This is a genomic window from Flavonifractor sp. An92, assembly GCF_002159175.1.
Classification (GTDB): domain Bacteria; phylum Bacillota; class Clostridia; order Oscillospirales; family Oscillospiraceae; genus Pseudoflavonifractor_A.
Window position 1 is genome coordinate 1 of record NZ_NFGZ01000012.1, and the last position, 57215, is coordinate 57215.

49 protein-coding genes and 1 other RNA gene (1 of these 50 running past the window's edge) are annotated in these 57215 nt (G+C 63.6%); 20 read left to right on the plus strand and 30 right to left on the minus strand.

The genetic code is table 11. From position 1 onward, the window contains the following. Positions 1-49: 49 nt before the first annotated feature. The 9 genes from B5G43_RS09645 to B5G43_RS09680 all read right to left on the minus strand — a co-directional run bounded on the left by B5G43_RS09645 (position 50) and on the right by B5G43_RS09680 (position 9269). Positions 50-1210 carry a peptidylprolyl isomerase gene (locus B5G43_RS09645; RefSeq protein WP_158097400.1) on the minus strand — a complete coding sequence of 387 codons (1161 nt, stop codon included), beginning with the start codon at positions 1208-1210 and terminating at the stop codon, positions 50-52. Between the two features lies 1 nt (position 1211). Continuing rightward, positions 1212-2315 (minus strand): poly-gamma-glutamate system protein, encoded by a 1104-nt coding sequence (gene pgsW, locus B5G43_RS09650; protein ID WP_158097401.1) that lies wholly within the window; start codon positions 2313-2315, stop codon positions 1212-1214. A gap of 9 nt (positions 2316-2324) precedes the next feature. Next, positions 2325-2753, minus strand: a complete 429-nt coding sequence (gene pgsC / locus B5G43_RS09655) for a poly-gamma-glutamate biosynthesis protein PgsC (RefSeq protein ID WP_087260693.1) — start codon at positions 2751-2753, stop codon at positions 2325-2327. After that, the gene (gene pgsB / locus B5G43_RS09660; RefSeq protein WP_087260695.1) at positions 2746-3837 is read right to left on the minus strand and encodes a poly-gamma-glutamate synthase PgsB; all 1092 of its coding nucleotides are present in this window, start codon (positions 3835-3837) and stop codon (positions 2746-2748) included. The genes pgsC and pgsB overlap by 8 nt, the downstream gene beginning before the upstream one ends. Before the next feature lie 84 nt (positions 3838-3921). Next, positions 3922-5094 (minus strand): succinylglutamate desuccinylase, encoded by a 1173-nt coding sequence (locus B5G43_RS09665; protein ID WP_206405021.1) that lies wholly within the window; start codon positions 5092-5094, stop codon positions 3922-3924. 15 nt (positions 5095-5109) lie between these two features. Further along, positions 5110-5283, minus strand: coding sequence for a hypothetical protein (locus tag B5G43_RS17510; protein WP_164488737.1), 174 nt, complete (start codon positions 5281-5283; stop codon positions 5110-5112). A gap of 3 nt (positions 5284-5286) precedes the next feature. Next, positions 5287-6624 carry a hypothetical protein gene (locus tag B5G43_RS09670; RefSeq protein WP_204244486.1) on the minus strand — a complete coding sequence of 446 codons (1338 nt, stop codon included), beginning with the start codon at positions 6622-6624 and terminating at the stop codon, positions 5287-5289. A gap of 73 nt (positions 6625-6697) precedes the next feature. Next, entirely contained in the window at positions 6698-7390 is a 693-nt protein-coding gene (locus B5G43_RS09675; protein WP_087260699.1) for a DUF6305 family protein, read from the minus strand. Between the two features lie 49 nt (positions 7391-7439). Continuing rightward, positions 7440-9269: a C69 family dipeptidase gene (locus tag B5G43_RS09680; RefSeq protein WP_087260701.1), complete on the minus strand. Its 1830-nt coding sequence runs from the start codon at positions 9267-9269 to the stop codon at positions 7440-7442. 1328 nt (positions 9270-10597) lie between these two features. On the opposite strand from B5G43_RS09680, the gene B5G43_RS09685 reads away from it, so the two are divergent. Next, positions 10598-11347, plus strand: a complete 750-nt coding sequence (locus B5G43_RS09685) for a metallophosphoesterase family protein (RefSeq protein ID WP_087260703.1) — start codon at positions 10598-10600, stop codon at positions 11345-11347. 45 nt (positions 11348-11392) lie between these two features. Here B5G43_RS09685 and B5G43_RS09690 read toward each other — a convergent pair whose 3' ends face one another. The 5 genes from B5G43_RS09690 to B5G43_RS09710 form a co-directional block, all read right to left on the minus strand. Further along, a complete protein-coding gene (locus tag B5G43_RS09690) occupies positions 11393-12733 on the minus strand; it encodes an ABC transporter permease (RefSeq protein WP_087260705.1) in 1341 nt (446 codons plus the stop codon). Positions 12734-12736: 3 nt separating this feature from the next. Next, a complete protein-coding gene (locus B5G43_RS09695; RefSeq protein ID WP_087260707.1) occupies positions 12737-15220 on the minus strand; it encodes a hypothetical protein in 2484 nt (827 codons plus the stop codon). Beyond that, entirely contained in the window at positions 15210-15947 is a 738-nt protein-coding gene (locus tag B5G43_RS09700; RefSeq protein WP_087260709.1) for an ABC transporter ATP-binding protein, read from the minus strand. The genes B5G43_RS09695 and B5G43_RS09700 overlap by 11 nt, the downstream gene beginning before the upstream one ends. A 371-nt stretch (positions 15948-16318) precedes the next feature. Then, positions 16319-17905: a HAMP domain-containing sensor histidine kinase gene (locus tag B5G43_RS09705; RefSeq protein ID WP_242960524.1), complete on the minus strand. Its 1587-nt coding sequence runs from the start codon at positions 17903-17905 to the stop codon at positions 16319-16321. Positions 17906-17909: 4 nt separating this feature from the next. Beyond that, entirely contained in the window at positions 17910-18584 is a 675-nt protein-coding gene (locus tag B5G43_RS09710) for a response regulator transcription factor (RefSeq protein WP_087260714.1), read from the minus strand. 181 nt (positions 18585-18765) lie between these two features. Between B5G43_RS09710 and B5G43_RS09715 the strand changes: the two genes are divergently transcribed. Beyond that, positions 18766-19458: a YwaF family protein gene (locus B5G43_RS09715; RefSeq protein ID WP_087260716.1), complete on the plus strand. Its 693-nt coding sequence runs from the start codon at positions 18766-18768 to the stop codon at positions 19456-19458. Between the two features lie 116 nt (positions 19459-19574). Here B5G43_RS09715 and B5G43_RS09720 read toward each other — a convergent pair whose 3' ends face one another. The 5 genes from B5G43_RS09720 to B5G43_RS09740 form a co-directional block, all read right to left on the minus strand. Then, positions 19575-21296, minus strand: coding sequence for an NADH-dependent [FeFe] hydrogenase, group A6 (locus tag B5G43_RS09720; RefSeq protein ID WP_087260718.1), 1722 nt, complete (start codon positions 21294-21296; stop codon positions 19575-19577). Further along, positions 21293-22582 (minus strand): NADH-ubiquinone oxidoreductase-F iron-sulfur binding region domain-containing protein, encoded by a 1290-nt coding sequence (locus B5G43_RS09725; protein WP_087260720.1) that lies wholly within the window; start codon positions 22580-22582, stop codon positions 21293-21295. Before B5G43_RS09725 ends, B5G43_RS09720 begins: the two co-directional genes overlap by 4 nt. Further along, positions 22582-23085, minus strand: a complete 504-nt coding sequence (locus tag B5G43_RS09730; RefSeq protein WP_158097402.1) for an NAD(P)H-dependent oxidoreductase subunit E — start codon at positions 23083-23085, stop codon at positions 22582-22584. Before B5G43_RS09730 ends, B5G43_RS09725 begins: the two co-directional genes overlap by 1 nt. A gap of 206 nt (positions 23086-23291) precedes the next feature. Continuing rightward, positions 23292-24350: a s-methyl-5-thioribose-1-phosphate isomerase gene (locus tag B5G43_RS09735; protein WP_343214419.1), complete on the minus strand. Its 1059-nt coding sequence runs from the start codon at positions 24348-24350 to the stop codon at positions 23292-23294. A gap of 1 nt (position 24351) precedes the next feature. Further along, positions 24352-24984 carry a class II aldolase/adducin family protein gene (locus tag B5G43_RS09740; RefSeq protein WP_242960525.1) on the minus strand — a complete coding sequence of 211 codons (633 nt, stop codon included), beginning with the start codon at positions 24982-24984 and terminating at the stop codon, positions 24352-24354. A 103-nt stretch (positions 24985-25087) separates the two neighbouring features. Here B5G43_RS09740 and B5G43_RS09745 point away from each other — a divergent pair, with 103 nt between their 5' ends. The 6 genes from B5G43_RS09745 to B5G43_RS09770 all read left to right on the plus strand — a co-directional run bounded on the left by B5G43_RS09745 (position 25088) and on the right by B5G43_RS09770 (position 30870). After that, positions 25088-25909: a purine-nucleoside phosphorylase gene (locus tag B5G43_RS09745; RefSeq protein WP_087260724.1), complete on the plus strand. Its 822-nt coding sequence runs from the start codon at positions 25088-25090 to the stop codon at positions 25907-25909. A 75-nt stretch (positions 25910-25984) separates the two neighbouring features. Continuing rightward, a complete protein-coding gene (locus B5G43_RS09750; protein WP_087260725.1) occupies positions 25985-27019 on the plus strand; it encodes an SPFH domain-containing protein in 1035 nt (344 codons plus the stop codon). Next, positions 27019-27222 carry a PTS ascorbate transporter subunit IIC gene (locus B5G43_RS09755; RefSeq protein WP_087260727.1) on the plus strand — a complete coding sequence of 68 codons (204 nt, stop codon included), beginning with the start codon at positions 27019-27021 and terminating at the stop codon, positions 27220-27222. Before B5G43_RS09750 ends, B5G43_RS09755 begins: the two co-directional genes overlap by 1 nt. Before the next feature lie 152 nt (positions 27223-27374). Next, positions 27375-29492, plus strand: a complete 2118-nt coding sequence (locus B5G43_RS09760) for a molybdopterin-dependent oxidoreductase (RefSeq protein WP_087260729.1) — start codon at positions 27375-27377, stop codon at positions 29490-29492. Between the two features lie 15 nt (positions 29493-29507). Beyond that, positions 29508-30212, plus strand: a complete 705-nt coding sequence (locus tag B5G43_RS09765; RefSeq protein ID WP_087260733.1) for a TVP38/TMEM64 family protein — start codon at positions 29508-29510, stop codon at positions 30210-30212. Then, positions 30202-30870, plus strand: a complete 669-nt coding sequence (locus tag B5G43_RS09770; protein WP_087260736.1) for a TVP38/TMEM64 family protein — start codon at positions 30202-30204, stop codon at positions 30868-30870. Before B5G43_RS09765 ends, B5G43_RS09770 begins: the two co-directional genes overlap by 11 nt. 75 nt (positions 30871-30945) lie before the next feature. Here B5G43_RS09770 and gdhA read toward each other — a convergent pair whose 3' ends face one another. Further along, complete coding sequence (gene gdhA, locus B5G43_RS09775) at positions 30946-32280, minus strand: NADP-specific glutamate dehydrogenase (RefSeq protein ID WP_087260738.1); 1335 nt, start codon at positions 32278-32280, stop codon at positions 30946-30948. Between the two features lie 456 nt (positions 32281-32736). Between gdhA and B5G43_RS09780 the strand changes: the two genes are divergently transcribed. The 4 genes from B5G43_RS09780 (at position 32737) to B5G43_RS09800 (ending at position 35675) form a co-directional block, all read left to right on the plus strand. Then, positions 32737-33852: a PTS sugar transporter subunit IIC gene (locus B5G43_RS09780; protein ID WP_087260740.1), complete on the plus strand. Its 1116-nt coding sequence runs from the start codon at positions 32737-32739 to the stop codon at positions 33850-33852. Between the two features lie 43 nt (positions 33853-33895). Continuing rightward, positions 33896-34099, plus strand: coding sequence for a hypothetical protein (locus tag B5G43_RS17345; protein ID WP_087260741.1), 204 nt, complete (start codon positions 33896-33898; stop codon positions 34097-34099). Positions 34100-34192: 93 nt separating this feature from the next. Further along, positions 34193-34822 (plus strand): single-stranded DNA-binding protein, encoded by a 630-nt coding sequence (locus B5G43_RS09790; protein ID WP_242960526.1) that lies wholly within the window; start codon positions 34193-34195, stop codon positions 34820-34822. A gap of 469 nt (positions 34823-35291) precedes the next feature. Then, on the plus strand, positions 35292-35675 hold the full coding sequence (locus B5G43_RS09800; RefSeq protein ID WP_087260746.1) for a hypothetical protein: 384 nt from the start codon (positions 35292-35294) through the stop codon (positions 35673-35675). A gap of 64 nt (positions 35676-35739) precedes the next feature. Here the strand turns inward: B5G43_RS09800 and B5G43_RS09805 are convergent, their stop codons facing one another. From B5G43_RS09805 to B5G43_RS09825, 5 genes are all read right to left on the minus strand, one after another. Beyond that, positions 35740-37809, minus strand: coding sequence for an elongation factor G (locus tag B5G43_RS09805; protein ID WP_087260747.1), 2070 nt, complete (start codon positions 37807-37809; stop codon positions 35740-35742). 203 nt (positions 37810-38012) lie between these two features. Beyond that, a complete protein-coding gene (locus B5G43_RS09810) occupies positions 38013-39173 on the minus strand; it encodes an anti-sigma factor (protein ID WP_087260749.1) in 1161 nt (386 codons plus the stop codon). Between the two features lie 42 nt (positions 39174-39215). Next, positions 39216-39815, minus strand: coding sequence for a sigma-70 family RNA polymerase sigma factor (locus B5G43_RS09815; RefSeq protein ID WP_087260751.1), 600 nt, complete (start codon positions 39813-39815; stop codon positions 39216-39218). Between the two features lie 36 nt (positions 39816-39851). Then, positions 39852-40823 (minus strand): tRNA dihydrouridine synthase DusB, encoded by a 972-nt coding sequence (dusB, locus tag B5G43_RS09820; protein ID WP_087260753.1) that lies wholly within the window; start codon positions 40821-40823, stop codon positions 39852-39854. A 115-nt stretch (positions 40824-40938) separates the two neighbouring features. Continuing rightward, positions 40939-41766, minus strand: coding sequence for an RNA polymerase sigma factor (locus tag B5G43_RS09825; RefSeq protein WP_087260755.1), 828 nt, complete (start codon positions 41764-41766; stop codon positions 40939-40941). Between the two features lie 174 nt (positions 41767-41940). On the opposite strand from B5G43_RS09825, the gene B5G43_RS09830 reads away from it, so the two are divergent. Both B5G43_RS09830 and B5G43_RS09835 read left to right on the plus strand, forming a co-directional pair. Beyond that, positions 41941-44307 carry a SpoIIE family protein phosphatase gene (locus tag B5G43_RS09830; RefSeq protein WP_087260757.1) on the plus strand — a complete coding sequence of 789 codons (2367 nt, stop codon included), beginning with the start codon at positions 41941-41943 and terminating at the stop codon, positions 44305-44307. 116 nt (positions 44308-44423) lie between these two features. After that, positions 44424-45404 (plus strand): hypothetical protein, encoded by a 981-nt coding sequence (locus B5G43_RS09835; protein ID WP_087260759.1) that lies wholly within the window; start codon positions 44424-44426, stop codon positions 45402-45404. A 60-nt stretch (positions 45405-45464) separates the two neighbouring features. Here B5G43_RS09835 and B5G43_RS09840 read toward each other — a convergent pair whose 3' ends face one another. The 5 genes from B5G43_RS09840 to smpB all read right to left on the minus strand — a co-directional run bounded on the left by B5G43_RS09840 (position 45465) and on the right by smpB (position 50848). Then, positions 45465-48380 (minus strand): S-layer homology domain-containing protein, encoded by a 2916-nt coding sequence (locus tag B5G43_RS09840; protein WP_087260761.1) that lies wholly within the window; start codon positions 48378-48380, stop codon positions 45465-45467. Between the two features lie 312 nt (positions 48381-48692). After that, positions 48693-49349 (minus strand): NUDIX hydrolase, encoded by a 657-nt coding sequence (locus B5G43_RS09845; protein ID WP_087260763.1) that lies wholly within the window; start codon positions 49347-49349, stop codon positions 48693-48695. An 86-nt stretch (positions 49350-49435) separates the two neighbouring features. Next, positions 49436-49783: a transfer-messenger RNA gene (gene ssrA / locus B5G43_RS09850) on the minus strand. A gap of 49 nt (positions 49784-49832) precedes the next feature. Continuing rightward, entirely contained in the window at positions 49833-50357 is a 525-nt protein-coding gene (locus B5G43_RS09855) for a peptidylprolyl isomerase (RefSeq protein WP_087260765.1), read from the minus strand. Between the two features lie 20 nt (positions 50358-50377). Beyond that, positions 50378-50848, minus strand: coding sequence for an SsrA-binding protein SmpB (smpB, locus tag B5G43_RS09860; RefSeq protein ID WP_087260767.1), 471 nt, complete (start codon positions 50846-50848; stop codon positions 50378-50380). 168 nt (positions 50849-51016) lie between these two features. Between smpB and B5G43_RS09865 the strand changes: the two genes are divergently transcribed. The 6 genes from B5G43_RS09865 to B5G43_RS09890 form a co-directional block, all read left to right on the plus strand. Further along, positions 51017-51553, plus strand: coding sequence for an NUDIX hydrolase (locus tag B5G43_RS09865; protein ID WP_087260770.1), 537 nt, complete (start codon positions 51017-51019; stop codon positions 51551-51553). A gap of 52 nt (positions 51554-51605) precedes the next feature. Then, a complete protein-coding gene (locus B5G43_RS09870) occupies positions 51606-52313 on the plus strand; it encodes a response regulator (protein WP_087260772.1) in 708 nt (235 codons plus the stop codon). A gap of 33 nt (positions 52314-52346) precedes the next feature. Then, the gene (locus B5G43_RS09875; protein ID WP_343214420.1) at positions 52347-54134 is read left to right on the plus strand and encodes an ATP-binding protein; all 1788 of its coding nucleotides are present in this window, start codon (positions 52347-52349) and stop codon (positions 54132-54134) included. Further along, on the plus strand, positions 54121-55485 hold the full coding sequence (locus B5G43_RS09880) for a hypothetical protein (protein ID WP_087260775.1): 1365 nt from the start codon (positions 54121-54123) through the stop codon (positions 55483-55485). Before B5G43_RS09875 ends, B5G43_RS09880 begins: the two co-directional genes overlap by 14 nt. Positions 55486-55497: 12 nt before the next feature. After that, positions 55498-56307, plus strand: a complete 810-nt coding sequence (locus B5G43_RS09885; RefSeq protein ID WP_087260777.1) for a hypothetical protein — start codon at positions 55498-55500, stop codon at positions 56305-56307. 75 nt (positions 56308-56382) lie between these two features. Next, positions 56383-57215, plus strand: partial view of a hypothetical protein gene (locus B5G43_RS09890; RefSeq protein WP_087260779.1) — the 5' portion only. It continues 142 nt past the right edge of the window; the window shows 833 of its 975 coding nt (coding positions 1-833); the start codon lies at positions 56383-56385; its stop codon lies beyond the right edge, outside the window.

Genomic DNA, 57215 nt, shown 5'->3' on the forward strand with positions numbered 1-57215 from the left:
CGGGGCGGGGGGGGGGGGCGGCCCGGGCGTTTTATCGTTTGCGGATCGGTTAGCTCTGGGGCTCGGTACTGGTCGCAGCGCCGTCCAGGATCTCCGTGGCGTCATCCAGCGCCCTCTGATCCATCTCGTCCAGATACTTCTGATAGAATTCTCCCATCTCCATATCGGTGAGGGTCCCCCGGCGCTCCACCTCCATCTCCTCCTGGTAGGTGTTCACCAGCTCCACCACATAGTTCTGGAGCACCGCGTCGGTCTGCTGCGGATCGCCGGCCAGTCCCTCTTCCAGGGACTTCCCCAGGACCAGGTACAGGCCCTCCTCGCTCTCCACCAGCTCGCTGACCGCGCCGGGCTCCAGCGCGGCGGCAGCCTTCTCCACAGCGGCGGGCAGCGTACCGGGTGTGTAGAAATAGCCCGTCTCGCCCCGGTTCGTATCCTCGTTGTACTCCGTTGCCAGCTCGGCAAAGCGCGCGTCCTTGTCTTCGGCCTGCTCCAGCTGGGCCAGGATGTCCCCGGCGGTCTGGCGCTTGGCGGCGGCCTCATCCTCACTCAGCCCGTCGGTGGAGAGGAAAATGTAGTCCGTATAGCCCAGGTAATCTCCATATTTGGCGGGGTCCAGGTAGATCTCGCTGCCCTCCTGGCCGGCCAGCTCCATGAGGCCGTCCAGCAGGCTGGTGGCCGACATCACCCGGCGGAGATTGTCCACGCTCAGGCCGGTCTCCTCCAGATAATTCTGGAACTCCTCCTCGCCGCCCAGGGACTCCTTCATGCCCTCCATCTCCTCGTCGATGGCGGCCTCGTCCTCTTCTGTCAGCGTGACGCCGTACTGATCCGCCAGATTCTCAATGGCGGCGTAGAAGAACACGGTGTCCTCGGCCATATCCTTGGCGTACTGGTTGAGGGTCATGTCAGAAGAGGGGAATTTGGCGTTCCAGTCGATGGTCCCGTCGTCCTGAAAGACCTCCTCGTACATGCCGAAGTAGTCGTGGTACATCTTGAGCTGATATTCCAAGGCGCTGCAATTGAAGGCCGCCCAGTAGCAGTACAGCTCGGCGGGGATCTCATTGCCATCCAGCACCAGGACCGTCTCCGCCGGGTCCACGCCGGTGATGTCGTAATAGACCCCGGAAGGGGCCTCGCCCGCCGGTTTCCCGGTGCAGGCTGAGAGCAGCATCAAAGCGGCCAAACTAATTCCAACGCACATTCTTTTCATGTTAAAACTCCTTGTTTCCGTCCGCCGGACGCTGTGCCGTTCCCCGTTTTCCCGGAGAGCGGAACGCCCCGCGGCCCAGATAGAATACCGCGGCCGCCAGGGCCAGTCCGGCCCAGGCAAACCCCTTTTGGTAGGCATACTGGTAGTAGACGCCCCCCTCCCCCGGCTGCGGCAGCGGCGTGGGGTCGATGGGCAGGCCGTAGGCGGTGGCCAGGCTCTTGATGTTCAGCAGGTGGACCACCGGCACCCCGTCCGCCAGGAAGAGCTGGACCAGGCCGGTGGAGTGGTCGTTTTCCGACAGCTCGGTCAGGATGCCGCCGTCGCTGTACACGATCACCTTGCTGTTGCCGAAGGAGACGTCGTTTCCGCCCACATTGATGAAGCAGCGGATATCGCCATAGTCGTTATAGAGGTCGTGACGCTGCCGGATGTTCTCCAGCAGGTCCTCTTCATAATAAAAGGAATAGCCATACCCCGTCAAGCGGGTTTTGATGGTCTCCACCGTGGCCGGGTCCATGTCCTTGCCCACGTCCTCCTGTCCGCCGATGGAGATATAGTCGCTCTTGTGTGTCAAAAGTCCCTTCTGGATGAGGTGGTGCTCCATATCCAGATAGGTCAGCTCCGGGTCGTTGGCCCCGTGGGTGGAGGACCCGAAGGAGCTCATCAGCAGGGGGTCCAGCCCCAGCACCTCCACCGCGCACATCACCGCGATGTTCAGCGCCGGGAAGGAGCCTGAGCAGTTCACCGCCACCTTGTCCCCGGGCTGGAGCTCCAGCTCATGGAACATATCCACCACCATGGCGGCCATATTGGGGTTGGTGGAGGTACGCTTGGCCTCCAGATTGCCCAGCGTGGTGGTGATGAGGGAGTAGTCCTGCCCGATCATGCCGGTGTCATTGATGTCGCTGGCGCTGTTGATGGGCACGCCCAGCTCCTCTTTCAGCCGCCGGATCTCCTCCATACAGGCCTGTGTCCGCTGGGCGGCCTCCAGCTTGTCGGCGTAATCTCCGGTGGGGATCATGGTCCGGGTGGCAATCAGGAGGGACCAGCTCAGGGCCAGCACCGCCAGAGCCGCCGCCAGGACCGCAGTTTTTTTCGTTCTCATGCGCATCCCTCAGGTCAGGATCAGTTGGATCAGTTTGATGAGGAATACCACCACACCCAGGGCGCATAGGGTCTTGACGCACCCCTGTTTTTCCATCTGATTGCCCAGGATGCCCGGGACCAGATAGCCGATGGTCATGGAGAGGTTGTAAAAGAGGTAGGAGTCGCCGAAGTAGAGATAGGTGAACAGGGCCTTCTCCACCAGGCCGATGATGATGTACAGCGCGAACTTCCGCCGCCCATACAGGATGGTGACGTTGCCCAGCAGCCGCACCACGCCCACGGCGATGAGCGCCGAGACCAGTGTGGCGGCGATCTTTACCGGCTCCTCCAGATACAGCGCGAAGTAGAAGGGCACCACAATGCCCCCCGGCACCAGCTGGGTGGCCTCGGTAAAGATCAGCGTGACCACCAGGGAGAGGATCGCCAGCTCATTCATGTGCCTCCCCCCTTTCCAAATACTCGATCATCTGATAGGCCTGCCCCTTGATGTTGCCCACTCCGGCGATCTGCGGCGTGTCCGCCTGCTCCAGGGCCTCCCGCCAGTTGGCGGCCAGCTCCACCTGCTCCACACCCGCCCGGTGCAGGAGCCGGCGGGCCAGATAGCGGCACTCCCCCAGCACGATGACCTTGCGGCAGGGCACCTGGGGGAAGAAGTGGCGGAGAAAGAGCAGCAGGCGGTCCGGCCGGTCGGCGCGGTGGTTGTAGATGAGGGTCAGCTCTCCGCCCTCCGGGAAGGTCTCCCGCAGAAGCTGAAGGGACGACTGGGGATCGTTGGCCGAGAAGAGATCCAGGAACCGCCGTTCGCCCAGGTCGTAGCACCGGCATGTGCCGAAGTCGGCGTGGTAATCCTCCTGCGCCTGCGGAAAGGCGGCGGGGTCCACCCCCAGCCGCGCCCCGATGGCGCAGGCGATGGCCCGGTTCTCCGACCCGGCCGGGCCGGTGCCCGGGCAGAGGACCGCCTCGCTCCCCCGTGCCCGGCAGCGCTCCTGGAAGAAGGGAAAAAAGGTCTCCTCCCCCACGAAGAGCACCCCGTCGGCCGGGATGACGGCGCTGAGGCTCTCGGCGATCTCCTCCAGGCTCTCCCCCATCTCAAAGATGTGGTCATAGCGCACGTTGGTGATGACGTTCCAGTCCCCTCGCACCATCTTTTCCTGGGATACCCGCTGCAGCTCCGGCGCAACGGCCATACACTCCAGAATCACGATCTCAGCGCCCTCCCGGCGGGCCCGGCGGAGCATGGAGAGCTGTTCGGCGATGTTGGGCAGGCCCGGACGGCGGATCGGGTGCTCCACCCCGGCGGTGTCGATGTACACCGGCTGGGTTCCGGTGGTCTTGGTAAAGACCCGGAATCCGGCGTGCCGGAGGTGGGCGTCGATGAGGCGGCAGGTGGTGGTCTTGCCCCGGATGCCGCTGACGTGGATCACGTGGCGGAAGGAGCGCCGCGCCCGGCGGTTGGCATAGGCCTCATAGAGCAGCCAGCCGATGTATCCGGCCAGCAGGATCAGGGATACTGCGAGCATGGCGTCTCTTCCTCTCCCAGGCTTCCGGAAAAGCCCTTCGCCGTCAGACGAAGGGCTTTTCGCAGATGTTTGGATGTTGTTGGATCAGTCGTAGTAGACCCGGTCAGCGGAGACGGCAGAGGGGTCGTGGTAGTAGCCGCCCAGGCCGTTCTCCATCATTTCCTCATAGGTGGGGATGTTCTCGATCAGGATGGTCTGATCGGGGTTGACGGTGTTGTTGACCTCCATGATGGTGGTGGCGGTGGCGATGTGCCGGGCCACGCGCTTGTCGATGGGCCAGCCGTTCTCGTCGATGGGGGCGTAGAGCAGCTTGTGCTCGCCGGCCTTGATGACAAAGACGTCCTTACCGCTCATCAGCAGCTCCTCGTCGGTGATGCCGCGGATACGGTCCAGCATGGGCTCGGCCACCTCCACCAGGTAGGAAGCGGCGTCGGTGTAGTCGCCCACCTCACGATGGCTCAGGCCATGGAGGGCGGTGGGAGAGAACTCCATGCCGATGGGCACGTCGAAGGTCTCGGAGGTCAGCATCATGGACACCATGGCCGCCACGGCCTGGCCCTTCTCATGGACCACGATGGTGTTCTCCACGGTGTACTCCAGCTCGGCCTCGTGGAGGTCCAGAGTCATGTCCACGCCCTCAGCCTTGATGAGCTCGGTGATGGCGTAGTTGGTGCGCTCGGTCAGCAGGCCGTTGGCCTTGCCGGGCCAGTTGCGGTTGGTGTTGCGGATATCCACGTTGGCCAGGGTCTGGCCGCTGGGATAGTGGATGTAGACCTCAGGATCCGGCCAGGAGTCCAGGGGATTGGCGTGGCGGTCGCCGAAGCGCCAGACCTTGGTGCCCCAGTCGGTCTCGTAGGTGAAGAACCGGGGATAGGCCTCACCCACGCGGGAGTTGGTGGAGCTGCTGTTGTTCTGGCGGTCGATGAGGATGACCTTGCCCTGGTTGACCTTCAGGTTCTCCACCAGCAGATTGGCCGCCATGACACCGGCGGGCTCCTCGGCGTGGGTGCCGCCCCAGATGAGCATGCATCCACCCTCGACGCCGCTGTCGAAAATGTAGACATTGCAGTCGTTGGTCGTGCCCTTGACCACGTCGCTGTAATCACTGAGCTTCTTGACCTCGGTGATGTACTCACTGACCACGACCGGCTCTTTGTAGTTACGGTGCTCCCAGAAGAGATAGCCGGCCACGCCCACGCAGAAGGCGAAGATGATGACGCAGATGGCCTTCACCGTATTGATGTTCAGCTTCTTCAACTGTATCCCTCCCCCTTACTTCAGGCGCAGCAGGCGCAGCACGAAGGGAACCATGATGACACAATACACCAACGCGGTTTGCGGGTTTTTCGTGCGGCAGAACGCGCGAATGATCGCGATCAGGAAGAAAAGCGCGGTGGCGTAGGTAAGGACCGTGAAAATGGTGTTGATGATGACCAGAATATCCATACGTTACACCCCCAGCAGATTGCCCAGCGGCTTGTTGAAGATCATAGCGGCGGTACACAGCGCCAGAATGAACAGCATCGGCACCAGGGCGGCCTTCAGGAAGCCCTTGTAGTAGCTGCCCTTGTAGTCCAGCTGCATGACGGCCGCGCGGCCCACCACGGCGGTGGGAGGCAGGCAGTCGCCCACCGGCCACATGACCGACCAGGCGGCCAGGGCGATGACGGCGTTATAGCCCTTCATGTTGAACAGCATGATCAGAGGCACGCCCAGCAGGGGGGCCACGGCGTACTGCAGCACGCCCTCGGCCACCGGCAGGATGATCCACAGCGCGGCGAACAGCAGGGCGATGGGCAGGATGACCACGCCCAGGGAGATGAGGCCGCGGGCGCCGGTGAGGGTCAGGATCTGGTTCAGCACGCCGACGGCGACCATGATGCCCACCAGTTCCTTCAGGTTGACCACGGTGGTGACGGCCACTTCCAGAACATTGACCTTATGCGGCGCACAGAGCAGCACGGAACCGGCGCTGAGCATGAAGATCATGGGCAGGCCGATGACCGGCCAGTAGGCGGGGATCACACGGGCGCCCAGGATGAGCACCAGCATCACGATGAAGGGGATGAAGGCCCGCACCGCGTTCCAGCCCTGGAGAGGCTGGGGCAGGGTGGCCAGAACGTCCTCCACGGGGGAGTCGCTCTTGGTGCCGCGGGTCAGGTAGAAGGTGGCGAACAGGGCGCCGCCCAGGGACAGGATGGCCAGCGGGGCAGTGAAGCCAACATAGGGCATGTTGGCGCCGGCGGCAGCCATCATGGTCCACAGGTTGATGGGGGGGCAGGCGGCACTCATGGCGGCCAGGATGAACACCAGGGCCACACGCCGGTCCTCCTTCACGCCCATGGCGGCCAGAACGGTACCCACCAGACCGCCCACCGTCAGCACGGTGGTGGCGCCGGAGCCGGTGACCGCACCGGGGACCATCATGACCACCAGCAGCAGGAGCAGGCACAGAATGCGGCGCTTATAGAAGCGGCCCACGATCTGGTGCACCAGGTAGTTGACACCGCCGGTCTCCTTGTACAGGGTCATGAAGAAGGTGGCGGTCAGGAAGGTCATACAGACGTCGAAGTAGTTGAAGGTACCTTCCACCAGATGGCGGATGATCTCGGTAAAGGGCAGGGCGGAGCGCTCATCAACTCCCATAGGCAGGATCAGATGGGCCACCAGAGCGCCGAGCGCCGCCAGCAGCAGCGTGATCTCGGTGCACGCCTTGAACTTCTTCGCCAGGGCAAAGACCACCACGATCACAGCGATAACTGCCAGAGAGTGCTGGAACATAGTCACAAGATTACCTCCTCAGTGCAGACTGGGGGCGCGGTGCGCCCCCAGTCCGTGATCCGAATCTCGGGGGCGGAGCTTACTCGGCAGCCATGTAGTCGCCCATGCCAAGGGCGTCCTTGGAGATGATGATGGGGATGTTGTTCTCAGCGGCGTAGTCGGAGAAGAGGCCGTCGCTGTCGCTCTCCTCCACCACCATGATGACGTCGGCCAGAGGCAGGATGGCGTCGATGGAGGCCTGGTCATTGGCGTCGGTACGGCGGGACATGCCCTCCACGTGGGCGCAGACGATGGTCATCCCGGCCTCCTTGGCGGCCTCGATGACGGCGGTGCAGCGCTCGATCTCGTCGTTGATGTCGGTGCCGGCGGCGCCCATGCCCTTGCCGCTGGTGCCGGTGGTGACGATCAGGGTCTTGGCATCGCCGGGATCAAAGGTGTCGGCGGAGAGCTCGTGGTCGTCGGTGGAGGTGGCGCCGATCTGGCCGGCCACCATGTGCAGCATGACGGAGCCGGTACTCTGACCACAGGTGGTCATCAGGAAGGGCCCGTGGATCTTGCCGTCGAACTCAGCGGAAGTGGTCTCGCCGCCGGTGGTCTCGTTGCCGGTGGTCTCGTTATCGGCGGGCTCCTTGGTCTCGGTCACGGCGGTGGAGTTCTCGGGAGCCTTGCTCTCGTCCTCCGGAGTGGTGGTGCCGCCGCCGCCACAGGCGGCCAGGGACAGGATCATGCCAAAAGCCAGAAGAGAGGCGAGCAGTTTCTTGCTGTTTTTCATAATAAATCTCCTTCTTCAATGTCAGGATTGCCGGTTATGCGGAGACCGATCAGTTCTTCTTTTTCTTCTGCAGGATGATGACCGCAGCAATGGCCACGACGATCACGCAGATGGAACCGATGACCAGCGCAGTGGAGTTGCTGGTGGTGGTGTTCACAGCGGGAGCGCTGGGCTCACCGGAGGCGGCGGGGGCGTCGGGCTCGGCGGAAGCGTCGGGCTCAGCGGGAGTCTCGCCCTTGTCGGCCAGGCTGGTGGCGCCGAAGCCAACCTCTTCCAGCCACTCGGTGGGATAGCCCAGGGTGGTGGAGGAGCCGTCCTCTTCGATGCGCATGCCGTCATAGTAGGTGCCCACCAGCTGCCAGGCAAAGGCCCACCACTCGTCGTTGAGCTCTTCCAGGTTGGTGTACACATAGTCGGTCAGGTAAGCCTTGGCGGCGTCAGCGCCGGAGGTGTTGTAGAGCTCCAGAGCCTTGGCGTCCACGTCGGCCTGCTCGGCGAAGTACTCGCTCTCGATGGCGGCCTTCTTCTCGCGGATGACGGGGTACATGGCGTTCCAGTTCAGCTGGGCATAGTTGCCGATGAAGTTGAAGGCCCACCAGGCGCAGTTCTGGTCGAAGCTCTTCCGGTCACCGGTGGACCACTCTTCGGGAACGGAGGTGGTGCCGGCGTAGATGGGGGTGTAGACGGTGGTGTCGGGAGAATCCTCGCCGAACCACAGGACGCTGCCGATCTCACCGGGCATGTCGGGGCGCAGCTCCGCCACGAAGCTGTAAGTGCAGCGGAACTGAGCGATCTCGCGCTCCCAGTCCTCATTGGCGGCGCTCTCCGGCTTATCGCCGCTGGCCAGCTGCCAGCGATGGGGGTTGCCGAAGGGACCGGCGGCCAGGCCCTGGGTCATGTCGTACTCGGTGCCCTCCAGGTGGTCGCTGTAGATGTCCATGATGTCCTGGACGGAGACCAGCTCGTCGGGCTTGATGGTGAAGTCGTAGTGGCTCTGGTTATCCAGCACGGGGAACTCCTGGGAGGGAGCCAGCAGGCTGAACACGCGCCACTCGCGGCGGCTGGCGTAGAACTCATAGCCGTAGGGCTCGGGGTTGAAGATCTGGGTGAAGTTGAAGTCCTCACCCTCGCTCCACCAACCCATCTGCTCCGGCAGAGCGGTGATGTCGGTGGACCACATGTAGTTCTCGGTGTCGTTGAAGTCGATCACACCCAGACGGGAGCGGTTAGCACCGGTATAGACCTGATCGTCGGGCACGCGCCGGGCCGCCCAGTGGGCGCCGGGAGCCTCGCTGCCCTGGGTCCACAGGGGACCGCCGCCGCAGATCTCAAAGATCCACACTTCGTTCTGGTCGGCCACCAGCAGGCACTCGCCGCCGTCGCAGTAGCCGTACTCCTCAGCCAGGGCGCCCATGATCTCCACGGCTTCCCGGGCGGTGGAGGCCCGCTGCAGGCCCAGCATCTCCAGATTGGCGATGACCATCATGCCCTCAGCGGAGCTGACCTCGCTGCGGCCGCTCCAGGTGAACTCGCTCATGACGACGCCCTTCTCATTCATGAAGGGATAACCGATGTTGAAGTAGGTGTAGGTGGTCTCCGCCTGGGGGATCTGGCCCTTCAGGGTGACCTCATTCTTGGTGGCGGTACAGGGATCGTTGTAGATGTCTACCATCTCGCCGGCGGCGTGGGTGCCGCCCTCCACGATCTGGATGCGGTGGTCATACCAACCGTCGCAGGTGTGGGATACCAGAACGGAGCCGGTGTCGGACGCGTCCTTGCCCACGGCCAGGGTGGTACACGCACTGGCGGTGGTGGCGGTACCCAGAGCGATCACACATGCGGTTGCCAGGCAAACCAATTTCTTGAATGTACCTTTCATGTTTTCCTCCTTCGCGTTATCTGCTTTCACACGTTTGCGCTGAGGTAGGGTCTCTGTCCTTGCTCACCGTCCTTTCTGCTTCGTCGAACCTTATGCACGGATCTTACTGTTGCTGCGTATTGGGCTCCCCTCATTCCCTTCCGTATGCATACTTCAACTTGCGTCAAATGAGTTTCAATCGGTTTCATCCCCAGGGGAATATCGCCAATCCCGCCGGCCGGGCCGCAGCCCTCCGGGGGACAGAACGATTTCCGGCTGACCTGAACAAAGACAGCCTTTACCATGGATCTGGTCCGCTCTATTGTTTTTCAATCGCGTACACCCGGCGTCCCAAAGCGGAGCTCTTCCCCCCGCGGAAACGGGCCTTGCAGCGCCATCCGCAGCCGGAAAAGAAAGATGCCCTCCGCGCCGGCGGGCTGGGAAACCGCACAAGTGTCAGCTGATTTGGGCGTTTTGATTATAGCATTTATCCACAAAAAAGGCTATACTTTATCAAATAATTTTTAAGCTTCGTCAAAAGTTGATAAAAATCGCTCGGAATACGGCGACTAATGAATTTTTTTACCGGGAAGGAGTGGGTAAAACCTGGCAGGCGCCAAAAAATCCCCGTAAATATTCGTCAAATGCAACAAAGGCGCATATAAATGTAGAAACTTAGCCAGATTTTACCTGATAAAGGAACTTGGACGACAAATCATGTAGAATGGCACAGAGCTGTGCTCTGCCGTCCGGACAGACCTCTCATCGGAGCGGCAGATACCAGGAGTTTCCTCCAGAATGTCCTCCTACAAAAAACATTTCGCCCCATATATTTGCAAGTCAAAAGGTGTCTCTCTTTCAGCGTTTCAATAAGACAAGTGCTCGCTCCTTTTCCCATCGGCGCAGCGCAAATCTCTGGTATTTTCCTCCTGTCCCGCAGTTTGGTCACATTGCATATATCCGGATAAATCACGTATATTCATTCGCGCAGAACTATACCTTTAAGTTTTTAAAGATTTCTTTCAGTATTTCTTAAGGTTTTGTCCGGTTTCAGGAATAAATAAGGTTGATTCAATATATGGCTTCCCTTATAAATATAGATAGCCTTACCGGTTACAGCAAAAAAACCGGCGCAGTCTCTTTCCACAAATTACCTCTTGACGCGGTTTGTCCATTCTATGGCCGCGCGGGCGCAGTCATGACAGGCGACTGTGAACTTGCAGAAACCGATCATCCGACAGTCGGCCGTAGAAAGACCGCCTCCGCGGACAGCCCACTCGATCCCCAGTCGTGTGCTCCCCCAAATCGTGCAAGTTATGGTATACTGTTGGAAAAGGAGGCGAGCAGCCATGCTCTATGTGACAGGCGACACCCACGGCGAATTTGAGCGCTTCGAGCCGGCCAATTTCCCGGAACAGCAGGAGATGGGCCGGGAGGACTACGTGCTCATCTGCGGCGACTTCGGCGGCGTGTGGGACGGCAGCCGCCGGGACGCCCGCAAGCTGGACCGGCTGGAGCAGCTTCCCTTCACCACGCTGTTCGTCTCCGGCAATCACGAAAATTTCGACCGTCTGGCCCGCTACCCGGTGGAGGAGTGGCAGGGCGGCCTGGTCCAGCGGCTCCGCCCCCATGTGCTCCACCTGATGCGGGGGCAGGTCTTTACCCTGGAGGGGCGCACCTTCTTCACCATGGGCGGGGCCCGCAGCCACGACGTGGAGGACGGCATCCTGGACCCCCGGGCCGATGATTTTGAGGAGCAGTACCGCCTGCTGCGGAGCATGGGCGGCCGCTTCCGGGTGGCCCACCGCACCTGGTGGCGGCAGGAGCTGCCCTCGGAGGCGGAGTACCAGGAGGCCCGGCGCAATCTGGAGCGGGTGGGCCACCGGGTGGACTACATCGTCACCCACTGTGCCCCCAATCAGGTCCTGGATGGCCTGGCCCCGGGCGAGAGCTACACGCACGACCGCCTGACCGATTTCCTGGAAGAGGTACGGCAGGCTACAACCTTCCGCCACTGGTTCTTCGGGCACTACCACGAGGACCGCCTGCTGGACGGAGGCTTCGTGCTGCTCTGGGAACAGATCGTGCGCCTGCTTTAACACGCAAAAAACAACCGGTCGCCCTGACGGGCGGCCGGTTGCCGTTTATTCGCTTTTGATGGCCTCCAGTGCCGGGATGCGCACGGCCTTGTTGGCCGGGTAATAGCCCGAGCCCAGGCCGATGAACACCGAGAACACCACCGCGAAGAGGAGGAGCCACGGCGGGATCACCGACACCCGGCTCACCTCCTCCCCGCCCACAATGGCGGGCAGGATATTTTCTGGTGAAAAGCCCAGGGATGCCAGGTTGATGACCACCGACGCGATGGCGCTGACCACGCAGCCGATGAGGCCGCCGATAAACCCGATGGCACCCGCCTCGGAGAGGAACATCACCCGGATGTCGGTGACGTAGCAGCCCAGGGACTTCATGATGCCGATCTCCCGGGTGCGCTCCGAGATGGACATGATCATGGTGTTGGTAATGCCCAGCGCCGCCACGAAGAGGGAGATGGCGCCCAGGCCGCCCAGCATCATCTGCTTCTGCCGGGCCTCCTGCTCCATGGGCTTGCGGATGCTCTCCATGGAGTCGGTGTTGTAGCCCATGGCCTTGATCTCCTTCTCCACCGGCTCCACCTGGTCGATGGCCGATACCTTCACCAGCACGGAGTTGTAGGGCACCGCCTTCTTTTTGTTGCCCTGGAGCTTGTCCAGGATCTTGCGCAGGTCGCTCAGGCTCAGAATGACGCCGTCGGAAGTCTCGCTGCCCTTGGAGTAGTCCTCCTTGGTCATCCCTACCGGGACGATGGGGATGGTGACCTTTTTGCCGTCGTTCTCGATCTCCAGGGTCATCTTCTTTTCCTTCAGCGGGTCGAAGTAGGGGGGCGGTACATTGGTCAGGTTGCCGTTTTCATCCCAATCCCCGCTCCAGCGGTCCACCATGTTCCGCCCCTCGGGGCGCATGTTGTCCTTGAAGTTGTAGGCCAGGTACTGGCCCACCACCACCTCGCCGTCCTTTTTGGCGGTGCGTCCCTCGGTGATCTGGTAGCCCAGGCGCTCCATCTCGTCGGTGTCCACGCCCACCACGCTGACCCAGTCGGCCAGATAGCGCCGCCCGGTGCCGGTGACCAGGTTGATCGTCTCCGCCTCCAGGCTCTGCTTGGGGGTCACCGCCTCCACGCCGGAGATGGTCCTCAGGCGCTTGACCAGAGCCTCGTCCAGCTTGTTCTTCCCCCGACCGCTCTGGGGGGCGTTCACCGTGATGATGGTGAGGTCTCCCATCTTGGCCAGGGTCTTTTCCTGGGATTCCTTCATGCCGATGCCCAGGGAGACCATGATGACGATGGAGCAGCAGCCGATGAACACGCCCAGGACCGTGAGGAAGGTGCGGGATTTGCGGCGCAGCAGGTTCTGCACACACATGCGGAAGAGGTCATTGGGGCGCATGGCTCAGTCCTCCCCGCCGGGCGCGTTGTTGGAGCCCTCGTCGCCCCAGTCATCCCAGCTCTCCTCCCCGGCGTCCGCCTTGGCGGCCTTCTTCCGGCGGATGAGGAACACGGCCAGAGCCAGCACCGCCAGGCCTCCGCCAACCGCAGCCACCCACACCCAGGGGAAGGAATTGCCCTCGTCCACGTTGAAGTCCTCATCGGAGAAATCGGGGGGAACGAACTCCTCGGCCTGGAAGGTCAGGGGGAACTCCCGGGTCTTGATCTGCTGGTCGGCGTCCTCGTAGCTCACCTTCAGCACCACTTTGATCTCGCCGGCCTGGTTGGGGGTGAGGGCGAAGCCGATGCTGCCGTTGGTGCCGGCGGTGATGTTGCCCAGGTACTGCACCCGGGAGGGGGTGTCCACCCCGTCACCCTCCACGGTGGCCTCCACGTTGGCGATGTCGTCCTTGCCCTTGTTGACATAAGTCAGCAGGATCTCCACCTCTTCGCCCACCGTGGTCTGCTCCGGGGGCACGGGGGTGTTGATCTGGAAGCGGTCGGGCTGGTAGACCGGAATGGAGATCTTGATGTCGGAGGTGGCCTGGGTGCGCTTGCCGCCGTCCACATACTCGTATTTGAAGCCCACCGACACGCTCTGGGCCCCGCTCTTGCTGGTGGGCACGGTGCGCATGGGCACATCCTGCTTCTGGGTGCCGCCGGCGGACAGGGCGCGGTAGAAGAAGGTGTTGGTGCTGCCGTCCATGGCGAAGCTCTCGCCGCCGTCCACAGTGACCACCAGATTCTCGATGGCCACCTTACCGGTGTTCTCAAAGGTGAAGGAGAGGGGGAAACGGCTGCCCGCCGCCACCGAGGTCTCGCCGTAGGTGAAGCCCCGGATGACCACGTTGGGCACCGACGTGTCGGTCTTTTCGGTGACATTGGCCACCAGGTTCACCTTGTCGGAGGCGGTGGCCTGGGTCATGGCCTCGCCGTTGTAATAGGTGTATTTCAGCTCCGTGCTCAGGGACTGGTTGGCGGAGGTGATCTCCCCCACCGCCTTGACCTGGACGGCCACGCTCTGGCTCTGGCCCGGCTCGATGTCGGACAGGAGGAAGGAGGAGGAGTCGTTGAGGAGCATGAGGGCCTCCGAGGTGGACACCCCCAGCACGGGGGAGACCAGCTTGGTGGTGCCCTTGTTCTGGAAGGTCAGGGTGACGGTGGCGCTCTCCCCCGCCGAGAGGGGCTTGGACATGGGGGAGCGGGTGAGGATCACCACGGGCTGGGGCACGCTCTCCTTGCCCTGGGCGGGGATGCCCACCCGGTCGGAGGCGGTGGCCTGGGTGAGCATGCCGCCGTTGTCGTAGCTGAACTTCAGCTCAGTGCTCAGGGCCTGGCTGGTGGAGGCCAGGTCCTTGGCGGCCTGGATGCGCACGGTGACGTTCTGGCTCTTGCCGGGCTCAATGTCCTTCAGGAGGAAGGTGGAGGTGTCGCTGAGGAGGAGCAGGGAGTCCGATGGGGTCACCGCCAGCACCGGGGAGACCAGCTTGGTGGTGCCGCCGTTGCGGATGGTGAGGACCACGTCCAGGATCTGGCCGGGGGCCACGGGAGCGTCGATGGGGGAGCGGGTCACCACCACCGGAGGCTGGGGCACGCTCTCCCGGCCCAGGGCAGGGATGGAGACCTTGTCGGTGACGCTGCCCTGGACGGTGGAGATGTTGTTGTAGTAGTTGAATTTCAGCTCCACGCCCAGAGACTGGGCGGGGGTGGCGATGGTGCTGGCTCCCTTGACCTTCAGCTTGACGCTGACGGTCTTTTTCCCGCCGATCTCATCCAGCACGAAGGAGGAATTGCCCCCCTCAATGATGAGGCCGTCGGTGGGGGTGAAGGTGGCCACGGCGGACTTGAGCTTGGTGTTGCCGAGGTTGCGGAAGTAGACGGTGACGTCCACCGTCTGTCCGGCCTCGATGGGCTTGTCCAGGTCGCTGCGCGAGATGACCACCATGGGCGCCGGGGCGGCGTCGGGGGTGGAGGGGATCTCGGGGGCGGGCTGGGGGGCCTCGTAGACCACCGCCTCGGTGATGGTGACCTCCATGGTCTGGTAGGACCCGGCGTCGCCGGCCTTGCCCACCTGGAGGCGGAGGGTCTGGCCCACGCCCTTGTAGGTCACGCCGGTGAGGGTCACCTGGTACACCAGGGGCTTGCCGGGCTCGGAGGTGCGCTGGACCGAGACGCTGCCGCCGGTGAAGCTGTCGTCCAGCTTGGTGATGTCCAGGGTGCCCGGGTCCTCCGCGCCGGTGCCGTCGCCGGTGTCCTTGATGGAGACGGCGAGGTTGACGGTGGTCCCCTTGGTCACGCTGCCCACCGTCTTGCCCGCGGAGTCGGTGACGGTATAGCCGGTGATGTAGAGGTTGCCCGTGTCGGCGGCCAGGGCCGCGGGCACCAGCCCCAGCAACAGGGCCAGCAGGAGCAGGGCACTGCCGCCCCGCCGGAAGAACTCACGCTTCATAGGTCTTGCGCTCCTTTTTCTGATTGACTTCGTTTCGCACGATTTCGCCGTCGATGAGGGTCACGATGCGGTCGGCATAGGCGGCCATCTCCGGATCGTGGGTGACCAGGATGATGGTCTGGTGGTAGTCCCGGGCAAAGGAACAGATCATGTTCATGATCTCCACGGTGGTCTTGGAGTCCAGGTTGCCGGTGGGCTCGTCGGCAAAGACCACGTCGGGCCGGGCGATGAAGGCCCGGGCGATGCCCGCCCGCTGCTGCTGGCCGCCGGACATCTGGCCGGGGAAGTGGTCCAGCCGGTGGGCCAAACCCACCCGGGTGAGCAGCTTCCGGGCCGCCGCCTCCCGCTGCTCCCGGGGCACGCCCCGGAACATGAGGGGCATAGCCACGTTCTCGGTGGCGGTCAGGTTGGGCAGCAGGTTGTAGGACTGGAACACAAAGCCCAGATGCTTTTGCCGGAAGGCGGCCAGCTGGTTCTCGCTCAGGCGGGAGATGGGCACGCCGCCGATGCGCACCTCCCCCCGGGTGGGCTTCTCCATCCCGGCCAGCTGGTTGAGCAGGGTGCTCTTACCCGAGCCGGAGGTGCCGAAGATGCAGCAGATCTCCCCCCGCATGACGTTCAGATTGATCCGCTTCAGGGCCACCACCGTCTCGTCGCCGATGGGGTACTCCTTGCGGATGTTTTTGACCTCGATGATGGGGCGGCTGCGCAGGTCCGATGGGTTCATACGGTCTGCCCCCTTTCTGCTGGACAGAATACGCCTCCATCCTTCAAGCCCCCTGTGCCGCCCTTTAAGATTTCGAAAGGAAGCATACAGAAAGCGCCCCCGGACCGCATACGGTCCGGGGGCGCCCAGCGTGTCGAACTTGTTCGACACGCTTCTCAAACATGCAAGCATGTTTTCGAGAGGGATGCAGGCCGCCGCGCGCATGGCCCAAAGGGCCACACACTTACGGCCTGAGAAGAGTGTTTTCCGACGTACACGCCGCCGGAAAACACGATTACCCCTCTTCCGCCGTCTGCGGACGGCGGAACTCTGCGAGGCTCTTGCAGCACAAATCGCAGAAATACAATTTACCAACAATCCGGGGGCGCTTTTTAGTGTTCCTCCGGTTTGGTCTGCCCCTCCAGCGGGAGGCGCAGGATGAATTCGGTGCTCCGCCCGAAGGTGGGGCGGGGGTTGAGCTCGATGGTGCCGCCGTGCTTCTCGATAATGCGCCGGGTGATGGCCAGACCCAGGCCGCTGCCCTTACCGGATCGGGCGTCGCTGCCCACCACAAAGGGCTCGAAGATGTACTTCGCCCGCTCGGGCGGGATGCCCGCGCCGTTGTCGGCCACCCGCAGCACCGCCTTGCCCTCCGCCACCTCCAGGTCGAAGAAAAGCACGGTGCCCAGGCGGTTGTGCCGCAGGGCGTTGGAGAGGAGGTTGTCCAGCACCCGGCGGAACTGCATCTCGTCCAGCTCGCAGGGCACCGGCCGCTCGGGGATGGACACCTCCAGCGTAAACCCGGCCAGGTCGACCTCGTCGTACTTGCCCGCCAGGTATTCCCGCAAAAATTCCCCCAGGTCGGTGCGCGCCTGCCGGAGAACGAACTCCGGGTGCTCCACCTTGCTGTACTCGTGGAAGGCGTTGACCAGCTCGGTGAGGGTCTCCGCCTTGGCCTGGATGGCCCGGAGATACCGCTCCTGCTCCTGAGGGGGCACCTTGCCGTCGCAGATGGCATCGATGTACCCGGCGATGACGGTGATGGGGGTTTTCAGATCGTGGGAGATGTCGGCGATGAGCTTCTGCCGCCCCTCGTCCAGGCGGCGGCGCTCCGCCTCGCTCTCGGCCAAGCGGTCGGAGAAGCGGTCGAAGCTCTCCCCGATGCGCCGGATCTCCCGGGTACCGCCGCAGTCCCCCACCCGCACCAGCCGTCCCTCAGTCTGGGAGGCCACGGCGTCATTGAGCCGCCGGAGGGGCCGGCCGATCTTCCGGCTCAGCCACCAGATGAAGGCCGCCGTGGTCAGCAGATAGAGGGGGACAAACAGGAGCCAGATCCGCCAGGACTCGTCGTAGCTGCGGAAATAGTCGGCGTCGCTGATGTACATCTCCCGGAAGAGAGCGGTACGGGTCTCTCCCGACTGGTCGGTGAAGTCCAGCCGGGTCACCTCGCTGCCCTCGTAGCGCCGCCCGGACAGCAGGGCATACTCCTCCGCCGTGTAGCCGGTGCGCCCGTCCCCCAGGCCGCCGAACACCACCTGGTAATCCTCGTCCAGGGCCATAACCTTCACCGCCTCCGATGCGCTCTCGGTGTAGGTGTGCAGCACCAGCAGATAGCGGGGCCCGCTCCCATTGCCCGCCACATCGTAGGAGTCGATGAGCCGGGTGGAGCCGTAGGCCCGGATGCAGGAGAGCTCCCCCGGGGTGTACCAGGCGTCAAAATCGTCCCGGGAGGCGTAGAGGAGCTTCCCCTCCCCGTCGTACACCGCCAGGGCCCCGTTGTCCCCCAGCAGGCGCTCCAGGCGCTGGTAGTCCCCCTCTTCCAGAGCGGAATCGGTGCGCACGCTCTCCCAGTCCACCGGGTAGTACAGCCGGTAGATGCGGTTGTTCCACAGCAGGAAGAGCCCCGCCGCGATGGTCAGCAGCGTCAGGGTAAAGAGGAGATAGTTCCGGGCCAGAAGGCCGAAAAGGCTCCCGCTCAATTGTTTATTTTTCAAGCTTGTACCCCAATCCCCGCACGGTGATGATGTAACGGGGGTTCTTCGGATCGTCCTCGATCTTCTCCCGCAGCTTGGAGATGTGGACCATCATGGTGTTGTCGTCCCCCTCGAAATAGGTGCCGATGGCCCCCTCATAGAGCTGGATCTTGGTAAAGATCCGCCCCGGCGAGCGCATGAAGAGGGCCAGGATCTTGTACTCCATGGGGGTGAGGAGGATGGTCTGTCCCCCCTTGGTGAGCTGGAAGCTGGCGGTGTCCAGCGTCAGGTCCCGGACGGTGAGGGTGTCCCCCGCCGTGCGGGCCGCCCGGCGGAGCTGGGCCTTCACCCGGGCCACGATCTCCACCGGGTTGAAGGGCTTGGCGATGTAGTCGTCCGCCCCCAGATTCAGCCCCAGGATCTTGTCGTTGTCCTGGCTCTTGGCCGAGAGGATGAGGATGGGCACCTCGCTGAACTTCCGCAGGGCCCTCGTCAGCTCGAAGCCGTTCATCTGGGGCATCATCACATCCAGAATGGCCATGTCCGGCGTCTCCTCCCGGGCCAGCTCCAGCGCCCGGGCCCCGTTGTCGGCCTCCAGCACCCGGTAGCCCTCGCCCTCCAGGTACAGCCGCAGCAGACCGCGGATGTCGGCGTCGTCCTCGGCGATCAAGATCACAGCGCTCACAAGCAGCGCCCCCTTCCCTTTCTTGGTGGCCCCATTGTATCAGATTTTCCACACAGGGCAAAGGGCGTGTGGAAAAAAACCGTCTTTCTTTGCAAATATTAAGGTTCCATACAGTGTCTTTACAGAAGGAGGCGGTATCATAGAACCACAACCTGGCCGGACGGCGGAAAGGAGCGATCCCATGTTTCAGATCCCCCATCTTCTGGTCCTCCTGGCAGCAGCACTGTCCACGGCGCTGACCGGCCTCTGGGCCGCTGAGGCCTCCCGGGCGCAGGTGGAGCAGGTCCTGAAGCTCTGTGTCGTTCTGGCCGTGTGCTTCGATCCGGTCTACTGGCTCTGGGAGCTGCGGCACTTCGGGCATATCAACCCCGCCACCACCCTGCCGCTGTATCTCTGCTCCCTCTTCTGGCTGCTCCTCCCCGTTGCGGTCTTTGCCCGCCGGGAGATCTTGCGCCAGATGGCCGCCGCCACCGTCTGCACCATCGGCCTGTTGGGCGGCGTGCTGGGGCTGATCTTCAATGTGTATCTCAACCAGTACCCCTTTTTCAGCTTCGTCCCGGTGCGCAGCCTGCTCTATCACCTTCTGATGGTGCTCACCGCCTGTATCCTGTGGGTCAGCGGCTACTACCGCCCCCAGCCCCGGGACCGCCTGCTGTGCTTCGTGCCGGTGGGTGCGCTGGTGGGGATCAGCCTGGTGCTCAACCGCCTGTTCGGCTGGGACTACTGCTACACCGCCGGCGGACCGGGCACCCCCTTTGAGCGCCTGAGCGCCGTGCTCCCCCGGGGTCTTTTCCTGGTGGTGCTGTATGGCGGGCTTCTGCTCCTCATCCAGGTGCTCTTCTACCGCCCCTTCCTGCGGCGGCGTTTCTTCTGATACCGATCCACTCCGCTGTACCGGCGGCGGGGTGTTCTCCTCTTTTCATTCCCCCTCTCTTCTCACATGCGCACGAAGGGCCCTGCCAACTGGCAGGGCCCTTCGTGTTTGTTTCGTTACCGCAGGAGATCCTGGCGGTTGACATATTTAGTGTGGAGGAGCTTGTGGGCCAGGGGGCTGTTGGGCTCGCCCAGGTAGTTCTCATAGATCCAGGTGATGGCCGGGTTCTCATGGGACTGGCGGATGGGCAGGTCCTTCTCCGCCCGGTAGATGGCCTCCTTCCGGGCCTCCACCTTCTTCCACGTGCGGGGGGCATTGCCGCCGCCGCCGATGCAGCCGCCGGGGCAGGCCATGATCTCAATGAAGTGATAGGGGCTCTTGCCGGTGCGGATCTGGTCCAGCAGCTTCTTGGCGTTGGTCATGCCGTGGGCCACGGCCACCTTGACCACGGTGCCGTCCAGGTCCACCGCGGCCTCCTTCACGCCCTCAAAGCCCCGGACGGGCTCATACTCCAGGCGCTCCATGGGCCGGCCGGTGACCACGGTGTGGACGGTGCGCAGGGCGGCCTCCATGACGCCGCCGGTGGCGCCGAAGATGAGGCCGGCGCCGCTGCCCAGGCCGAAGGGGTCGTCAAAGGGGGTTTCGGGGAGGTCCGAGAAGCAGATGCCGCCGGACTGGATCATCCGGGCCAGCTCCTGGACGGTGAGGGCGTAGTCCACGTCCTGATAGCCGCTGTCCTTCATCTCAGAGCGCTTGCACTCGAACTTCTTGGCGGTACAGGGCATGATGGACACGCTGCAGATATCCTTGGGGTTAAGCCCCGCCCGCTCGGCGAAGCAGGTCTTGATGAGGGCGCCGAACATCTGCTGGGGGGACTTGGCGGTGGAGAGGTGGCGGGTGTACTCGGGGGCGTAGGTCTCGCAGTACTTCACCCACGCCGGGCAGCAGGAGGTGACCATGGGCAGGGGGCCCTCCCCCTTCAGGCGGCGGAGGAGCTCAGTGCCCTCCTCCATGATGGTCAGATCCGCCGAGAAGTCGGAGTCGAACACATAGTGGAAGCCCAGGCGCTTGAGGGCGGTGACCAGCCGGCCGGTGCTGACGGTGCCGGGCTCCTCGCCCAGGGCCTCGGCCAGGGTCACCCGCACCGACGGGGCCACCTGGACCACCAGGGTCTTGCCCACGGTGATCTGCTGGTAGATGTGGCCGGTGTCGTCGTGGATGGTGAGGGCGCCGGTGGGACAGACCTGGACGCACTGGCCGCAGTTGATGCAGCTGGTGTCGGCCAACTTCTTCCCATAGGGGGTGGTGACGATGGTGTGGAAGCCCCGGTTCTCCTTGTCCATGATGTGCAGGCCCTGGACCTTCTCGCAGGCCTCCACGCAGCGCATGCACAGGATGCACTTCTGGTGGTTGCGCCGGATGGAGGGGGAGCTGTTGTCCTCGGGGGTGGCGCGCAGCTCCAGGTCGTAGGAGATGGGCTTGTACATGCCCACATCCTGGGCCACCTTCTGGAGCTCGCACCGGCCGCTCTTCTGGCAGACCAGGCAGTTCTGGGGGTGGCGGGCGAAGATGAGGGACAGAATGTTCTTCCGGGCCAGCAGCACCTTGGGGGAGGCGGTGTGGACCACCATGCCCTCGGCCACGGGGGTGGAGCAGGCGGTGGGCAGGAGGGTCTGGCCCTCCACCTCCACCACGCAGATGCGGCACACCGCCTTGACCTGCTGGTCCTCGTGGTAGCACAGGGTGGGGATGCTGATATTGGCCTGCCGGGCCGCGTCCAGGATGGTGGTCCCCTCCTCCACGCAGACGGCCTGGTGGTCGATGGTGAGATGGATCATTTCCGGTGGCCTCCTTCCTGAGCGCAGACGGGACAGAAGTCCTTGTCGATGTGGTGGAGATACACGTCGCGGAAGTTCTGGATGCCGGACAGCACCGGCACGGCGGTGGAGTGGCCCAGGCCGCACAGGGAGGTGGTGCGCAGGGTCCAGGCCAGGGACTCGATGCTCTCCAGGTCCCGGATGGTGCCGTGGCCCTCGCTGATGCGCCGCACCAGGTTATAGAGCTGGGTGCCGCCCTCCCGGCAGGGGGTACACTTGCCGCAGGACTCGTCCCGGAAGAAGTCCAGGTTGTTCAATACGATGTCCACCACGCAGTTGGAGTCGTCGATGACCAGGATCGTACCACAGCCCAGGCGGCCGCCGGAGGCGGACACCGTGTCGATGTCCAGGGCCATGTCGATCTGGCTGGCGTTGATGATGGCGCCGGAGGTACCACCGGTCTGGACGGCCAGCAGCTCCCGCCCGTTGGGGATGCCGCCGCAGACGTCGTAGATGAGGTCCTTCAGGTTGACGCCCATGGGGAACTCAAAGATGCCCCGGCGGTTCACGTTGCCGCAGATGGTGAAGAGCTTGGTGCCGGGGCTGTTGTCGGTGCCGATGCTCCGGTACCAGTCGGCACCGTTCTTGAGGATGGGCGGGAGATTCGCCAGGGTCTCCACGTTGTTGAGCATGGTGGGCTTGCCGAAGAGGCCCTTCAGGCTGGGGAAGGGCGGGCGGAACCGGGGCTCGCCCCGCTTGCCCTCGATGGACTCGAACAAAGCGGTCTCCTCGCCGCAGACGTAGGCGCCCGCGCCGGAGCGGAATTTGATTTCAAAGTCAAAGCCGGAGCCCAGAATGTCCTTGCCGATGTAGCCCAGCTTCTTGGAGCTGAGGAGGGCCTTCTCCAGGGTGGGCATCAGGTAGGAGTACTCGGCCCGCAGATAGATGAAGCCCACATGGGCGTCCACCGCCCGGGCGGCGATGGCCATGCCCTCGAAGATGGCGCAGGGGTCGCTGGAGAGGAGGATGCGGTCCTTGTTGGTGCCCGGCTCACCCTCGTCGGCGTTGCAGACGATGTAGCGCACCGGGTCGTCGGCGTGGTAGGTGAATTCCATCTTGCGGAAGGTGGGGAAGCCCGCGCCGCCCCGGCCCCGCAGTCCGGCCTTTTTCACCACTTCAATGATCTCCTCGGGGGACATGGCCAGGGCCTTGCGCAGGCCCTCATAGCCGCCGGCGTCCACATAGTCCTGGGCCTCAGTGGCGCGGATCTTGCCCCGGTTCTTTAACAGCACATGCAGCTCTTCCATTACTCCACATCCTCCCGAATATAGCGTTTGATGAGCTCACGGGCGCTCTCGGTGTTCAGATTGCCATAGGCGCGGTCGTTGATCATCACGGCGGGGGAGCTGTCGCACAGGCCCAGGCACGGGCAGTACTCCAGGGTGAAACGCCCGTCGGGGGTGGTCTCTCCCATGCGGATGCCCAGCTGGTCCTCGATGGCCAGCACCACTTCCCGGGCGCCCCGGACATGGCAGGGGGCGCTCTTGCACATGCGCACGATGTACTTGCCCCGGGGCTTCACCGACAGCATGGCGTAAAAGGTGACGAAGCTGTACACCTGCGTCAGGGTGATGTTCATCTCCCGGGCGATGACCTGGGCCACCTCCTCGGAAAAGGCGGGGACGATCTTCTGGACCCGGGTGATGACCTTCATCAGCATCTCCGGCCGGTCCCGGTAGGGGGCGGCGATCTCCGCCACCTCCACCAGCAGGGAGGCCGGGGTCTTGTAACTGTACCGCTCTTGCTCCATGTTCATCCTCCTCATGCGGCGCCCGCGGGGCGGGGCAGCTATATTAAACGCATCAGTTCACATCCAAGAACCATTATACCAAGATATTCCCAGAATGCAATACAGGGAGCAAAAGTAGTTTTTTTAACATACAAGTTAGAAAAATAACAATATTCCGGGCGCAAAAACGCCGCCCCCTTCGATACCGGCAGGGGGCGGCGTTTCCATCATACGGTAAAATAGCGTTTCAGGTCCACAGGGGCAAAGATGCCCTTCTCGGTGACCACTCCGTCGCAGAGCTTGGGTGGCGTCACGTCGAAGGCGGGGTAATACCCCTTCACCCCGGGGAGGGTGGTGCGGGTCCCCAGGGCGTCCATGGCCAGGTCCGGGTCCCGCTCCTCGATGACCACCGAGGACAGGTCCGGGTGGCTGGGGTTGGGGGAGCCGGTGACCAGGTAGGGGATGCCCCAGTAGCGGGCGGCCAGGGCGATCTGGAAGGTACCCACCTTGTTGACAATGTGGCCGTCCAGGGTGATGATATCGGCCGCCGAGGTGAAGAGGTCCACCCCCTTCTTCTCCATCACATAGGCGGGCATGTTGTCGGTGATGACCGTCACGTCGAAGCCCATGTCCCGGGCTACGCTGGCGGTGAGCCGGGCGCCCTGGAAATAGGGCCGGGTCTCAGGGCAAATCAGCTTCACGTCGCTCCCCCGCCGCCGCAGCTCCCGCAGGAGGGTGCCCACGATGGTCTCGGCGAAGCACTGGGTCATGATGGTGCCGTTGTGGGGAATCTGGTCGGCCAGATAGCCCGCCACGGCGGTGTAGCGGAGGTAGTTCTCATTGATCTGGGCCAGGGCGTTCCTCTGGAGGGCCTCCACCAAGGCGAGGCCGCTCTTCCCCTCCGCCAGAGCCTGCCGGGCCACGTTCAGCGCCCGCTCGGTGATCCGCCCCATCTTGGCGGCGGTGGTGGGCCGGGCGTGGGAGAGGGTGTAGGCCGCCTGCTCCAGGAAGGCGAGGACCTCCTCCTCCCCTCTGTCCCGCACCTCCCAGGCCGCCAGAGCCATGCCCATGGCCGCGGCCAGGAAGGGCCCGCCGCTCTGGGTCACCATGTCGGCGATGGCCTGGGCCACCTCCTCGTGGCGGCGGCAGGTGACGTACTCCACCCGGATGGGGTAGATGCGTCGGTCCAGGATGCGCACCGCGCCGTCCTCGTACCAGGCCACGTTCTCATAGCGCAGCAGGAAGCCGATGCCCTCATCGGCCCGCTCCAGTTTCATTTCTCCCATCTCAGCGCCCCCTCATGGCGGCAATGTCCGCCTCACTCATGGTGACGATGGGCCCGTGGCCCATGGCGATGGAACAGATCCGGGCCGCGTCCTCGATGTACACCGCCCGCAGGTGGGCCTGCTCCAGGTCCTTGCCGATGGCCAGCACGCCGTGGTTGGCCAGCAGGCACCCGTACCGCTCCTTCAGCACCGCCACCGCGCCGGTGCCCACCGCCTCGGTGCCGGGGAGGGCGAAGGGAGCCAGGGGCACGTCGCCCCCCAGGAAGGGCACCATTTCAATCAGAATGGTGGGGATGCCGGTGTTGTTCACCGCAAAGGCAGTGGCATAGGGGCTGTGGGTGTGGACCACCGCGCCCACCTCGGGCTTCTCCCGATAGAGGGCCGCGTGCATCCGCCACTCGCTGGAGGGTTTATGGGGGCCCTCCAGGACGGTGCCGTCCAGCCGGAGGACCATGATGTCCGCCTCCGTCATGGTCTCATAGGGAATCGAGGAGGGGGTAATGACCATCACGTCCTGCTCCGGGTCGTAGACGCTCAGGTTGCCGCTGGTACCGGCAAAGAGATGCTCGGCATAGGACTGGCGGCTCCAGGCGCAGACCGCCTCCTTCATGGCCTGTACTGTCATGTGGTTCATCCTTTCTGTGTTCACGGCGGACCAGCGCCGCCGGATTTCTTGTCCTCTTCTCCTCTTTATGGTATCGTAAGATGGACCGCTTGACAAGAAGGAGGACGCCGTCATGGCCTATACGTACCAGTTCTTTCAGGAGAGCGCCGACTATCTGCGCGCCCGCGTACCCTTTACCCCCGACACCGCCATTGTGCTGGGCTCCTGCCTGGGGCCCTTCGCCCAGAACATCCAGGACCCCATCGTCATCGACTACGCCGACATCCCCAACTTTCTCCTCTCCACCGTGGCCTCCCACGCCGGGAAGCTGATCTTCGGCACGGTGGGTGGCAAGAAGGTAGTGTGCATGTCGGGCCGCTTCCACTCCTATGAGGGATATGACTTCGAGCAGCTGGTCATCCCCATCCGGGTCCTGAAGCTGCTGGGGGTGGAGCGGGTCATCCTCACCAATGCCTCCGGCGGAGTGAACACATCTTACCGCCCGGGGGATATCATGGTGATTTCCGACCACATCAAGCTCAACGGCCCCAGCCCCCTCCGGGGCCCCAATGTGGAGGAGTTCGGGCCCCGGTTCTTCGACGTGTCCCGGATGTACACCCCCGAGCTGCGGGAGCTGGCCCTCCGCTGCGCCCAGGACAGCCCCCTCACCTTCCACGAGGGCGTGTACATGTTCTTCCCCGGCCCTCAGTTCGAGACGCCCGCCGAGATCCGGGCCGCCCGCATTCTGGGGGCCGACGCAGTGGGCATGTCCACCGTCACCGAGGCTCTCACCGCCGCCCACTGCGGCCTCCCGGTGCTGGCCCTGGCCGTCATCACCAACATGGCCGCGGGCGTCACCCCCGGTCCCGTCACCGGCGAGGAGGTGGACGACACCGCCGCCCTCATCGCCGGGCCCTTCTCCGCCTATCTGGAGCGCCTGGTGGCCGCGCTGTAAAATCGTGCCCGCCCCCTTGACAGTCCAATATCTTAGTGATATCATTTTAATATCAAATAAAGGAGGCGGTCCGAAATGAAAGAGACCATCCTGACCAATAAGAAGCACGGTATGCCGGTGCTGCTCCTGGTGCTGGTGCTGTACATCGCCAGCATCGCGGGGTGCATCTGGTCGGCCATCGCCCTGGAAGGCGGCGCGGGCGCTCCCGTGGTGGCGTTTCTGGTGGTGACCATCGTATGGATGAGCCTGGGCTGGATCTTCCTGTGCGGCCTGAAGGTATTGAAACCCCAGGAGGCCCTGGTCCTCACCCTCTTCGGCAAATACATCGGCACCCTGAAGGGCGAGGGCTTCTACTACGTGAACCCCTTCTGCTCGGCAGTGAATCCGGCGGCCGGCACCCGGCTGAAGCAGAGCGGCGACGTGGATGGCGCCCAGGGCACTTCTCCCCTCAGCGTCAACGGCGCGGTGAACCTGGCCATCTCCAAGGAGGCCTCGGGGAAAAAGGTCTCCCTGAAGATCATGACCCTCAACAACAACCGCCAGAAGATCAACGACTGCCTGGGCAATCCCGTGGAAATCGGCATCGCCGTCATGTGGCGGGTGGTGGACACCGCCAAGGCGGTGTTTGACGTGGACAATTATAAGGAATACCTCTCCCTCCAGTGCGACAGCGCCCTGCGGAACATCGTGCGCATCTATCCCTACGACGTGGCCCCCAATGTGGACACCACCGGCGACGGTGTAGCCGACGAGGGCAGCCTCCGGGGCTCCAGCGAGGTGGTGGCCGGGCGCATCAAGGACGAGATCCAGCAGAAGGTGGCCCAGGCCGGTCTGGAGATCATCGAGGCCCGCATCACCTATCTCGCCTACGCGCCGGAGATCGCCGCCGTCATGCTCCAGCGTCAGCAGGCCAGCGCCATCATCGACGCCCGGAAGATGATCGTGGACGGGGCCGTGGGCATGGTGGAAATGGCCCTGGAGCGGCTCAATGAAAACCAGGTGGTGGAGCTGGACGAGGAGCGGAAGGCCGCCATGGTCTCCAACCTCCTGGTGGTCCTGTGCGGCAACCGGGACGCCCAGCCCATCGTGAACTCCGGGAGTCTGTACTAATGGCCGCCGACGGCAAGAAGCAGGTGCCCCTGCGCCTGTCGCCCAAGCTGTACGCCGCCATCGCGGCCTGGGCCGAGGACGATTTCCGCTCGGTAAACGGCCAGATCGAGTATCTGCTCACCGAGTGCGTCCGCCAGCGGAAAAAGAACGGCAGTCCCATCCCCACCGAGCTGGACGTGCCGCCGGAGCTGGACCTGAAATAGTACCGAGGAGCGCGCCCTGTCCGGCGCGCTCCTTTATTTCTCTTTCCCCTACCTACTGTCCTGTTTTATCGGGTTTTTTGATAATATTTGTGACTTCTGCCCCGCCATGTTACAATGTCTGCTGAACAATCTGGAAAACAGGAGATGGAACTATGGCGGAAGTCAAGAAGATCCGCGGCGTCTGCGGTATGTGCCCCGATAAATGCGACATCATCGCCACGGTGGAGGACGGCCGGCTGGTGAAGGTGGAGCCCGATCCCGACTCTCCCCGGGGCCACGTCTGCCCCCGGGGCGCGCTGTCCCCCAAAATCGTCCACTCGGACAAGCGGGTGCTCCACCCCCTCATCCGGGACGGTGAAAAGGGCAGCGGCAAGTTCCGCCAGGCCACCTGGGAGGAGGCCTTCGACTATGTGGGCGAGCGCCTGCGGGCCGTCATGGACCAGTACGGCCCCGACGCCGTGGCCTCTTACTTCGGCGGCAGCGCCCGGGAGGACTGCAACATGCGCTGCCTCTCCTTCACCCGGGAACTGGGCTCGGTGAGCGGCTTCTCCTGCTCCTCCACCTGCAATTTCTCCTCCAATGTGCTCACGCCCCTCTCCACCATGGGCGTGCGCACCCCGGACCTTCTCCACGACGTGGACCGCTGCGACATCGTGTTTTTGTGGGGCAAGAACCCCGCCACCGACTCCGGCCCCCTGGTCTATGACCGGGCCATCCGCCGGGCCAAGGAGCGGGGCGCCAAGCTGATCGTCATCGACCCCCGGGGCGAGGTGTACCAGGACCTGGCCGACTGGTGGGTCCCCGTCCTCCCCGGCTCGGACGGCGCGCTGGCCATGGCCATGCTGAAGATTATCATCGAGGAGGACCGCTACGACCACCATTTCGTGGAGCAGTTCACCCGGGGCTTTGAGGAACTGCGGGCCTATCTCGCCACCCTCACCCTGGAGCAGTGCTCTTCCTGGTGCGGCGTGCCGGTGGCCGACATCCGCGCCCTCACCGACCTCTTCTGCAGCACCGAGAAAATCGCCCTGGTGTCCTACACCGGCCTGGAGTACCAGTGCAGCGGCGTGCAGAACAACCGGGCCATGCAGACCCTCTGGGCCATCACCGGCAAGCTGGACGTGGAGGGCGGCATGCGCTTTGCCGGCGACCACTTCCCCACCGTCCCCCTGGGCCCCAAGGACCCGGAGCGCAAACCGGCGGGCTATGACCGCTATCCCCTCTTCTCCCGCATCCTGGGCCAGGGCCAGTTCGCCGAATTCCCCAAGGCGGTGCTGGAGGGCGATCCCTACCCCATCCGGGCGCTGATCCTCTGCGCCTGCTCCCCCGCCGTCACCTACCCTAATCAGGCCATGTGGCACGAGATCTACAAAAAGCTGGACTGCCTGGTGGTGCTGGAGCGCTTCATGACCGAGGACGCCAAGTACGCCGATGTGGTCCTCCCCGCCACCACCCTCTTTGAAAATCAGTCGGTCATCGCCATCCCCGGCGGCAAAAAGATGCGCAACCGCATCGTGGAACCCCAGGGGGAGACCAAGTGCGACGTGTTCATCTTCCAGGGCATCGCCCAGCGTCTGGGCATCGGGGACCGCTTCCCCAAGAACGACGAGGAGCTGGAGCTGTGGATGGTGAACGGTGACCGGGACTATCTGGCCGCTCTGAAGGCCAGCCCCTACGGCATCGTGAAGAAGCCCTGTCTGGACCTGCGCAAGTACGAGACCGGCCAGCTCCGGGCCGACGGCGTCCCCGGCTTCCCCACCCCGTCGGGCAAGTTCGAGATTTCCTCGGTCTACCTGGAGGAGTGCGGCTACACCGGCTATCCCCAGTACCACGACGTGCGGGACGTGCCCGGCATGGACGGCGCGCCCGGAGAGTATCCCTTCCTCCTCACCACCGCTGCCCGCAACAACTTCCGCTTCAGCTCCTTCGGCGCCAACCTGCCGGAGATCGCCAAGGTGTACCCCACCCCCACCCTGGACCTGTCCCCCGAGGACGCGGAAAAGCTGGGCATCCGGGAGGGAGACGCCGTGACGGTGGAGACCCGGTTCGGCAAAAAGACCTATCCCGCCCGCCTCTGCCCCATGAAGTCCGGCGCGGTCCATGTGCCCTACGGCGGCGGCTCCTCCTACATGCCCCCCGCCTGGCGGGACGGCAACGTCAACGACATCTGCAGCTTTGACTACCGGGACCCCCTGTCCGGCTTCCTGCTGTTCAAGTCCCTCCCCTGCAAGGTGTACCCCGGCGGAACCCTGCCGGACGAAAACAAATAAAGTGAGGTCGATGACATGAAGCAGCATTCCCGCCGGTACGGCAAATGGATCTTCCTGGCCGTACTGGTCGTGATCGTGGCGGTGTGCGCCACGGTGCCCGCCCTCCGCGCCTGGTTCAGCTCGGTGTTTGCCCTGCTGTCCTCCATGAACGTGGAGCAGGTGGTGGAGTACATCCGGGGCTACGGTCCCTGGGCCGCCGCCATCTCCTTCTTCCTGATGGTCCTCCAGTCGGTGGCCGCCCCCATCCCCGCGTTCCTGCTCACCTTCGCCAACGCCGCCATCTTCGGCTGGTGGAAGGGCGCTATCCTCTCCTGGAGCAGCGCCATGGCCGGCGCGGCGGTGTGCTACTTCATCGCCCATGTGCTGGGCCGCGACGCGGTGGAGCGCCTGGCCTCCCGCACCGCGCTGGCCTCGGTGGACGTGTTCTTCGAGCGCTACGGCAAGCACGCCATCCTCATCTGCCGCCTGCTGCCCTTCGTGTCCTTTGACCTGGTGAGCTATGCCGCGGGCCTGACCGGCATGGGCTTCTGGGGCTTCTTCGTGGCCACTGGCGTGGGCCAGCTCCCCGCCACCCTTGTCTACTCCTATGTGGGCGGCATGATGACCGGCGGCCTGAAGTACTTTGTCACCGGCCTGATGATCCTCTTCGCCATCGCCGCCCTGGTGGCCCTGCTGAAAAAGGTCTACAACGACCGCCACAAGTCCGGCTGTGAAAAATAAGCGCGTCTGGATATTCCTGGGCCTCATCGTGCTGGTGGTGGTGCTCAACGCCCGGTTCGGCTGGTCCCGGCTCCTCACCGACCCGGCCAGCCTCCCCGCCCTGCGCAGCGCCCTGAAGGACCACTTCTTCCTGGCCCTCCTCCTGTACATGGCCATCACCACCGTGGGCTGCGTGCTGCTGGCCCTCCCCGGCGTCACCTTCGCCATCGCCGCCGGGCTCCTGTTCGGCCCGGTGTGGGGCACCCTGGCCTGTGCCCTGGCCGCCACGGTGGGGGCCTGCGCCGCCTTCCTGGCCGGGCGCTACTTCCTCAAGGACGCGGTGAAGCCCATGCTGGAGCGCAGCCCCCTGCTGCGGCGGCTCCTCTTCGAGGGCGCGGGAAAGAGCGATGTGTACCTCCTGATGGTCACCCGCCTGGTGCCCCTATTCCCCTACAATCTGCAGAACTTCGCCTACGGCGTCACCGACATCCGCTTCTCCCGCTACACCCTCTACTCGGGCCTTTTCATGCTCCCCGGCACCGCCATTTACACCGTGGCCGCCGCCGGGGTCACCGACGCCGAGCACCGGGTCCCCTACCTCATCTTTGCGGTGGTCCTCTTTGCGGCGGTGATGCTTTTTTCCTTGTTCCTCAAGCGCCGGGTCCTGCGGGAACCCTGAACACATGCAAAACGCGCCCCCGATGCTTTTCCGCATCGGGGGCGCGTTGTTTCTTGTCGAAATTCCGGGTGTGGATTACACCAGACCCTGGGCCATCATGGCGTTGGCCACCTTCAGGAAGCCGGCGATGTTGGCGCCAGCCACCAGGTTACCCTTCATGCCGTACTCTTCGGCGGCCTTGGCGCTGGTGTGGTAGATGTTGACCATGATGTCGTGGAGCTTCTGGTCCACTTCCTCGAAGGTCCAGGACAGGCGCATGGAGTTCTGGCTCATCTCCAGAGCGGAGGTGGCCACGCCGCCGGCGTTGGCGGCCTTGGCAGGCCCAAAGAGGACGCCATTGGACTGGAAGATCTCCGTAGCCTCCAGGGTGCAGGGCATGTTGGCGCCCTCAGCCACGGCGAAACAGCCGTTGGCGATGAGGGTCTTGGCGGCCTCGGCGTCCAGCTCGTTCTGGGTGGCACAGGGCAGGGCGATGTCACAGGGGACATTCCAGATGTTCTTGCAGCCCTCCACATACTGGGCGGTGGGAACATAATCCAGGTAGGTCTTGATGCGGGCGCGCTTGACCTCCTTGATCTCTTTGATGACCTTGTAGTCGATGCCGTTGGGGTCGTAGATGTAGCCGTTGGAGTCGCTCATGGCCACCACCTTGCCGCCCAGCTGGGTGCACTTCTGGTTGGCGTAAGTCGCCACGTTGCCGCTGCCGGAGATGACCACGGTCTTGCCCTCGAAGGACTTACCGTTGTCGCGGAGCATCTCGTCGGCGTAGTAGCACAGGCCGTAACCGGTGGCCTCGGTGCGGGCCAGGGAGCCGCCGTAGGTGAGGCCCTTGCCGGTCAGAACGCCGGCGTACTGGCCGGTGATGCGCTTATACTGGCCATAGAGGTAGCCGATCTCACGGCCGCCCACGCCGATATCGCCGGCGGGCACGTCGCAGTCGGGGCCGATGTGGCGGTAGAGCTCGGTCATGAAGGACTGACAGAAGCGCATGACCTCGTTGTCGCTCTTGCCCTTGGGGTCGAAGTCGCAGCCGCCCTTGCCGCCGCCGATGGGCAGGCCGGTGAGGGAGTTCTTAAAGATCTGCTCAAAGCCCAGGAACTTCAGGATACCCTGATTGACACTGGGGTGGAAGCGCAGGCCGCCCTTGTAGGGGCCGATGGCGCTGTTGAACTGCACGCGGAAGGCGCGGTTGATCTGATACTCGCCCTTGTCGTCCACCCAGGGCACCCGGAAGGTAACGATGCGCTCCGGCTCCACCAGGCGCTCCAGGAGCTTGGCCTTCTGAAATTCGGGGTGGCGCTCCATCACGGGGCGCAGGGAGTTGAGGACCTCCGTCACCGTCTGGAGGAATTCGGGCTCATTGGCATTTTTCTCTTTGACAGCCGCCAGCACCTGATCGACATAATCCATAAAACAAGACCTCCCTGTTTCGATTCACCGGCCGCAGAATAAAAAACCGGCCAGTCCAAATCCGCGCGGAACCCAGTCTGCAAGGATAAATCTAAAAACTTGCACTACGAACATCTTTCCAGCTCCGTGCCGTCCCCCCTGGTCCGGTGGACCGCTTTGATGGCACGGGAATGATTCCAGCGGAATACAAGGGTTATTATAAAAAACCTTGCCCGGGTCTGTCAATAGTTTTCCACAAAAAAGCGCAAAAGTCTGCATCATGATGAATCAGAACTTGCAAAATTGCAGAGGATGACCCTGCCACATGAGGGTTTTTCTTCATGGGACGCGCAATCACTTGCGTTTTTTCCAAAATGATGGTATAACTAACCAAATTGTACGGGAGGCGGGAGAGCCCCCGGAACGGGGAGCTGTCCCGCCGAACCACGCGCCGCAGAGCGCAGGGGAGGTATTTCCATGTCTGAGCAAACCAACGCGCCGGCAAAGTCCGGCATCCGGCGGTATTTCCAGAAGCAGAACATCGAGCTCTCCTGGGACCGCATCGGCATCCAGGCCCTGAGCGGCATGGCCCAGGGTCTCTTTGCCTCGCTGCTCATCGGTACCATCATCGGCACCCTGGGCATGTTCGTCCCGGGAGCGGCGGGCGAATTCCTGAGCAGCATCTCCGACTACACCAAGGCCATCCAGGGTGCGGCCATGGCCATGGCCATCGGCTACTCGGTGAAGGCGGACCCCTTCATCGTCTACTCCCTGGCCACAGTGGGCTACTCCTCCAACATGCTGGGCGGGGCGGGCGGGCCCCTGGCGGTGTACTTTGTGGCCCTCATCGCCATTTTCTTCGGCAAGCTGGTGTCCAAGCGCACCCCCATCGACCTGATCGTGACGCCCGCGGTGACCATCCTCACCGGCGTCTTGAGCTCCGCCGTGCTGGCGCCCCCCATCGGCCGGGCGGCCTCCTCCCTGGGCACTGTCATCATGTGGGCCACCGAGCAGCAGCCCTTCCTCATGGGCATCCTCATCTCGGTGATCATGGGCGTCATCCTCACCCTGCCCATCAGCTCCGCCGCTATCTGCGCCGCCCTCAACCTGGTGGGCCTGGCCGGCGGCGCGGCGGTGGCCGGGTGCTGTGCCCAGATGGTGGGCTTCGCCGTATGTACCTATCGCGAGAACAAGCTCAACGGCCTCTCCTCCATCGGTCTGGGCACCTCCATGCTGCTGGTGTCCAACCTGCTGAAAAAGCCGGTGCTGTGGGCGCCCCCCACCATCGCCGCCGCCATCACCGGCCCCATCGCCACCTGCCTCTTCCATCTCCAGATGAACGGCACACCCATCTCCTCCGGCATGGGCACCTGCGGCCTGGTGGGCCCCATCGGGGTGGTCACCGGCTGGTTCGCCCCCTCTGAGGCGGCTACCGCCGCGGGCCTCACCGCCCTCTCCCCCACCGCCATGGACTGGCTGGGGCTGATTCTGGTCTGCTTTGTGCTGCCGGCGGTGCTGAGCTGGGCTATCTCCGAGTTTATGCGCAAGCGGGGCATCATTGAACCGGGCGACTACAAATTGAATTTGGAATAAGTTCTGCTCCAACCGGGCAAGCTGGCGGTGGGAGGTGGACCTGATGAGTGAAGTCAACGCCGACGGGACGCTGCTGAACCCGGAGGACTTTTTCCTCCACCTGGCCCGCCGCAGGGCCAATGCCAGCGCCGCCGCCGTCTCCCTGCACACCGGCACCATGAGCCGCACCGTCCACGCCGCCAACGGCGTGCCCGCCGGACAGGTGGGCGGCGCGCCCCACATGCCCGTCCCCCATTCCACATCCTGAGAGACAGTGCCCCCCGCTCCGGTCTTCCGGTCATAGCGGGGGGCGCTGGCGCATATACCTGCCATGAAGTACTTACATAGGAGCGTGGCGGATATGCAAACAGGTTGGAATGAAAACAAAGCGATTCTTCGCGGCACTGTGGCGGCGGCCCCGGCGCCCTCCCACGAAAACCACGGGGTCTGGTACGACGCCTTCCCGCTGACGGTGCAGCGCCTGTCCGGCGCGGAGGACCGGGTGAATGTGATCCTGGCCCACAACATGGCCCAGAAGCTGGACCTTGAGCCGGGTCGGGAGGTGGCCATCGAGGGGGAGGTGCGCTCCTTCAACAACAAGAGCGGCCGGGGCAGCCGCCTGGTGATCACCCTCTATGCCCGCACCATCTGCCCCTGGGACGGACCCCACGGCAACGAGCTGGTGCTCTCCGGGGCGCTGTGCAAGCGCCCGGTGTACCGCCGCACCCCCATGGGCCGGGAGATCTGCGATCTGCTGTTGGCGGTGAACCGGCGCTACGGCCGCGCGGACTATTTGCCCTGCATCGCCTGGGGGGCCCTGGCCCGGCAGTGCGCCGAGCTGGATGTAGGGGACGCGGTGCGGCTGGAAGGGCGATTCCAGAGCCGCAGCTACACCAAGGTGGAGCAGGGAGAGAGTACCCAGCGCACCGCCTACGAGATCTCGGTCATGCGCCTGGAGGTGCTGGACTCGGCGGTGTCCCTGCCGGGTTGATGGGCCCTCGCTGGGCGGGCTGCCAGCCTGGCTCAGGCCGCCTGCTCGGCGGGAGCACCGCTTTCTTTGCAAAGAAAGCGGTGGGAAAGAAAGCCCAGAGGGGGGATACCCCCCTCTGGACTCCCCCAAGGCGCATCCCGGCTTTCATTCTGCTGCGGCGGTATTTCCTCAGCTTGGCGTGGCCAATTCTGGGCTTCCCGCCTATCCGGAAAGCGTTGTACCCCGGCAATATGGGGCGGCCCCATAAAAGGCCGCCCTTTTGGAGGGGAGTGGAGAGGGGAACGAGAAGTTCCCCTCTCCTTCTTTTCTTTCCCCGGTTTCTTTTCGAGAAAAGAAATCGGGCGCTGTCCGCGCAGGACACCCGTGTGGCGAGCACAAATATGGCTTATTCCCAAAAAATATGCTATACTTTTCCCGAGGCAACCCCGTACTGAACACAAAAACAGAGACATAGAAGGAGGTTGTACCCATGAAAAGACTCCCGATCCTCTTATGCCTGCTGATCTGTCTCCTCCCGCTGGCGTCCTGCGGCTCCTCCAAACAGGAGCTCCTGCATCTGGGAATCAATGCGGTCATCACGGAGATCGATGCGTCCGGTCAGGCCATCACGGTGCGGGATGCGGACAGAAGCGGTCCTCTGGGCGAACAGTGCCGGATCGACTGTGCCGACATCGATCTCATCTACTGCAATTATGAGACGGGCGACGTCAAAACGATCTCCTTCGAAGAGCTGCAAGTGGAGGATGACGTGATCCTGAGCATCCGTGATTCGGACCTGAAGGCGTTTCAGGAAGCGGGCTCAAATGAGCTGAAAATCGAGCAGCTGCAGCTGGGGACGCAGCGCCTGAATTGAACGTAAAAAAACGGCTGGGGACAACTTTTGTTGTCCCCAGCCGTTTGATTGTTTGTGGAAAAGCTTACTCCTCCATCGCCTTAGCAGCCTCGATGGCCTTCTGCTGGACCATGGGGGGCGCCTCCTCGTAGCGGACGAAGTGGAAGGTGAAGGAGCCGCGGCTCTGGGTCATGGAGCGCAGGTCGATGGCATAGGTCATCATCTCGGCCATGGGCACCTCGGCCTCCACGATCTGGTTGCCCTTGCCGTCGGGGTTCATGCCCATCACACGGCCGCGGCGCTTGTTCAGGTCGCCGATGATGTCGCCCATGTAGCTGTCGGGAATGGTGACCTTCAGCTCGCCGATGGGCTCCAGCAGCACGGGGCTGGCATCGGGCAGACCGGCCTTGTAGGCCAGCTGAGCGGCGGTCTTAAAGGCCATTTCGGAGGAGTCCACCGGGTGGTAGGAGCCATCGAACAGGGTGGCCTTCAGGTTGACCACGGGATAACCGGCCAGCACGCCGTGCTGCACGGCCTCCCGCAGGCCCTTCTCCACGGCGGGGAAGTAGTTCTTGGGCACCGCGCCGCCGAACACTTCCTCGCAGAACTCCAGCTCCTCGCTCTCGCCGGGCTCGAAGCGGATCTTGACGTCGCCGAACTGGCCGTGGCCACCGGACTGCTTCTTATGGCGGCCCTGGACCTCCACCTTCTTGCGGATCTTCTCGCGGTAGGCCACGCGGGGGATGGACAGCTCCACCTCCACGCCGAAGCGGCTCTTCAGCTTGGACACCAGCACGTCGGTCTGCATGTCGCCGGTGCCGGAGAGGACCATCTGGCGGGTCTCAGCGTTGTTGACCCAGTTGAAGGTCAGATCCTCTTCGTTCAGGCGGGTGAGGCCACCGGCCACCTTGTCCTCCTGGCCCTTGGTCTTGGGGGCGATGGCCACCGAGTAGCAGGGCTCGGGGAAGGGCATGGACGCCAGCTTGACCACCTTACGGGGATCGCAGATGGTGTCGCCGGTCTTGAAGGAGTCCATCTTGGACACGGCGCCGATGTCGCCGCAGCCCAGCTCCTTGACTTCCTCGGCCTTCTTGCCCTTCATGATGTACAGGCGGCCCAGCTTCTCGGTCTCGCCGGTGCGGGCGTTGACCACCTGCATATCGGGCTTCAGGTTGCCCGAGAGGACCTTCAGATAGGAGTACTTGCCGTACTGGTCGGACACGGTCTTCCACACCAGGGCGCAGGGCAGAGCGCCAGGAGAGGTGACGAACTCGTCCACTTCGCCGGCGTCGTTCTCGCCCATGAGGGGCTGGCCCTCCAGGGGAGAGGGGAGCAGCTCCACGATGGTGTCCAGCAGCATACGGGTGCCCAGGCCGGACAGCGCCGAGCCGCAGACCACGGGGAACAGGGACAGGTCCCGCACGCCCTGGCGCAGGCCCTGGATCATCTCGGCGTAGGTGAAGTCCTCGCCGGAGAAGTACTTGTCCATGAACTCCTCGCTGGTCTCAGCCACGGACTCCTTCAGGGCGTCGTACAGCTCGTCCAGCACGGGGAGCTTGTCCTCGGGCACATCGATCTCGATGCGCTCGCCCTTGGGGCCGGCCTTGAAGGCGCGCTTGTGAAGCACGTCGATGAAGCCGATGACCTTCTTGTTCTCGTCCCAGATGGGGGCGGCCACGGGGGCGATGTTCTTGCCGAAGCGCTCACGCAGGGTGGCGAAGGCGGCGTTGTAATCGGAGTTCTCCTCGTCAGTCTTGGAGATGTACAGGATGCGGGGCAGACTGCGGCTGTCGCAGTACTCCCAGGCCTTCTCGGCGCCCACGCTCATGCCCGCCTTGGCGGAGCAGACGATAATGGCGGCGTCGCACACATAGAGGGCCTGGATCACCTCGCCGGCGAAGTCGAAATAGCCCGGAGTGTCCAGAACATTGATCTTACAGCCGTTATACTCCACAGGAGCCACAGCGGTGGAGATGGAAATCTTGCGCCGGATCTCCTCGGGATCATAATCGCAAACGGTGTTGCCATCCACGGGAGAACCCAGCCGGATGGTACCGCCGGTCAGATACAGCATGCTCTCTGCCAGGGAGGTCTTTCCGTTGCCGCCGTGTCCCAGCAGGCAGATGTTGCGGATGTTTTGCGCGGAATAGCTCATGTGTTTCCTCTCCTTACGTTTATGAGATCGGGCCAGCAATGCGCCCGGAAGGTAAGCACGACTGACATTAGTCATTATAGCTCAAACAAGCGGCCCTGGCAACTGATATTTTAGAAAAAGAGTCCAATGCCAGCCGCGGCAACGCCTTGAACGGAAAAAAGGACCTGTGGATCATGTCCACAGGTCCCGTTCTCCTGGCGGATTTAGTTGTGAATAGTGTCGAAATAGTCCTGCTGGGCCTGATCGTAGGCGGCCTTGGCCTCCTCCCATCCGGCATCCCCCGGCGCGAGGCCCTTCAGCAGGCTCTCATCCCGGCAGGTCAGCAGCTCGCTGCCGTCCAGAGACAGGGCGTAGAAGTTGACCGTCTCGGTGAGGGTGCTGTCGGAAAAGGTCCGGTCCAGCCGGAAGGTGTAGTACGCCTTGTTGTCCGAGAGGCCGGTGTCCTCCAGGACCAGCGCACTGTCCTCCTCTGTGGCCAGCACACCGCTCTCCGGGTCGGCGTCCGGGTAGGTCTCGCCCAGCTCCTCAAAGACCCGCTGATAGGCCTCATCCGCAGTGAGGGTATCGGGCGTCTCGTTCGCGGTCTGATAGGGTATTCCCGCCGGAGCCGTGTCCAGCGTGTTGGGGTTGTCCCGGGACTGCTGGGGCGTGGAACGCGGAGGCTGGGTGGACTGGACCGCCGTATTGGGGTCGCTCTCACTGTCGCCGGCAGGCGCGCCGCTGCCCGCAAAGGCATTGCTGCCGCCGCCGGAGGAGGGAGCGGTACCGCTCGCCCCGGCAGACGGGGCGGTGCTGCCGCCCTGGTTCCCGCTGTCATTGGAGACCGGCGTATCACCGTCGGAGACGGCGGTGTCGCCGCTGGTGGGCGCGGATTTTTCCGGCGGCTGGGTGGCGGCGGGCTCAGCCGCGCCGGTCGCCGCATCCGACTCGGGCAGCGCGGCGTCCGCGTTGCCCGCGCCGCCGGATAGGGCGGCGCTGTTCTCGGGGGCGGCGGCGGTGCTGGTGCCGCTGCCGAAGCGCACGGCCAGCTGGTCCAGGCCCAGGGTGCCGACCCCCAGCAGGACCACCGCGAACACGGCGGCGGTGGCGGCCCACTGCTTCCAGGGGCGGCGGGCGGCGCGGACGGCGGACAGGTCCACCACCTTCTCCTCCCGCACCCGGTCCATCACGGACTGGGTGAAGTCCGGGGGCACGGGGGCGTTCAGGGTGGGCAGGGTTCTCTCCATCTCTTGAAAATCAGCCAGAAGGGCCCGGCAGTCGGCACAGCCGGCCAGATGTTCGTCCAGCGCCGCCCGGTCCTCGGGGGACAGCGGGCCGTCCAGGCTCTCGCTGATGAGCTCCAGAGCCTGATCGCAGGAAATCATGGGCAGGCCCTCCTTTCGTTTGGAATGTGGGTATTTCTTACCCTAGCTTGTAGACGCATCGCCGGGCGAAAAGTTCCCGTTGGCCACGAGATATTTTCGCAGGGCCAGCCGGGCCCGGGCGATGCGGGACTTGACCGTTCCCTCCTCCAGACCCAGGAGGGCGCCGATCTCGGCGTAGGAGAGGCCGTCCAGCTCCCGCAGGACCAGCACCTTCCGGTGCTCCTCCGAGAGGGATTTCAGGCCGTCCCGCAGGGCCTGGCGCACCTCGCTGCGCTGGGCCTCCGCCTCGGGGGAGTAGCGCAGGTCGGGCAGCTCCACCTGCCGCTCCTCGTCGTCATCGTCCAGGGAGACCGTCATGGACATGCCCCCGCCCCGCCGTTTCTCCCGGCGGAGGAAGTCGATGCAGGCGTTGGAGGTCAGGCGGTAGAGCCAGGTGGCGAAGGAGCTGCCGCCCTGGAATTTGCTCAAACCCCGCCAGGCGTTGAGAAAGGCCTCCTGGGCCAGCTCCGCCGCGTCGTCGGGGTTGCCGGTCATGCGCAGGGCCAGGTTGTAGATGCGGCTCTGATTCTGCTCCACCAGGGCGGCGAAGGCCTCCTCGTCCCCCTTCTGGGCCCGCCGGACCAGCTCCGATTCGGTTGTCATGCCTTCACCGTCCTCTCTTTATTCCCGGAATGGGGCTTATTTCAGGTCCCGCTTGATGCCCGCGGTGATGCGGTAGATGTCCTCCATGGTGGAGATGGAGGAGATGAGCTGCTTATAGTAGCCTGCGTAGGGAACGCCCTTTAAATACCAGGCGTAGTGCCGCCGGGCCTCCAGACAGGCGATCTTCTCGCCCTTGTGGGCGGCATTGATCTCAAACTGCCGCACGGCGGTGTCGCACCGCTGGGCCAGGGGCGGAATGGGCGGGATCTCCTCCCCGGCCAGGGCGGCGGCGCACTGCTGCAAGAGCCAGGGGTTTCCAAACACACCCCGGCCCACCATGGCCATGTCCGCGCCGGTGTAGCGCAGGATGCGCACCGCCGCCTCGGGGGAAAAGACGTCCCCGTTGGCGATGACCGGCACCGACACCGCCTCTTTCACGGCGCGGATGTAGTCCCAGTTGGCCTGTCCGGCGTACATCTGGGTGCGGGTGCGGCCGTGGACCGCCACGGCGGAGGCCCCCGCCTGCTCCATCATCTGGGCAAACTCCACGCAGTTGATGGAGCCCTTATCCCAGCCCAGGCGGAATTTCACGGTGACGGGCCGTCCGCCCGCCCCCCGGACCACCGCCTCCACCACCTTGGCGGCCAGCTCGGGGGTGCGCATGAGGCCGGAGCCGTCCCCGCTCTGGGCCACCTTGGGCACGGGACAGCCCATGTTGATGTCGATGACCTCCGCGCCGGAGACCTCGGCGGCGATGCCGGCGGCCTGCTCCATGCAGGCCGGGTCGCTGCCGAAGATCTGGGCGGCGGCGGGGTGCTCGTCCTCCCCCAGCTTCAGGAGAGGGATGGATTTTTTATCCTGGTAGCAGAGAGCCTTGGCGCTCACCATCTCGGTGATGGTGTAGCAGCCGCTCAGCTCCCGGCAGACCGTGCGGAAGCCCAGATCGGTGACCCCTGCCATGGGGGCCAGCACGATGCGGGAGGGAATGGTAACGCTGCCGATATTCAAAGTGATTCCTCGCTTATCTCCGATTTCGTACCCTATATCATACCATACCGTTCCCGGGGGGACAAGCCGAAAAAGCGGGGCGGAGGGCCGTTTTTGGTCCTCCGCCCCGCCTGTTTCAGGACTGGGGAAGGGTGAGTTTCGTCTCGCCGTACTGGATGCAGTCCACCTGGCTCAGGTCCAGGGGGGCGTCAAACACCTCACAGGTGTCATAGGTGTGGACAAAGGTGTCTTTGACCGAGCTCTCGTCAAAGCGGGAGTCCCGCTTGCCCGGGTTCCGGACGATGGTCTCCTTGGGCCAGAACACCGTGCCGTCCTTCAGGACGATCCGGAGGTCCCCCAGCGCGGCCCCGATGACGCTGTTTTCCTCCAGCGTGGTGGACCAGAGGCAGGACAGGCTCAGGGGCGAGAGGGTCAGTTCCTCCAGACGGTTGGTGAAGCCGTAGGTACTGTTGGTGAAGGTGGCCCCCAGGGTGTCCACCTCCACCACCTGGCTCTCAAAATACAGGCCGATGTCAAAGGTAAATTCCCCGGTAAAGACGGGGGTATACTCCTTGTCCGGCGACTGCACCCAGAGGACGTGGATGGTGAGAGGCTTCGAGATCTCGTCCCGCTCCACTTCCTCGGCGGGGCCGCCGGGGGCGGCCACTTCCAGGGCCTCCTCCAGGGGCAGGTCCAGCCCGGCAGTCCGCAGGCGGTTACGGGCCTTGTTCCGGGCCACCGCCCCCAGCCAGGCCTTCACCTTGCCGGGGCGCAAGTCGGCGGCGTGGTCCCAGGCCGCCACGAACACGTCGGCGGCCACCTCCTCCCCGTCCTCCCGTGGCAGAGCGTGGCCGGTGATGTTCCACACCACCGCCGAGACATAGGGCAGATACCGGTCCATGAGCGCCTCCAGCGCCGCCCCGTCGCCCTGCCTCAGGCGGCGGAGCATGGTCCCTTCTTCCAAAGGATCCCCTCCTTTTCGTGAACGTGAAAGCCGCTTTCACCACTCAGAACACGGCATAGGGCCGTCCGGTTTCAAAAACCGCCGGGAAACGGCGTTTCTGACGCTCCCTTTCCGACCCGCTTTTTCCAGAAATTAGGATATAATGCTCCCTGCGAAGGAAGGGAGGAACCACTTATGGCTACCAAAGATACGCTGCGCGCCCGGGCGGCGCGAATGCGGGAAGAGATGCAGGAGACGGGACGGCTGGTGCTGCGGGCCCCGGCGCTGGTGCGGGGGGCGGAGTGTACCATGCGCTTTCTGCTGGGGGCGGTGCTCTCGGGGGCGGAGATCTTTGGCGGCTATGCCCCCTTCGGCCTGGGGCTGGTGGCGGCCTCGGGGTCGGGGCTGGACGGCTTTGCCGCCCTGGTGGGAGGCTGCTTCGGCTATCTCACCTTCCAGGGCTTTGCCGATGGGCTGCGGTACGCCGCCGCCGCCATCCTCATCTTCTCGGTGGCCTTTGCCTTCTACGACATCCGGCCCTACCGGCAGGTGTGGTTCATGCCCACCGCCGCCGCCCTGATGGACGGCATCACCGGCTTCGTCTACCTCTCCGATGGGGGCTGGACCCCAGAGAGCGTCATCTTTTTCGCCACGGAGGTGCTCTTTGCCGGGGCGTCAGCCTACTTCTACCGCCTGGCCTTCTCCCCCTGGACCGACAACCGGGAGGACGAGCCCCTCACCCTGCGGCAGACCGTGTCCCTCCTCATCCTGGCGGGCACTTCCCTGCTGACCCTCTCCCGCATCACAGTGCTGGGGGACCTGTCCCTGGGGCGGACAGCGGCGGCCCTGGCGGTGATGCTCTGCGCCGGGGCGGGGGGCATCGGCCCGGGGGCCACGGTGGGAGTGGCCGTGGGCATCGGGATGGACCTGGCCTCCGGCGGGCTCCCCTTCTACGCCATGGCCTACGCCCTGTCCGGCGTGATGGCGGGCATCTTCCACCGGCAGGGGCGATTTGTGACCGCCCTGGCCTACGTGCTGGCCAACGCCGTGGCGGTGCTGTGGACGTGGAACATGGGGGCGCAGATCTCCCTCCTCTATGAGGTATTCATCGCCTCGGTGCTCTTTCTCCTCACCCCGGAGCGGGCGGTGCGGCAGGTCCGCTCCCTCCTGGTGCGCCAGACCCGGCAGGACACCCAGAGCAAGGCCCGGGACTACGCCCGGCAGCGCCTGGAGGGGACAGCCCAGGCCTTCCGCACCCTCCACGACACCCTGCGCACCCAGTTCTCCGGCCCCGCCCCCAACGACAACGACACGGCGGCCATCTTCGACCGGGCGGCCAGCCGAGTGTGCAAAAACTGCTCTCTCCAGCTGGCCTGCTGGCAGCGGGACTATGTGACCACTTACAACGCCCTCAACGACGCCCTAGCCCCCATGCTGGAGCGGGGCCGGGGCGAGGGGGAGGATTTTCCGGCCCATTTCTCCAACCGGTGCATGAAATTCCCCCAGTTCCTCTCGGCGGTGAACGAGGAGCTGGCGGCCCTCTACTGCCGCCGGCAGTACAAGGCCCGCCTGATGGAGAGCCGCTCGGCGGTGTGCCGGCAGTACGGGGAGCTGGCCACGGTGCTGGGCGCGGCGGCGGCGGAGCTCTCCGCCGAGCTCTCCCCCGACCCGGTGCGGGAGCGGCGGCTGCGCCAGCACTTCACCGCCCTGGGGGTGGAGGCCGAGCCCGCCGTGTTCTACGACCAGGCCGGGCACCTGCGCCTGGAGATCCAGGGCCCGGGCTTACAGCCCCTGCGCCGGGCGGACACGGCGGAAAAGCTCTCCAATCTGCTGGGGACCTCCCTCCGTATGGTGGAGGAGCTCCCGCCCCGCCGGGACCGGCTGGTGCTGGTACAGCGGGAGCCCTATCAGGCTCTGGCCGGGGTGGCGGCCCGGAAAAAGGACGGCGAGACGGTGTCCGGGGATACCGGCACCTGGTTCAAGCGGGAGGACGGCAGTCTCTTCGTGCTCCTGTGCGACGGCATGGGCTCCGGCCCCGCCGCCCACCGGGAGAGCAGCGAGGCGGTGCGCCTGCTGGAAGAATTCCTCCGGGCGGGGGTGGAGCCCGGCGAGGCCCTGCACACCCTCAGCGCCGCGCTGGCGCTGCGTGGGGAGGCGTCGGGGGGCTTCACCACCATCGACCTATTGCACCTGGATCTCTTCACCGGTGGCGCGGCGGTGTACAAGTACGGCGCGGCTCCCACCTATGTGAAAAAAGGCACCACCGTCAGCCGCTTCACCGGCGCCTCCCTCCCGGCGGGGCTCACCCCTGGGGAGGGCGCAGCCCCCGACGTGAGCCGCTTCCGGCTGGAGCCGGGGGACTGTGTGCTCATGGTCTCCGACGGCGTGGCCGGAGGCGACAGGGACACCTGGTTAAGAGAGAAGCTGCGTTCCTTTGAGGCGGGCAGCCCCAAGGAGCTCACCCGGGTGTTGCTGGACGAGAGCGTCCGGCGGGGCGTAGGGCCCGACGACCGCACCGCAGTGCTCCTCCGCCTGGAGCGGAGAGAGGAAGCGAATGCATAAGGCCGCCAACACGCTCAGTCTAGCGGAGCGGCGGCGGCCTGACAATGACAGATTTTTGGGGACGGAACCGTCCCCTTCTTCCCTCCCGGCGCTCCGGCGTCAGGAGGGATGTTTTTATGGCAGACTTTACGGCAAACTACGGGCTCCACCAGTGGGAGCCCACCGACCCGTTCCTGCGGGAGGATTTCAATCAGGACCTTTCCACCATCGATGCTGCCCTGGGCCGGGCGGAGCGCAGCGCAGAGGCCAACGCCTACAACGTCTACAACCTGATGCTCCAGAACTACTATGAGAGCAAATACACCGGGTATAAGAAGGCGCTCTTATTCGACGGTTTTGTGGATGAGAGCGGCATTGCAGAGAAGTCGGAGTGCCTGGTTTTCACAGATCAGGCAGTCCACCTTAACCGGAGTGGACAGAATGATGTTACCTTCCCCTATACCGACAACTATGGCTCCATCAACTTTGACATTCCATTTCCTTCACAGGTTCTCATGGGCGGCGGCAGATTTACCGGCTGGACTGTCAAAACCAACGCACTGGATAGCCATGTTGGTTCTTTTACCGCCAATGTGGACTGCCGGGTAGAACTGGATGGCACCATAGTATTTGATGACACGCTTCCTTTGAAGTGTACGTCGTATGGAGGTGAACAGACCATGTCCCTACCCGTTCCCATTGAGGTGAGTGCCGGGACTGAGCTGGTTGTCCATCTCTACTGCTCCAATAACATCGTTGAACTTGCGCGCAGCAGCAGTACCCTTTGCGGTGTACTCCGCTTCATCCCCGCTGGTGGCACCGAGGCCTCTCTGGTCAGCCAGGATGCCGCTCTGCCCACCCGGGACCGCATCCTGGCTTGGGTGCGGCACAGCGGGGGCACCGTGGGTGTTACCATCCTGGATGGGGATAAGGAATTCCCCATGTCCCCCGCCGGGACCACGGAAACGGAAAACCTCCAGGGTCAGGCGTGCAGCGAAAGCACCTTTCTTCTGGACGATGTGCCCACGGCGGAGATACTGGCCGTCCGGCTGGAACTTGTCCTTTCGGAGGAAGAGAATGCCGCCAAGCTCTATGATTACGGCGTGGTGCTGTTATAAGGGTAGAAAAAGACCCCCGGGCAAAAGCCCGGGGGTCTTTGAGGTCACAGAGAATAACGATTACACCACAGTGACGGTGAAGTTATACTCGTAGACACGGCTGGTCATGCCATCCTCGCTCACGGTGATGGTGACCTTCACAGCCTTAGCGCTGTCGCCGGTAGCAGCAGTGAAAACAGTGCCGCCGGAAGTCAGCTCAGCAGCCTCGGTGGCGGCAGCGTCGCCAGCCTTGGTGGAGAACTTGACGGTCTGATTGGCACCCTTGGTGAAGGTGACAGTCAGAGTATCGTTGTTGTTGGCGTCAGCCCAAGTAGCTTCCTTGTTGAAGGTAAACTTGATGGGGGCGGTCATGGCGGTCTGAGTGCCCTCCACGAAGGCCAGCTTCACAGCGCCGTTCTCGTCCAGGACCAGCTCGACCTTGTCATTGACAGCCATGTTGGTGTCGTAGACGGACTTGCTGTCCTCCACGTTCCACACAGCCACGCCGTTGGCCAGAGCCTTGCTGCCGGTGTTGGCGGCATCGTTGGTGATATCGCCGTAAGCCACGGAGCTGGTGCTCACATAGGTGACGACCTTGTCGCTGACCACGTTGTTGCTGGTGCACTCCACATAGCCGTTGCTGTCAGTGGTGTACTCGTAGGCAGTGTTCTTAGCATAGGTGCTCACGGTGCTCTTCACGGTGCCGGTGGTGCCGTCCTCAAAGACCACGGGGTAGGTGTAAGTATCCTTGCTGTTCTCCACGGAGTAGGAGTAGTTGCCGGTGATGTACAGGTACTTGGCAGCGGAGGAGTAGGTGGCGTTGTTCAGCTCCAGGTACATGGCCTTGGCCACGTTGGCAGCGCCGTCCACATAGTACACAGCGGAGCTGTTGGCAGCCTTAAAGGCCTTGTCGCTGGTGGACAGGTTGGACAGGCCGGTCACGATGGCGTAAGAACCGTCCTTGTTCTGCAGGAAGAAGATGGTGCTATCGTCCGCCACGACCTTGACATTGCCGAAGGTGTAGGTGCTGGTGTTGCGGTTCAGGTTGCCAGCGGTCACGGTGCTGGTGGTGGTGTTGTAGTTGCTGTTGACCTTGTTGGGCAGGCCGATGGTGACGGTGCCGTCATCGTTCACAGTGTAGGACACGATGGTGTTCACAATGCCGTCGCCGGAGCCAGGAGTAAAGGTGGCGTCGTTGTTGGCGGAAGCGCCATCCAGGGTCTCAGCCATCCAGGCTTCCTTCTTGGCGTCGGTGTCAGCATCGCTAGACACGCCCCACTTCTTGGCGGAGGCCAGCAGGTTCACGTTGTAGGTAGCCTTGGTGCCGTCAGCCAGCAGCAGCTTGACCTGGCCGGACAGATCCTTCAGAGCGCCAGTAGTGGTAGCGCCGGAAGCCAGAACCACGGCGTAGTTGCCAATGGCCTCGTCGATGGTGTCATAAGCCAGCATGTTGCCAGCGGCATCCAGGTACAGGCGGTAGGTGTTGTTGACCATCTCGTTCAGCTTCTGGGTGTTGGGAGTGGTCAGATCAGTGGTCTTGTTGGCACCAGCGCCCACAGCGTACTTGGTGCCGTCGATGGTGACGGAGGGAGTGCTGCCGCTGTTGTAAGCGGTGACCTTGCCCTCAACAGTGTTGACCTTGGAGACAACATAGGTGCTGTCGTACTTGGTGACCAGGACATAGTCGCCCTTCACCACGTCCTTGTAGCCCACAACATCCTCGAAGTCCACGGAGCCGATGCCAGACAGGGTCAGCTTCTCGTCCTTCTCGTTGTAGACGGAGACCTTGGACAGGCCGGCGGTGTCGCGGATGATCAGGTCCACGGTGCCGTCGCCGTTGTTGTCGATGAAGCGGGTGTGCACGCCAGCGCTCTGGGTGGTGCCGTTGGAGGTGCCCTTAGCGTCGGAGGTGCTCTCAGTGTAGGTGTAGGTGGTGACATTGCCGGAAGGCATGGAGATGCCGGTACCCTTCAGAGCGTCCTTCACGTCGTCAGTCTTAACCATCTTGGAGTAGGTCTCCACAACGGTGGTCTTGTCAGACACGATGGGAGAGCCCAGGACGGTGGAGCTGCTGGCGTTGGGGGACAGAGCGTTCTGGAACTTCACGTAGATGACCACGCGCTGACCCACCAGGTCGTTGGACATGGAGATGGGGTACACGCCGTCATAGTTGTACTGACCATTGGTGCCATAGGTGTTGGTGTTGGTCAGCTGGGTCTTGCCAGTCTGAGTAGCAGTGTAGTTCTTATCGCCGTAGCTGATGCCGAACACCTCGTTGGCGGCCACAACACCCTCGACCTTCACAACGCCGAAGCGGTTGGCCAGCATGGTGCCGTTCTCAGTGGCATACAGGGTGCCGGAGTAGTCGCCCTGCAGGTTGCGGTACTCGACCTCCTGAGCCTGCACGCCGTTGTAGATCAGCTGAGCCACGTCGTCACGGCTGATGGTGGCGGAGGGGTTCAGGGTCTCCAGGCCGTCATACAGGTGGATCTTGGTGGCCAGGGTGTTGGTGGCCAGCTCCCAGTTGGCGCCGCCGATGCCCTCGAACTCGGGCTTGTAACCCAGAGCGCACAGGACCATCTTGGCAGCAGCGGAACCGGTCAGGGTGTCATCGGGCTTGAAGTTGCCGTCGCCCACGCCGGCGATGATGCCGAGGTTGGCGCAGTAGGCAATGTAGTTCTCAGCCCAGTGGCCCTGGGTGTCCTTGAAGTTGGACTTGATGTTGGAGCCCAGGATGGGGTCCTTGCCGCCGCCCAGCATACGGGCGATCAGGGTGCAGGCCTCAGCACGGGTGAGGCTGCCGGTGGGATCATAGGAGCCATCGGACTTACCGGAGATGACGCCCAGGGAGACCATGGTGTTCACGGCCTCAGAGTTCTTGATCTCATCCTTGTCGGTGAAATCATTGAAGCTCGCAGCGGAAGCGCCGACGACCATCAGGCCAAGAACCATGATGGAAGCCAGAGCCAGGCTGAGAGCCCGCTTGAGGTTTCTCATTTGGATTTCCTCCTTGTTCGATTTTTGAGGTCTTTCAGTTCATTTTCCCGTCTTTCTTTCGACATTTATTGCGAAATCGACGGTACAACGCCCCTTGCACGCTTTGTAAAGTTCTCAAAGTAGAATAATTACGAGGAAATAACCCAGTTTCGGCGCGAAAATATTCGATTGGTAGACATTTGGTAGACATATCTGCCTCACCAGAACGCAAAAAAGCCCGGAGCCATTGCAGCGCAACAACTCCGGGCCTTTTTTCGGTTGACATTTGGTAGACATACCCGACGGGTAATGCGGGCAGGACGAGGATGCAAGTCATCCTCTCCGGCAGAGATACTGGGCATATGCTGCCAGGGTCAGCCCGTCCGTGATGGTGCCATCGGCGATCTGGGCCTGCAATTCCGCCTCGGTTACCCAGCGCAGGCCGTGGATACCTTCCCCGTTGTCCGCGGGCACGGCGGCGTCCCCGTCCACCTGTGCCAGAAAGACCTGCACCCGTCCGGCACTCAGGCCGGTATCGGACTGGATGTCCCCCAGATAGACCAGAGTGCCAGGGTCCACATGGGCGCCGATCTCCTCCCGCAGCTCTTTTGCGGCATTTTCCGCGGGCGTCAGGTCCTCGGCAAACCCCCGGGGGAATTCCCCGCCGCTCTCCGCGCGGGGCGGGTGGCGGAAGATGGACAGCAGTCCGAACCGCTCCCCACAGCGCGGGATGACCACGACGCCGTTGCTGTCGCTGTGGGGATAGATCACCCGGGCATAGGTGTAGAGCCGTTCCCCTGCCCCCACGCACAGGTCCGCCAGTACCAGATAATAGGGGGAATTATCGTAAACCACGCCGACGGCTTTCCCGGTGGCGGCGGCAAAGGCGCGCAGCGTTTCTTCTTCCAGACACAGCGGGATCTGTTCCGAGGGGGAAAACAGCTCCGGGCGCTGGGCGGCCAGGTGCAGATATTGGGTAATGGGGTCCATAGCGTATTCCTCCTTTGGAGCCGTATCGTTGTTCCTGGAATCATTCCCTTATAAAAATAACCACACCTTGCGGTGTGGTTATTTTCTGGTGGAGGCGGGGGGAGTCGAACCCCCGTCCGAAAACGCTTCAACAAGAACTTCTCCGGGCGCAGACGGTTATTTGCATTCCCGCACCCCAGCGTGAGCCGTCACACTCAGGGGATTGGTAGCTTCATGATTCATGGTGCGCTCAAAGCTTTGCGCACGCACGGGCACCACTAAACGACGCCCCATCCCGGCTCGTGGTCCTTCCGGGCGGGACGGCCGCTAATTAAGCAGCGGCGAGAACGACGTTATCGTTGTTCTTTAATTTATAAGTTGCCCATTTTAAGGATGTTAGGCGCATCCGCCCGCTATTCCGGCCTCTACGTCCCCGTCGAAACCAGTACGCCCCCGTAGAGCGGCGCGGCTCTGCCGCGCCGCGACAGGTAACGATTCTTTGCTTTAGCACTTCTCAGGCGCGGGGTAGTCCACACCGAAGGTCTCCACGGTGACGGACTTGATCCGCTGGTCCTCCAGAGGCTTATCCATGTAGTCCCGCTTGGCATTGACGATGGCGTCGGCCACCTCCATGCCCTCGATCACCTTACCGAAGGCGGCGTAGTCGCCGTCCAGGTGGGGAGCCTTCTCCACCATGATGAAGAACTGGCTGCCGGCGGAGTTGGGGTGCATGGCGCGGGCCATGGACAGCACGCCCCGGTCATGCTTCAGGGTGTTCTGCTTAAAACCGTTGCGGGCGAACTCGCCCTTGATGGAGTAGCCGGGGCCGCCCATGCCGTTGCCGTTGGGACAGCCGCCCTGGATCATGAAGCCGGGGATGACCCGGTGGAAGATCAGGCCGTTATAAAAGCCCTTCTGCACCAGGCTGATGAAGTTGTTCACCGAGTTGGGGGCGATCTCCGGGTAGAGCTCGGCCACCATCTTGCCCCCGTTTTCCATCTCAAAGGTCACAATGGGATTCTGAGCCATGGGAACACACGTCCTTTCGCTTATCCGTAATTCCGGCGGGTTTTCATGGTGCGGTCCATCTCGCGCTTGGCGTCCTTGGCCGCAACCGCATCCCGCTTGTCATAGAGTTTCTTGCCCTTGGCAAGGCCGATCTCCAGCTTCACCCGGGAGTCCTTGAAGTACACCGAGAGGGGGATCAGAGAGTAGCCGTCCTGCTTCACCTTGGCGAAGAGGCGGAGGATCTCCCGCTTGTGCATCAGCAGCTGCCGGGGCCGGAGGGGGTCCTTGTTGAAGATGTTGCCCTTTTCATAGGGGCTGATGTGCATCCCCAGGACCTGCATCTGGCCGTCCTTGATGATACAGAAGGAGTCCTTCAGGTTGACATTTCCCTGGCGGATGGATTTCACTTCCGTGCCCGCCAGCGCGATGCCCGCCTCATAGCGGTCCTCGATGAAATAGTCGTGAAAGGCCTTGCTGTTTTTTGCGATCAGCTTGGTGCCCTTGCGGTCCACCGCGTCTCCTCCTTCCGTAAATCTGCCTTGGTATTTTATTATATCATGCCTGTCAAGAGTTTAGACTCCGCCGTCGGGAACAGGGTAGCGGCGGCGGGGAATTTGTGATACACTAGGGGTATCTATGGACAAATACCGGTCCTCCGGTGAAAAAAGGAGTCATGCTGTATGGAGCTCTTTGAAAAGACCGTCGAGAGTGAGATCAAATTCCAGGGCCGCATCGTCACCGTGCGTCTGGACAAGGCCGAGCTGCCCAACGGGCGCATCGCCTCCCGGGAGGTGGTGGAGCACCCCGGCGGGGTTTGTATCCTCCCTCTCTTTGACGACAATACCGTCACCGTGGTGCGGCAGTTCCGCTATCCCTTCCAGAAGGTGGTGACCGAGCTCCCCGCCGGCAAGCTGGAGCGCGGTGAGGACCACCGGGTCTGCGCCCTGCGGGAGCTCAGCGAAGAGGTGGGCGCCGAGGCGGAGGAGCTGACCTACCTGGGGGCCATGTACACCTCCCCCGGCTTCTCCAGCGAGGTGCTGCACATGTACCTGGCCCGCGGCCTGAAGCAGGGCGCCTCCCACCCCGACGAGGACGAGTTCCTGGAGGGGGAGCGCATCCCCTTCCAGCAGCTGGTGGACGAGGTCATGTCCGGCGAGATCGCCGACGGCAAGACCATTGCCACCACCCTGAAGGTCAAGACCCTGCTGGGTCTGTAAGATCCCCACACCCCAGCGCCGCCGCGCGGCGCGCAGAGTAAGGAGTTGTGCCATGAGCAAGCGTGTTCTGATTGTGGAAGACGAAAAGAACATCGTGGATATTCTCAGCTTCAACCTGGTCCGGGAGGGGTATGAGACGCTGGAGGCCTTTGACGGACAGACCGGCCTCCAGCTGGCCCTGGAACAGAACCCGGACCTCATTCTTCTGGACCTGATGCTCCCCAAGATGAACGGCTTTGACGTGTGCAAGGCCATCCGGGCCCAGAACCGCAGCGCCCCCATCATCATGCTCACTGCCCGCGAGGAGGAGACCGACAAGGTCCTGGGGCTGGAGCTGGGGGCCGATGACTACATCACCAAGCCCTTTTCCATGCGGGAGCTGCTGGCCCGGGTAAAGGCCAACATCCGCCGCACCGAGATGCTCACCGCCGCGGCCCCCGCCCCGGCCAAGGCCGCCCCAGCCGCCGCCGGGCGCATCGCCATCGACAGCGACCAGATGGTGGTCTTTAAGGACGGCGCGCCCCTAGACCTCACCCAGCGGGAGTATGAACTGGTGAAGTTCCTGGCCTCCCAGCCCGGGAAGGTCTTTTCCCGGGAAGCCCTCATGGAGCATGTGTGGAACTATGAGGGCTATGTGGGCGACGTGCGGGCGGTGGATGTGGCCATCCGCCGCCTGCGGGAGAAGGTGGAGGACGACCCCGCCTCTCCCCAGTTCATCCTGACCCGCCGGGGCCAGGGCTACCTCTTCCACGGGGAGTAAACCACATCAGCCGGTACGAGAGGAGGCGCGCGCGTGTTTCGCAGCCTGCATATGAAACTGGTGCTCATCATGACACTGCTCATCGTGTCACTGATGACGGTGGTGGGCGCCTTCCTCATCAATTCCGTGGTGGGCTTCTACCTGCGGGATTTTTATGAGCGCATGGAGGAGGTCATCACCGACGAGGCCTTCCTCCGGGATCTCCAGAGCTCCACCGACGGAGAGGAGAGCGGCGCCCAGATGATCGCCCAGATCCTGGACTCCTACAACGGCGTCCTGGGCGTGGACGGGCGCAACCGCAACTACTACGTCCTGGAGGGCCAGACCGGCCAGTGCCTGGCCAGCTCCGGCCCCCAGAACGACCCGGGCACCAACTACTCCAACAACCTCTTGGCCGCCCTCAACGGCAAGGAGGGCTTCCAGAGCGACGCCTCCGCCTCCTACATGGATGTGGCCTTCCCCATCCAGCGGGGCGGCGAGGACTATGTCATCTATATCCGGGATAATCGGCAGACCGCCTCCGCCCTGAACAGCGCCATCATCGACCTCATCGTCAAGGCCCTGTTCTTCGGCCTGGTGATCTCCATTCTGCTCTCCTTCCTCCTGTCCAAAACCATGATCATCCCCATCGAGCGCCTCACCGAGGGCGCCGAGCGGGTGGCCGAGGGCGATTTCTCCCACAAAATACAGGTGGCCTCCCGGGATGAGATCGGCATCCTCACCGGCACCTTCAATGCCATGGCCCGGCAGCTGCAGGAGACCCTGGCCGAGGTAGAGAACGAGCGCAGCAAGCTGGACACCCTCTTCCTCCACATGACCGACGGCGTGGTGGCCTTCTCCACCACCGGCGCGGTCATCCACGCCAACCCCGCCGCCGAGCGGATGCTGGGCCGCTCCATCCCCGTGGGTGAGGAGGACGGCCCGGACTACGGCTCCCTCTTCGGAGACGTGGCGCCGCTGTCCAAGGTGCTGGACCTGGAGCAGCCCGACTATCTGGAGGGGGACCGCAATGTGGGCGGGCGGAGCCTGGAGCTGCTGCTGGCCTCCTTCTCCCGGGAGGGGCAGGGCGGCGCGCTGGTGGTGATCCACGACGTCACCGAGCAGCGCAAGACCGAGGAGCTGCGCCGGGAGTTCGTGGCCAACGTCTCTCACGAGCTGCGCACCCCCCTCACCAACATCCGGTCCTACGCCGAGACTCTGGTGGACAGCGCGGGCACCATCCCGCCCCAGATGGAGAAGAATTTCCTGGAGGTCATCCTCAGCGAGAGCGACCGGATGACCCACATCGTTCAGGACCTGCTGACCCTGTCCCGCTTCGACTCGGGACACAGCCAGCTGAATCTGAAGCGCTTCCCCTTCGGCCAGAGCGTGTCCGAGGTCTACAACGCCGTGCGCATGGAGGCCCAGCGCCACGGCCACACCGTCACGCTGGACATGGAAGAAAACCTGCCCCAGATCGTGGCGGACCGGGAGCGGATCGTGCAGGTGATGATGAACGTGGTGTCCAACTCCATCAAATACACCCCCGACGGCGGGCGCATCGACATCCGCGCCGGGCGCAGCGGCGAGCGGGTGTGGATGGAGGTCTCGGACAACGGCATCGGCATCCCCGCTGAGGACCGCCCCCGCATTTTCGAGCGCTTTTACCGGGTGGACAAGGCCCGCTCCCGGGAGTCCGGCGGCACCGGCCTGGGCCTGTCCATCGCCAAGGAGATCATCGACCAGCACGGCGGCGTCATCCGTCTGGTGGACCGGAGCGGACCGGGCCTGACGGTGCGCATCGAGCTTTTGGTGGAGGGACCTGTCCATGGACCGGCGTAAACTGCGGGCGGTCACCCTGCCCAAGCGCAGCCGGGGCCGCCGCCTGCTGGAGCTGGGCAAGGACATCCTCATCGTGTGCCTCATCCTCTCGGCGGTCTATCTGGCCGCCCGCAGCCAGCTCTACACCGGGCTGGCCAGTGAGGGGACCCTGTTCGGCCAGGTGGCCGGGTTCTTCCGCTCCGAGCCGGAGGAGGTCCCCGGAGACGTCTCCCCCGGCGCGGCCGGTGAGGCCATCCCGGCGGTCCGTCTGGCGGTCTGCCACGGCGTGGGGGACAACGGCACGCCCATCCGCTACGGCGTGCAGTACGATGAGGAGACCCTCCAGCCCATCACTGCCGCCCTGAGCAGCTATTTCACCGAAGGTCTGGCCAGCGCCTCCGGTCCGGAAGAACTCACCGCCGCCCAGTGGCAGGAGGCGCTGTGCTCCCCCGGGGTCTGTCTGGATCTGCTGGGGGCGGTGCCCCTGGACTACCTGGGGGCGGACGGCCTCACCGAGAGTGCCCGCCGCCTGGCCCTGGTGTGGGATGGGAGCAGCACCACGGCGGATCTCTGCTATCAGACGGCGGAGGGGGCCTATTACCGCTGCACCACCACGGTCACCTGGAAGGGCTATCTGGCCGACGCCCTCCAGAGCTACACCGACAACGGTGCCCGCTACGCCTTTGAGATGGACGACGTGGCCTATGACCGCCTGTCGCCCGAGGTGCTCCTGCTGCCCGACGCGCCGGAGAGCACCATCTACCAGGCGGTGCGCCCGCTGGATCTCAGCTCGCCCGACGACCGCGCCGCGCTGGAGAACGCCATGGGCTTCCGCGGCAGCGACTACCAGGTGCCCGGGGAGTGGGTCATCCGGGAGGACGACGAGCTGCGCATCGCCAGCGACGGCACCATGCACTATGAGGCCTCGGAAAGCCGCCCGGAAATGCGCTACCCCACCTCCGGGGAGGGCATTTCCGCCCGCAGCGCCGCCATTACGACCGCCTATCGTCTGGCGCAGGACGCGGTGGCGGCCTGGTGCGGCAGCAGCGAGAGCGACGGCCGGATCATCCTCTCCGGTGTCACCGAGACGGAGGACGGCTGGGAGATCACCCTGGACTACACGCTGGACGGCGCGCAGGTCCTCTTTGAGGACGGCCGCCCCGCCATGGAGTTCACCGTGGAGAAGGGACAGATCACCGCTTACACCATCCGCCCCCGGTGCTATCAGGCCACCGAGCACGTCTCCCGTGTGCTCAGCGAGCGCCTGGCCGCCGCGGCTCTGGAGAGTCTCCGGCCCCGGGAGCAGCTGGAGCTGCTCCTCTTCTACGAGGACAGTATGAACGCCATGTCGGCCCAGTGGGGCGGCTTTTAAGGGGAGTGGCCCATGGAGTGGTCCAAGATCAAAAACATCATCCTGCTGATCCTGCTGGGTCTGAATCTCTTTCTGCTGATCATGGTGGTCTCTCAGGAGCTGCAGGCCCACCAGTTCCGCCAGGAGGCCCGGGCCGAGGCGGTGGCGCTGCTGAAGCGCAACGGCATCACGGTGGACCCGGATCAGCTCCCGGCGGACACCTCGCTGCCCACCCAGGTGCTGGAGGAGGATGAAGCCGCCACCGATACCCTGGCCCAGGCCCTCCTGGGCGAGGAGACGGTACAGCAGTCCAGCGGCGTCCGGGCAGTCTATACCAGCCCGCTGGGTGAGATGGAGGCCTTTTCCACCGGCCGCTTTGCGGTGGATTTTACCGCGGAGGCCCAGCCGCTGAAGAACGCCGCGCCGGAAGAGCACGCCGCCGACCTGCTCCAGCGAGCCGGCATCCAGGCGGAATACCTGGACAGCTCCACTGCCGAGGGCGGGACCCAGCTCACCTACCGCCAGCGCTGGTCGGACACGCCGGTGTTCAACACGCAGATCGTCCTCACCTATGAAAACGGAGCCCTGCGCCACGTGGAGGGCGTGCTTCTCCCCGCCAGTGACGGCGTGAGCCGGCAGGAGGAGACGGTCACGGTAGCCACCCTTCTGGTCCGTTTCCTCAGCCAGCGCAACGAGAGCGGGCGCATGTTCAGCCAGATCCAGTCTCTGGTGCCGGGCTACCACCTCTCCGGCACCCGGCCCTTTACCCTCACGCCCGCCTGGTATGTCACCACCGACACCGGGACCTATCTGCTCAGTGCCCTGGACGGCAGCCTGCTGTAACGAACATGACCGACCGGGGACGGCTCCGTCCCCTTCCTCCCTCCCGGCGCTCCGGCGTCAGGAGGGATGTTTTTTATGGCAGACTTTACGCAAAATTATGGGCTGCACCAGTGGGAGCCCACCGACCCGTTCCTGCGGGAGGATTTCAATCAGGACCTTTCCACCATCGACGCCGCCCTGGGACAGCTGGACCGAAGTGCGGAAACGAGCGCCTACAACGTCTACAACCTGATGCTCCAGAACGATTACGATGGCAAATATACCGGGTACAAGAAGGCGCTGGCCTTTGACGGCTTTTTGGATGACACAGGAATCGCATCCAAAAGCGGATTTTTGCAGAGCGATGGGACGCTTTGGATGGAAAGGGAGGGACAGGGGGACATCAACCTGGGAATTGGAGGCAATATGGCCGAGTCGGAGAGCACCAGCACATTGGTGATGACGGGGTGCGGCACCATCACTGGCTTCTCCTGCTGGATTTATAGCTATTATGAGGTCTCCCAGCAGGTCACCGGCACCTACGAGGTAACTGTGAATGGGAAGAGTGCGGCTTCCGGCGATTTTGCAGTGGCTCCGCCCCCGCCGGAGACGAATACGGAGCGGACCATTCCCTTTTCCCCGGTGGATATACGCACAGGAGACCGCTGTGTAGTAACCTTGAGTGTGAACAGCGGGAGTGTTATGTTGAGACGTACTCCGGATTCCAATGGTCTGGGCGGCACACTTCGGGTGCGTGCCGGCGGGGCATCCGTCGGGACTATGACTGCAAAACCCGCTGCCCTGCCGGAGAGCCGGGGGGCCGCGGCCTGGGTCCGGCACAGGGGCGGCACGGTGAGCCTGTCTCTGAAAAACGGCGGCAAGTCTGTCGCACTGACCCCAGAGGAAAGCCGCGAGACGGTGGAGCTGTA

Bases quoted from the DNA above. Each gene is read 5' to 3' on its own strand.
- B5G43_RS09645 (WP_158097400.1), bottom strand. From the start codon at position 1,210: ATGAAAAGAATGTGCGTTGGAATTAGTTTGGCCGCTTTGATGCTGCTC.
- pgsW (WP_158097401.1), bottom strand. From the start codon at position 2,315: ATGAGAACGAAAAAAACTGCGGTCCTGGCGGCGGCTCTGGCGGTGCTG.
- pgsC (WP_087260693.1), bottom strand. From the start codon at position 2,753: ATGAATGAGCTGGCGATCCTCTCCCTGGTGGTCACGCTGATCTTTACC.
- pgsB (WP_087260695.1), bottom strand. From the start codon at position 3,837: ATGCTCGCAGTATCCCTGATCCTGCTGGCCGGATACATCGGCTGGCTG.
- B5G43_RS17510 (WP_164488737.1), bottom strand. From the start codon at position 5,283: ATGGATATTCTGGTCATCATCAACACCATTTTCACGGTCCTTACCTAC.
- B5G43_RS09675 (WP_087260699.1), bottom strand. From the start codon at position 7,390: ATGAAAAACAGCAAGAAACTGCTCGCCTCTCTTCTGGCTTTTGGCATG.
- B5G43_RS09680 (WP_087260701.1), bottom strand. From the start codon at position 9,269: ATGAAAGGTACATTCAAGAAATTGGTTTGCCTGGCAACCGCATGTGTG.
- B5G43_RS09685 (WP_087260703.1), top strand. From the start codon at position 10,598: ATGCTCTATGTGACAGGCGACACCCACGGCGAATTTGAGCGCTTCGAG.
- B5G43_RS09690 (WP_087260705.1), bottom strand. From the start codon at position 12,733: ATGCGCCCCAATGACCTCTTCCGCATGTGTGTGCAGAACCTGCTGCGC.
- B5G43_RS09695 (WP_087260707.1), bottom strand. From the start codon at position 15,220: ATGAAGCGTGAGTTCTTCCGGCGGGGCGGCAGTGCCCTGCTCCTGCTG.
- B5G43_RS09700 (WP_087260709.1), bottom strand. From the start codon at position 15,947: ATGAACCCATCGGACCTGCGCAGCCGCCCCATCATCGAGGTCAAAAAC.
- B5G43_RS09715 (WP_087260716.1), top strand. From the start codon at position 18,766: ATGTTTCAGATCCCCCATCTTCTGGTCCTCCTGGCAGCAGCACTGTCC.
- B5G43_RS09720 (WP_087260718.1), bottom strand. From the start codon at position 21,296: ATGATCCATCTCACCATCGACCACCAGGCCGTCTGCGTGGAGGAGGGG.
- B5G43_RS09725 (WP_087260720.1), bottom strand. From the start codon at position 22,582: ATGGAAGAGCTGCATGTGCTGTTAAAGAACCGGGGCAAGATCCGCGCC.
- B5G43_RS09730 (WP_158097402.1), bottom strand. From the start codon at position 23,085: ATGGAGCAAGAGCGGTACAGTTACAAGACCCCGGCCTCCCTGCTGGTG.
- B5G43_RS09735 (WP_343214419.1), bottom strand. From the start codon at position 24,350: ATGGGAGAAATGAAACTGGAGCGGGCCGATGAGGGCATCGGCTTCCTG.
- B5G43_RS09740 (WP_242960525.1), bottom strand. From the start codon at position 24,984: ATGAACCACATGACAGTACAGGCCATGAAGGAGGCGGTCTGCGCCTGG.
- B5G43_RS09745 (WP_087260724.1), top strand. From the start codon at position 25,088: ATGGCCTATACGTACCAGTTCTTTCAGGAGAGCGCCGACTATCTGCGC.
- B5G43_RS09750 (WP_087260725.1), top strand. From the start codon at position 25,985: ATGAAAGAGACCATCCTGACCAATAAGAAGCACGGTATGCCGGTGCTG.
- B5G43_RS09755 (WP_087260727.1), top strand. From the start codon at position 27,019: ATGGCCGCCGACGGCAAGAAGCAGGTGCCCCTGCGCCTGTCGCCCAAG.
- B5G43_RS09760 (WP_087260729.1), top strand. From the start codon at position 27,375: ATGGCGGAAGTCAAGAAGATCCGCGGCGTCTGCGGTATGTGCCCCGAT.
- B5G43_RS09765 (WP_087260733.1), top strand. From the start codon at position 29,508: ATGAAGCAGCATTCCCGCCGGTACGGCAAATGGATCTTCCTGGCCGTA.
- gdhA (WP_087260738.1), bottom strand. From the start codon at position 32,280: ATGGATTATGTCGATCAGGTGCTGGCGGCTGTCAAAGAGAAAAATGCC.
- B5G43_RS09780 (WP_087260740.1), top strand. From the start codon at position 32,737: ATGTCTGAGCAAACCAACGCGCCGGCAAAGTCCGGCATCCGGCGGTAT.
- B5G43_RS17345 (WP_087260741.1), top strand. From the start codon at position 33,896: ATGAGTGAAGTCAACGCCGACGGGACGCTGCTGAACCCGGAGGACTTT.
- B5G43_RS09790 (WP_242960526.1), top strand. From the start codon at position 34,193: ATGCAAACAGGTTGGAATGAAAACAAAGCGATTCTTCGCGGCACTGTG.
- B5G43_RS09800 (WP_087260746.1), top strand. From the start codon at position 35,292: ATGAAAAGACTCCCGATCCTCTTATGCCTGCTGATCTGTCTCCTCCCG.
- B5G43_RS09805 (WP_087260747.1), bottom strand. From the start codon at position 37,809: ATGAGCTATTCCGCGCAAAACATCCGCAACATCTGCCTGCTGGGACAC.
- B5G43_RS09810 (WP_087260749.1), bottom strand. From the start codon at position 39,173: ATGATTTCCTGCGATCAGGCTCTGGAGCTCATCAGCGAGAGCCTGGAC.
- B5G43_RS09815 (WP_087260751.1), bottom strand. From the start codon at position 39,815: ATGACAACCGAATCGGAGCTGGTCCGGCGGGCCCAGAAGGGGGACGAG.
- B5G43_RS09830 (WP_087260757.1), top strand. From the start codon at position 41,941: ATGGCTACCAAAGATACGCTGCGCGCCCGGGCGGCGCGAATGCGGGAA.
- B5G43_RS09835 (WP_087260759.1), top strand. From the start codon at position 44,424: ATGGCAGACTTTACGGCAAACTACGGGCTCCACCAGTGGGAGCCCACC.
- B5G43_RS09840 (WP_087260761.1), bottom strand. From the start codon at position 48,380: ATGAGAAACCTCAAGCGGGCTCTCAGCCTGGCTCTGGCTTCCATCATG.
- B5G43_RS09845 (WP_087260763.1), bottom strand. From the start codon at position 49,349: ATGGACCCCATTACCCAATATCTGCACCTGGCCGCCCAGCGCCCGGAG.
- B5G43_RS09855 (WP_087260765.1), bottom strand. From the start codon at position 50,357: ATGGCTCAGAATCCCATTGTGACCTTTGAGATGGAAAACGGGGGCAAG.
- B5G43_RS09865 (WP_087260770.1), top strand. From the start codon at position 51,017: ATGGAGCTCTTTGAAAAGACCGTCGAGAGTGAGATCAAATTCCAGGGC.
- B5G43_RS09870 (WP_087260772.1), top strand. From the start codon at position 51,606: ATGAGCAAGCGTGTTCTGATTGTGGAAGACGAAAAGAACATCGTGGAT.
- B5G43_RS09880 (WP_087260775.1), top strand. From the start codon at position 54,121: ATGGACCGGCGTAAACTGCGGGCGGTCACCCTGCCCAAGCGCAGCCGG.
- B5G43_RS09885 (WP_087260777.1), top strand. From the start codon at position 55,498: ATGGAGTGGTCCAAGATCAAAAACATCATCCTGCTGATCCTGCTGGGT.